Annotated in this window: 51 protein-coding genes and 1 pseudogene (1 of these 52 running past the window's edge); 12 read left to right on the top strand and 40 right to left on the bottom strand. The window is 37.9% G+C overall.

Going from position 1 to position 57,671, the window contains the following annotated elements; genetic code table 11:
* Positions 1-598, bottom strand: partial view of an AraC family transcriptional regulator gene (locus tag KKC91_00435; protein ID MBU0477025.1) — the 5' portion only. 212 nt of this gene lie to the left of the window's left edge; 598 of the gene's 810 nt are visible here — the first part of the coding sequence; its start codon is at positions 596-598; its stop codon lies beyond the left edge, outside the window.
* 188 nt (positions 599-786) lie between these two features.
* On the opposite strand from KKC91_00435, the gene dxs reads away from it, so the two are divergent.
* The 3 genes from dxs (at position 787) to KKC91_00420 (ending at position 6,058) form a co-directional block, all read left to right on the top strand.
* Complete coding sequence (gene dxs / locus KKC91_00430; protein ID MBU0477024.1) at positions 787-2,661, top strand: 1-deoxy-D-xylulose-5-phosphate synthase; 1,875 nt, start codon at positions 787-789, stop codon at positions 2,659-2,661.
* 10 nt (positions 2,662-2,671) lie between these two features.
* Positions 2,672-4,648, top strand: a complete 1,977-nt coding sequence (gene uvrB / locus KKC91_00425) for an excinuclease ABC subunit UvrB (GenBank protein ID MBU0477023.1) — start codon at positions 2,672-2,674, stop codon at positions 4,646-4,648.
* A 249-nt stretch (positions 4,649-4,897) separates the two neighbouring features.
* On the top strand, positions 4,898-6,058 hold the full coding sequence (locus KKC91_00420) for a GuaB3 family IMP dehydrogenase-related protein (GenBank protein MBU0477022.1): 1,161 nt from the start codon (positions 4,898-4,900) through the stop codon (positions 6,056-6,058).
* Between the two features lie 10 nt (positions 6,059-6,068).
* On the opposite strand, the gene miaB is transcribed toward KKC91_00420, so the two are convergent.
* The 11 genes from miaB to maf all read right to left on the bottom strand — a co-directional run bounded on the left by miaB (position 6,069) and on the right by maf (position 13,814).
* Positions 6,069-7,157: a tRNA (N6-isopentenyl adenosine(37)-C2)-methylthiotransferase MiaB gene (gene miaB, locus KKC91_00415; protein ID MBU0477021.1), complete on the bottom strand. Its 1,089-nt coding sequence runs from the start codon at positions 7,155-7,157 to the stop codon at positions 6,069-6,071.
* Positions 7,154-7,663 carry a hypothetical protein gene (locus tag KKC91_00410; protein MBU0477020.1) on the bottom strand — a complete coding sequence of 170 codons (510 nt, stop codon included), beginning with the start codon at positions 7,661-7,663 and terminating at the stop codon, positions 7,154-7,156. The genes miaB and KKC91_00410 overlap by 4 nt, the downstream gene beginning before the upstream one ends.
* The gene (locus tag KKC91_00405; protein ID MBU0477019.1) at positions 7,617-8,534 is read right to left on the bottom strand and encodes a nucleotidyl transferase AbiEii/AbiGii toxin family protein; all 918 of its coding nucleotides are present in this window, start codon (positions 8,532-8,534) and stop codon (positions 7,617-7,619) included. Before KKC91_00405 ends, KKC91_00410 begins: the two co-directional genes overlap by 47 nt.
* The gene (locus tag KKC91_00400; GenBank protein ID MBU0477018.1) at positions 8,531-9,133 is read right to left on the bottom strand and encodes a type IV toxin-antitoxin system AbiEi family antitoxin domain-containing protein; all 603 of its coding nucleotides are present in this window, start codon (positions 9,131-9,133) and stop codon (positions 8,531-8,533) included. The genes KKC91_00405 and KKC91_00400 overlap by 4 nt, the downstream gene beginning before the upstream one ends.
* A 342-nt stretch (positions 9,134-9,475) precedes the next feature.
* Positions 9,476-9,943: a peptidylprolyl isomerase gene (locus KKC91_00395; protein ID MBU0477017.1), complete on the bottom strand. Its 468-nt coding sequence runs from the start codon at positions 9,941-9,943 to the stop codon at positions 9,476-9,478.
* Positions 9,944-9,985: 42 nt separating this feature from the next.
* The gene (locus KKC91_00390) at positions 9,986-10,327 is read right to left on the bottom strand and encodes a hypothetical protein (protein ID MBU0477016.1); all 342 of its coding nucleotides are present in this window, start codon (positions 10,325-10,327) and stop codon (positions 9,986-9,988) included.
* An 18-nt stretch (positions 10,328-10,345) separates the two neighbouring features.
* Positions 10,346-10,615 (bottom strand): hypothetical protein, encoded by a 270-nt coding sequence (locus KKC91_00385; protein MBU0477015.1) that lies wholly within the window; start codon positions 10,613-10,615, stop codon positions 10,346-10,348.
* Positions 10,616-10,635: 20 nt separating this feature from the next.
* Positions 10,636-11,319: a DnaJ domain-containing protein gene (locus KKC91_00380; protein MBU0477014.1), complete on the bottom strand. Its 684-nt coding sequence runs from the start codon at positions 11,317-11,319 to the stop codon at positions 10,636-10,638.
* A 21-nt stretch (positions 11,320-11,340) separates the two neighbouring features.
* Entirely contained in the window at positions 11,341-12,405 is a 1,065-nt protein-coding gene (gene corA / locus KKC91_00375) for a magnesium/cobalt transporter CorA (GenBank protein ID MBU0477013.1), read from the bottom strand.
* A gap of 70 nt (positions 12,406-12,475) precedes the next feature.
* Positions 12,476-13,225 carry a 23S rRNA (guanosine(2251)-2'-O)-methyltransferase RlmB gene (gene rlmB, locus KKC91_00370; protein MBU0477012.1) on the bottom strand — a complete coding sequence of 250 codons (750 nt, stop codon included), beginning with the start codon at positions 13,223-13,225 and terminating at the stop codon, positions 12,476-12,478.
* Positions 13,212-13,814 (bottom strand): septum formation protein Maf, encoded by a 603-nt coding sequence (gene maf / locus KKC91_00365; GenBank protein ID MBU0477011.1) that lies wholly within the window; start codon positions 13,812-13,814, stop codon positions 13,212-13,214. Before maf ends, rlmB begins: the two co-directional genes overlap by 14 nt.
* Before the next feature lie 46 nt (positions 13,815-13,860).
* Here maf and dusB point away from each other — a divergent pair, with 46 nt between their 5' ends.
* A complete protein-coding gene (gene dusB, locus KKC91_00360; protein ID MBU0477010.1) occupies positions 13,861-14,805 on the top strand; it encodes a tRNA dihydrouridine synthase DusB in 945 nt (314 codons plus the stop codon).
* Between the two features lie 89 nt (positions 14,806-14,894).
* On the opposite strand, the gene KKC91_00355 is transcribed toward dusB, so the two are convergent.
* The 5 genes from KKC91_00355 to KKC91_00335 form a co-directional block, all read right to left on the bottom strand.
* On the bottom strand, positions 14,895-16,385 hold the full coding sequence (locus tag KKC91_00355; GenBank protein MBU0477009.1) for an MFS transporter: 1,491 nt from the start codon (positions 16,383-16,385) through the stop codon (positions 14,895-14,897).
* 66 nt (positions 16,386-16,451) lie between these two features.
* A complete protein-coding gene (locus tag KKC91_00350) occupies positions 16,452-18,419 on the bottom strand; it encodes an ABC transporter permease (GenBank protein ID MBU0477008.1) in 1,968 nt (655 codons plus the stop codon).
* A complete protein-coding gene (locus KKC91_00345; protein MBU0477007.1) occupies positions 18,416-19,378 on the bottom strand; it encodes an efflux RND transporter periplasmic adaptor subunit in 963 nt (320 codons plus the stop codon). Before KKC91_00345 ends, KKC91_00350 begins: the two co-directional genes overlap by 4 nt.
* A complete protein-coding gene (locus KKC91_00340) occupies positions 19,368-20,642 on the bottom strand; it encodes a TolC family protein (protein ID MBU0477006.1) in 1,275 nt (424 codons plus the stop codon). Before KKC91_00340 ends, KKC91_00345 begins: the two co-directional genes overlap by 11 nt.
* A gap of 126 nt (positions 20,643-20,768) precedes the next feature.
* On the bottom strand, positions 20,769-21,362 hold the full coding sequence (locus KKC91_00335) for a retroviral-like aspartic protease family protein (protein MBU0477005.1): 594 nt from the start codon (positions 21,360-21,362) through the stop codon (positions 20,769-20,771).
* Positions 21,363-21,422: 60 nt separating this feature from the next.
* Here KKC91_00335 and KKC91_00330 point away from each other — a divergent pair, with 60 nt between their 5' ends.
* Positions 21,423-21,854 (top strand): peptide chain release factor-like protein, encoded by a 432-nt coding sequence (locus tag KKC91_00330; GenBank protein MBU0477004.1) that lies wholly within the window; start codon positions 21,423-21,425, stop codon positions 21,852-21,854.
* Between the two features lies 1 nt (position 21,855).
* Here KKC91_00330 and KKC91_00325 read toward each other — a convergent pair whose 3' ends face one another.
* Together KKC91_00325 and ychF are read right to left on the bottom strand one after the other, a co-directional pair.
* Positions 21,856-22,701 (bottom strand): SDR family NAD(P)-dependent oxidoreductase, encoded by an 846-nt coding sequence (locus tag KKC91_00325; GenBank protein ID MBU0477003.1) that lies wholly within the window; start codon positions 22,699-22,701, stop codon positions 21,856-21,858.
* Positions 22,698-23,765: a redox-regulated ATPase YchF gene (gene ychF, locus KKC91_00320; GenBank protein ID MBU0477002.1), complete on the bottom strand. Its 1,068-nt coding sequence runs from the start codon at positions 23,763-23,765 to the stop codon at positions 22,698-22,700. The genes KKC91_00325 and ychF overlap by 4 nt, the downstream gene beginning before the upstream one ends.
* Positions 23,766-23,949: 184 nt before the next feature.
* On the opposite strand from ychF, the gene truA reads away from it, so the two are divergent.
* The 3 genes from truA to KKC91_00305 all read left to right on the top strand — a co-directional run bounded on the left by truA (position 23,950) and on the right by KKC91_00305 (position 30,308).
* On the top strand, positions 23,950-24,729 hold the full coding sequence (gene truA, locus KKC91_00315; protein ID MBU0477001.1) for a tRNA pseudouridine(38-40) synthase TruA: 780 nt from the start codon (positions 23,950-23,952) through the stop codon (positions 24,727-24,729).
* Between the two features lie 34 nt (positions 24,730-24,763).
* Positions 24,764-28,204 carry a DNA polymerase III subunit alpha gene (locus tag KKC91_00310; protein MBU0477000.1) on the top strand — a complete coding sequence of 1,147 codons (3,441 nt, stop codon included), beginning with the start codon at positions 24,764-24,766 and terminating at the stop codon, positions 28,202-28,204.
* 712 nt (positions 28,205-28,916) lie between these two features.
* On the top strand, positions 28,917-30,308 hold the full coding sequence (locus KKC91_00305; protein ID MBU0476999.1) for an FAD-dependent oxidoreductase: 1,392 nt from the start codon (positions 28,917-28,919) through the stop codon (positions 30,306-30,308).
* Here the strand turns inward: KKC91_00305 and lptB are convergent.
* The 13 genes from lptB to KKC91_00240 form a co-directional block, all read right to left on the bottom strand.
* The gene (lptB, locus tag KKC91_00300; GenBank protein MBU0476998.1) at positions 30,305-31,027 is read right to left on the bottom strand and encodes an LPS export ABC transporter ATP-binding protein; all 723 of its coding nucleotides are present in this window, start codon (positions 31,025-31,027) and stop codon (positions 30,305-30,307) included. The genes KKC91_00305 and lptB overlap by 4 nt on opposite strands.
* A complete protein-coding gene (locus KKC91_00295; GenBank protein ID MBU0476997.1) occupies positions 30,996-31,544 on the bottom strand; it encodes a hypothetical protein in 549 nt (182 codons plus the stop codon). The genes lptB and KKC91_00295 overlap by 32 nt, the downstream gene beginning before the upstream one ends.
* A complete protein-coding gene (gene lptC / locus KKC91_00290; protein MBU0476996.1) occupies positions 31,534-32,007 on the bottom strand; it encodes an LPS export ABC transporter periplasmic protein LptC in 474 nt (157 codons plus the stop codon). The genes KKC91_00295 and lptC overlap by 11 nt, the downstream gene beginning before the upstream one ends.
* A gap of 54 nt (positions 32,008-32,061) precedes the next feature.
* Positions 32,062-32,694: a DUF502 domain-containing protein gene (locus KKC91_00285; GenBank protein MBU0476995.1), complete on the bottom strand. Its 633-nt coding sequence runs from the start codon at positions 32,692-32,694 to the stop codon at positions 32,062-32,064.
* Positions 32,687-33,988, bottom strand: coding sequence for a hemolysin family protein (locus KKC91_00280; GenBank protein ID MBU0476994.1), 1,302 nt, complete (start codon positions 33,986-33,988; stop codon positions 32,687-32,689). The genes KKC91_00285 and KKC91_00280 overlap by 8 nt, the downstream gene beginning before the upstream one ends.
* A 17-nt stretch (positions 33,989-34,005) precedes the next feature.
* Positions 34,006-34,719, bottom strand: a complete 714-nt coding sequence (locus tag KKC91_00275) for a diacylglycerol kinase (GenBank protein ID MBU0476993.1) — start codon at positions 34,717-34,719, stop codon at positions 34,006-34,008.
* The gene (gene ybeY, locus KKC91_00270; protein ID MBU0476992.1) at positions 34,716-35,150 is read right to left on the bottom strand and encodes an rRNA maturation RNase YbeY; all 435 of its coding nucleotides are present in this window, start codon (positions 35,148-35,150) and stop codon (positions 34,716-34,718) included. Before ybeY ends, KKC91_00275 begins: the two co-directional genes overlap by 4 nt.
* Positions 35,104-37,290 carry an HDIG domain-containing protein gene (locus tag KKC91_00265; protein MBU0476991.1) on the bottom strand — a complete coding sequence of 729 codons (2,187 nt, stop codon included), beginning with the start codon at positions 37,288-37,290 and terminating at the stop codon, positions 35,104-35,106. The genes ybeY and KKC91_00265 overlap by 47 nt, the downstream gene beginning before the upstream one ends.
* Positions 37,283-39,067 (bottom strand): aspartate--tRNA ligase, encoded by a 1,785-nt coding sequence (aspS, locus tag KKC91_00260; protein MBU0476990.1) that lies wholly within the window; start codon positions 39,065-39,067, stop codon positions 37,283-37,285. The genes KKC91_00265 and aspS overlap by 8 nt, the downstream gene beginning before the upstream one ends.
* Before the next feature lie 24 nt (positions 39,068-39,091).
* The gene (locus tag KKC91_00255; GenBank protein MBU0476989.1) at positions 39,092-40,144 is read right to left on the bottom strand and encodes a hypothetical protein; all 1,053 of its coding nucleotides are present in this window, start codon (positions 40,142-40,144) and stop codon (positions 39,092-39,094) included.
* 223 nt (positions 40,145-40,367) lie between these two features.
* Complete coding sequence (hisS, locus tag KKC91_00250; GenBank protein MBU0476988.1) at positions 40,368-41,621, bottom strand: histidine--tRNA ligase; 1,254 nt, start codon at positions 41,619-41,621, stop codon at positions 40,368-40,370.
* A gap of 133 nt (positions 41,622-41,754) precedes the next feature.
* A complete protein-coding gene (locus KKC91_00245) occupies positions 41,755-43,071 on the bottom strand; it encodes an ATP-dependent 6-phosphofructokinase (protein ID MBU0476987.1) in 1,317 nt (438 codons plus the stop codon).
* A 41-nt stretch (positions 43,072-43,112) separates the two neighbouring features.
* A complete protein-coding gene (locus KKC91_00240) occupies positions 43,113-44,063 on the bottom strand; it encodes an aldo/keto reductase (protein MBU0476986.1) in 951 nt (316 codons plus the stop codon).
* Positions 44,064-44,873: 810 nt separating this feature from the next.
* Between KKC91_00240 and KKC91_00235 the strand changes: the two genes are divergently transcribed.
* The 4 genes from KKC91_00235 to KKC91_00220 all read left to right on the top strand — a co-directional run bounded on the left by KKC91_00235 (position 44,874) and on the right by KKC91_00220 (position 51,408).
* Complete coding sequence (locus KKC91_00235) at positions 44,874-46,028, top strand: glycosyltransferase (GenBank protein ID MBU0476985.1); 1,155 nt, start codon at positions 44,874-44,876, stop codon at positions 46,026-46,028.
* Between the two features lie 5 nt (positions 46,029-46,033).
* Positions 46,034-47,158 (top strand): glycosyltransferase family 4 protein, encoded by a 1,125-nt coding sequence (locus tag KKC91_00230; GenBank protein ID MBU0476984.1) that lies wholly within the window; start codon positions 46,034-46,036, stop codon positions 47,156-47,158.
* A gap of 233 nt (positions 47,159-47,391) precedes the next feature.
* The gene (locus KKC91_00225) at positions 47,392-49,302 is read left to right on the top strand and encodes an AAA family ATPase (protein ID MBU0476983.1); all 1,911 of its coding nucleotides are present in this window, start codon (positions 47,392-47,394) and stop codon (positions 49,300-49,302) included.
* Positions 49,303-51,408, top strand: a complete 2,106-nt coding sequence (locus tag KKC91_00220; protein ID MBU0476982.1) for a BatA and WFA domain-containing protein — start codon at positions 49,303-49,305, stop codon at positions 51,406-51,408.
* A gap of 7 nt (positions 51,409-51,415) precedes the next feature.
* Here KKC91_00220 and KKC91_00215 read toward each other — a convergent pair whose 3' ends face one another.
* From KKC91_00215 to KKC91_00180, 8 genes and pseudogenes are all read right to left on the bottom strand, one after another.
* Positions 51,416-51,631, bottom strand: coding sequence for a polysaccharide deacetylase family protein (locus tag KKC91_00215; protein ID MBU0476981.1), 216 nt, complete (start codon positions 51,629-51,631; stop codon positions 51,416-51,418).
* Positions 51,632-51,776: 145 nt separating this feature from the next.
* Complete coding sequence (locus tag KKC91_00210; protein ID MBU0476980.1) at positions 51,777-53,903, bottom strand: hypothetical protein; 2,127 nt, start codon at positions 53,901-53,903, stop codon at positions 51,777-51,779.
* Positions 53,904-53,925: 22 nt separating this feature from the next.
* Positions 53,926-54,753 (bottom strand): sugar phosphate isomerase/epimerase, encoded by an 828-nt coding sequence (locus KKC91_00205; GenBank protein MBU0476979.1) that lies wholly within the window; start codon positions 54,751-54,753, stop codon positions 53,926-53,928.
* Between the two features lie 33 nt (positions 54,754-54,786).
* On the bottom strand, positions 54,787-55,260 hold the full coding sequence (locus KKC91_00200; protein MBU0476978.1) for a hypothetical protein: 474 nt from the start codon (positions 55,258-55,260) through the stop codon (positions 54,787-54,789).
* A complete protein-coding gene (locus KKC91_00195) occupies positions 55,239-55,760 on the bottom strand; it encodes a hypothetical protein (protein ID MBU0476977.1) in 522 nt (173 codons plus the stop codon). The genes KKC91_00200 and KKC91_00195 overlap by 22 nt, the downstream gene beginning before the upstream one ends.
* A gap of 5 nt (positions 55,761-55,765) precedes the next feature.
* The gene (locus tag KKC91_00190; GenBank protein ID MBU0476976.1) at positions 55,766-55,909 is read right to left on the bottom strand and encodes a hypothetical protein; all 144 of its coding nucleotides are present in this window, start codon (positions 55,907-55,909) and stop codon (positions 55,766-55,768) included.
* Between the two features lie 120 nt (positions 55,910-56,029).
* Positions 56,030-57,286: a hypothetical protein gene (locus KKC91_00185; protein MBU0476975.1), complete on the bottom strand. Its 1,257-nt coding sequence runs from the start codon at positions 57,284-57,286 to the stop codon at positions 56,030-56,032.
* Positions 57,283-57,450: pseudogene (locus KKC91_00180) on the bottom strand (AAA family ATPase). The gene KKC91_00185 and the pseudogene KKC91_00180 overlap by 4 nt, the downstream one beginning before the upstream one ends.
* Positions 57,451-57,671 lie beyond the last annotated feature (221 nt).

The following is a 57,671-nucleotide window of genomic DNA, read 5'->3' as shown; positions in this document are numbered from 1 at the left end:
ATCTTCTAAATTTGCGGTTCATCTGACTTACACTTAAGCAGCATAATTCAGCAGCTTCCCCAGCGTTATATCTTATACAATCTTTGGACATAAGTTTTTTATAAGCCTTACTAATTCTGGGGTCTATCGCTGGAGTAACTCTTGGAATAAGTTCATTGGATATCATATGGTGCAGAACTAAATTATGGGCAAGAGAGGCGATTTTTAACTTATCCAGAGATGTAACCTTTGATAGAGAATCCATTTTTCTCAATATTTTTTCAATATAAATAAAATCCTTAGGACTGAAAACGTAAGGAAGCACGGTATGTTCATCTAAAGGACTATCGTCAGAGAGCCATAGTTTGTAGTGAATATTTAGCATTTCAAAATTCGGCAAAATATTTAATGTAAATTTGATAAAAGGCGAAACAGCTATTATAGAGCCTCTCTGAAAATTAAATTTTTGTTCTTTTATGGTAACAGTTCCTTTGCCTTTAGTTATATGCATTATATGTGTATCATCATTTATGTTAATCTTTCCACCAGCCTTCTCCTTATGAAACACATGGCAGAATGATATAAACTGAAACTTGTGATTTAGGAGCATATTATTCATGCAATATTTCTATCTTTTGACTTTTACAAGGTTATGCTAGCATATGCAAGATTGGATGTCTAGGTAAAATATGTGCATAAATTTGACTTATTGGCGCATCTTCAATATGGACTCATACACATGGTTGACTTGATAGTTAGTTTTGGATAAGCTATCAAGACTTTCAAGATGATGAAAAGGCTTTAAAAATGTATTTAGAAAAGATAAAAACTCCAAAAGATTTAAAAAAACTGGATATTAAAACACTTCCTCTGTTGGTCTCTGAAGTAAGAAAACTGATAATCGAAACCGTTTCGCAAACGGGCGGGCATCTCGCTTCAAATCTCGGTGTTGTTGAACTCACGATAGCTCTGCACTATGTCTTTAATTGTCCTGATGATAAGATAATCTGGGATGTTGGGCATCAGGCATATACACATAAAATTCTTACAGGAAGAAGAAACCAGTTTTATACACTTCGGCAATTTGGAGGAATGAGCGGCTTTACAAAAATAGAAGAGAGTGAGTATGACGTTTTCGGCACAGGACATGGAAGCACTTCGATCTCAGCTGCTCTTGGTATGGCGTGTGCGCAAAAATTGACAAGCAATAAAAATAAGCTCATAGCTGTAGTTGGAGACGGAGCGCTTACCGGAGGTATGGCATTTGAGGCTCTAAACCATGCAGGACATATTAAAAAAGATATAATTGTAATCTTGAATAGTAATGAGATGAGTATATCTCATAATGTTGGAGCATGGTCTCAGTATCTGAATAGAATTACGACTAATCCAATATACAATAGAGTTAGAGGTGATCTGGAACTAGTGTTAAAAAGGATTCCAAGATTTGGCAGCCTGTTAGTTGACAGCGCAAAGAAATTAGAAAAAAGTCTTAAGTTGCTTCTTGTTCCAGGAATATTATTTGATGAATTAGGTTTTCGTTATATTGGCCCAATTGATGGACACAATATCCCATTGCTTATAGAAACACTCGATAATATCAAAATCTTTAAAGGTCCTGTATTAGTGCATATATTAACAAAGAAAGGGAAAGGATATAAATTTGCGGAAGAGAATCCCACAAGATTTCATAGCGCAAAACCGTTTGATATTGAAACAGGCATATGGAAAAGTAAAGACGCAGATAAGAAACGCAAAACATATACAGAACTCTTTGGTTCTGCTCTGATCAAATTGGCACAAAAAGATAAAAAAATAGTAGCAATAACTGCGGCTATGCCAGATGGAACAGGACTTAGAGAGTTTGCTCAAAAATTTCCGGACAGATTCTTTGATGTTGGCATGGCAGAGCAGCATGCTGTTACATTTGCAGCAGGCTTAGCTTTAAAGGGGTTAAAACCTGTTTTTGCGGTCTACTCAACTTTTCTTCAGCGCGCATATGATCAGATTTTACATGATGTGTGTTTACAAAAGCTGCCTGTGATTTTCGCAATTGACAGAGCAGGTATAGTAGAAGGAGACGGGCCAACACATCAGGGAGTTTTTGATTTTTCATATCTTTCGATGATCCCAAACATGACGATTATGTCTCCGAAGGACGAGGGTGAATTAGAAAGCATGCTTTCTAAAGCAGTAGAATATAATCAGCCAATTTCTATAAGATATCCAAAGGATTATGCTGCGAAATCCAGTTCCAAGGAACTTGGTTCCAACTCAATTCAAAAGATTGAAATTGGGAAAGGAGAAATATTGAGAGACGGTGCTGATGTTGCGATATTAGCAATAGGAACAATGGTTTATCCAGCTTTAGAGGCAGCAGAAATATTAGAGAAGAAAAACATAAATGTCTCAGTAGCGAATATGAGATTTGTTAAGCCGTTGGATACGGAACTAATTGAGAAAATAGCGTCTCGGATAAAGAAGATCGTAACAGTTGAAGAAAATGTTATTGCCGGCGGATTTGGGATGAGCGTTGCAGAATATGTAGAGACGCAGGATGTTGCGTCTCTACATATTGGATTGCCGGACAAATTTATTGAACAAGGTCCGCGGCATCTCCTGTTGAAAAAGTACAAACTAGATGGTTCTGGTATTGCAGACACTATCCTGAACTGGATTTAGATGATGAAATATGGACCATTTTAAACTGGTTTCTGATTTTTCTCCAAAGGGGGACCAACCAAAGGCGATCAGACAGCTTGTAGAGGGAATTAAAACTAATAAAAAATATCAGACTCTTCTTGGCGTTACCGGGTCAGGTAAGACCTTTGTGCTGGCAAATGTTATTCGCAGTATAAATAAACCCACGCTTGTTATTTCTCATAATAAAACTCTGGCAGCACAGCTATACATAGAATTCAAAATGTTTTTTCCCAATAACGCCGTTGAGTACTTTGTCAGTTATTATGATTACTACCAACCTGAGGCATATATCCCACAAACGGATACATATATAGAAAAAGATGCTTCAATAAATGATGATCTGGACAGGCTCAGGCTTGCAGCTACAAGCTCACTGCTTTCACGCAAAGATGTGATTATAGTTGCCAGTGTATCCTGCATATATGGACTTGGTTCTCCTGATGAATGGAAAGACTTGTTGTTGATGTTTCAGAGGGATGATGAGCTTAAACAGGAACATATTCTGAGAAAACTTGTTGATATTCAGTATGAACGTAATGATATTGACTTTCATCGCGGCACATTCAGAGTAAAAGGCGATACCATAGAAATTTTCCCTTCATACGAAGAAATTCCTGTGAGAATAGAACTCTTTGGAGATAGAATAGATAAAATCTCCCAAATTGATTATATAACAGGTAAGGTGCTAACAGATCTTGACAGAATTGCAATATATCCCGCAAAGCATTTTGTTACGACATCTAACCGTATTAAAACTGCAGCAGAATTTATAAAAAAGGAATTAGAGCAAAGGTTAGTAGACTTGAAAAATCAAGGGAAACTTGTTGAAACACAGCGTTTGGAGACAAAAACAAAATATGATCTGGAGATGCTTAGTGAAATTGGATATTGCGCAGGAATTGAGAATTATTCAAGACACTTAAGCGGAAGAAAGCCGGGGGAAAAGCCTTATACTCTCATTGACTATTTTAACAAGGATTTTTTAATGATTATTGATGAGTCTCATGTTTCTATTCCACAAATACGAGGCATGTATAAGGGAGATAGATCGAGAAAGCAGACCCTTGTTGATTTTGGTTTCAGATTACCATCTGCTCTGGATAATAGACCTTTAAATTTTGTTGAATTTGAAAAAATGATAAATCAAGTAATATTTGTCTCTGCAACACCTGCTGAATATGAACTTGAATTGTCACGAAAGTCCCGAAGGTATTCGGGAGGACAGACAGTCGAGCTTATTATACGTCCTACGGGTCTGGTTGATCCAAAGGTGGAAGTTAGACCTACCGAGAATCAAATAGAAGATCTTATGAAAGAAATTCAGAAAAGAGTTGCCAAAAAAGAGAGGGTGCTTGTTACAACTTTGACTAAACGCATGGCGGAGGACCTGGCTGAATATCTGAATCAGCATGAAATACGTGTCAGATATCTGCATTCTGAGATTGATACAATAAAGAGAGTTGATATATTACGTGATCTTAGACTCGCGAAATTCGACGTTCTGGTAGGGATAAACTTACTTAGAGAGGGACTTGATCTTCCTGAAGTTTCATTGGTAGTAATATTAGACGCAGATAAGGAGGGGTTTTTGCGTTCAGAAACGGCTCTTATCCAAACAATCGGAAGAACTGCACGTAATGTGGCAGGCACAGTTATTATGTATGCAGATGAGATGACTCTATCTATGAAAAAAGCAATAGGTGAGACCGAACGCAGGAGAAGAATTCAAACAAAATTCAATAAAGAGCACGGGATTACTCCTAAGACCATCCAAAAAGAAATAAGACAGATGACAATAACTGGTAAAGATGAAAAAGTTTCTTATGCTCAAAAGAAGGGAATATTAGATATAAAAATACTGGAGAAAGAAATGGTTAGAGCAGCTGAAAACCTTGAGTTTGAAAAAGCAGCAGAAATAAGAGACGAAATCTCCAGATTAAAAGCTCAAGGAAATAGAAAAAAATAATGTGCAATTGACTTTTGAGTAATGTTAAAATAGAATAGCCAACTATGAAGAAATGTAAATTCGAAGCACGAAGCACAAAATACGAAACAATATCAAATTACCGAAATACAAATGACCAAAACAATGTTTTAAATTTTAAAAATTTGAATTTAGAATTTGTTTCGAGTTTCAGATTTAGAATTTTGGATTTTTTCAACGAGACTCACCAAATATTTAACTACGGCCTAATGTGAAAGGAGATATAAAGAAATGGGTATGTGGATTGGAAGAGGAAGAAAAGCGCGAAGATCCTATGGATTTGATGAAATAGCGCTTGTGCCGGGAAATTTAACTATTAATCCAAACGATGTGGATATTAATTGTGAGATAGGAAATATAAAACTGAGTATCCCCATCCTAGCAGCTGCAATGGATGGTGTTGTTGACCCAAAACTTGCAATCGAGATGTCAAGACTCGGCGGACTTGCTGTCATGAATCTGGAAGGCATTCAGACAAGATATGACAATCCTGAATCAATCCTAAAGGACATTGCAAAAGCAACACCTGAGGGAGCTACGAAACTCGTTCAAGGAATTTATGACAAACCTATAAAAGAAGATTTAATCGTTAAAAGGATAAAAGATATTAAAAAAGCAAAAGCATTGTGTGCAGTGTCATCTATTCCTCAGAAAGCGGAACGCTTTGGAAAGCTGGCAGAAGAAGCAGGAGCAGATATGTTTGTTGTACAATCGACAGTTACATCAATAAAGCATATATCCAGCGAATATAAAACAGCTGACTTTCCTAAACTTTGTAAGAGTATGAAAATTCCTGTGATAATAGGTAATTGCGTTACTTATTCCATGACTCTTGAGCTTATGGCTACAGGAGCGGCTGGAATACTTGTTGGGATCGGACCAGGCGCAGCATGCACTACGCGGGGAGTATTAGGAATAGGTGTTCCACAGGTTACTGCTACATGCGACTGTGCAGCAGCAAGGGATTTTTATTACAAGCAGACAGGAAAATACATTCCTATTATCACTGATGGAGGCATGTCTTTAGGGGGAGATATTGCTAAGGCGTTTGCGTGCGGCGCAGACGCAGTAATGATTGGCTCTGCTCTGGCACGTGCAAAGGAAGCTCCTGGCAGGGGCTTTCACTGGGGTATGGCAACTTCTCATGCTAATTTACCTAGAGGCACAAGAATAAAAGTAGGTACAACAGGTTCTCTGAAACAAATACTTGTTGGTCCTGCAGATTTGGATGACGGCTCACAAAATCTTGCAGGCGCTTTAAGAACTTCAATGGGTAATCTTGGAGCTAAAAATATAAAAGAAATGCAGTTAACGGATATCATTATTGCACCTGCTATAATGACAGAAGGAAAAGTCTTTCAGGTTGCTCAAAAAATAGGTATGGGAAAGTAAAGACGACAGACTACTTTTTTTTCTTCTGACTGATAGATTTCTGAAGTTCTATTATTTTATTTAGCCTTTCTTTTTTTACTTGCTGGGGAACATCATCTGCGAGCTTGAATGCGGCTGTTCTTTCGCGCGGAGAATATTTAAACATATAAGCCTGAGCAAACTCTATTTCTTTCATTGCCTGATAGGTTTTATTAAAATCTTCTTCATCTTCTCCCGGAAATCCCACAATAATATCCGTTCCAAGCCTAATGTCAGGTATCCTCTCTCTCAGTTTATTAACTATCTCCATATAATGAGACAGAGTATATCCTCTATTCATTAAACGAAGAATCTTATCCGAACCTGACTGTAGAGGAAAGTGAAGGTATCTGCTCACTTTTTCCAGATTCGCTACAGCATCAATCAGTTTAAGGGGAATGTCTTTGGGATGAGACGTTACAAAGTCTATTAATTCAATACCCTCTATTCTGTGAATTAGTTCAAGCAGGTCGGAGAAATCAACATTCTCATTCAGCCCCTTGCCGTATGAATTAACGTTTTGTCCCAATAGCGTTAATTCTTTATACCCTGCATGAGCAAGTTCTTTGACTTCCTGAAGGATATCCTCTGAAGGTCTGGAAACTTCTCTGCCTCTCACATATGGCACAATGCAATATGAACAAAAATTATCACAGCCCTTCATTATGGAAACCCATGCAGAAGTCTTGCTTTCTCTGGAAGACAGAGTAGGGGAGACGAAAACCTGTTTTCCCATCTCAGTAAGGTCTATTTTTGTTTTTTGTTCAACTACGGTTTTTATCATTTTAGGTATTCTCTGAAAATTATGCGTACCGCATACAAAGTCTACATTTGAAGAGCGTTTAAAAATCCCGTTTTTATCCTTCTGTGCCATACAGCCCATAACTCCAACAACTAAGTCAGGTCTATCTTTCTTGATTTTTGTCAGTTCTCCCAGCATGCTGTATACCTTATCTTCAGCATGTTTTCTCACAGAACAGGTGTTTACTAAGATAACATCAGCTTTTTCCCTGCTTTCTATCGCTTTATAACCCTGACTCAACAGCAGTCCCAAAACCACCTCAGAATCATGCTTATTCATCTGACATCCGAAAGTGCGTATGTAGAGACGCTTTCCGGGATTGTCATAACTTGTTCTGTCTCTTTGAGTTGGCATTTTATATTCACTCCCTCATATAAGCTTTTGAATGGATTGTAAAGTTCAAAATCCTTTATTCTGCCGTTCTTAATCCTGATGGATTTAAAGACCAGTCTCAGTATGCCTTTCTTGCCTGCAATGTCCAAATCAGCTTCTATCGTATCAAGATGATTCACAATTGACTCAAGTAATTTCTTGTATTCCTCTGAGCGTTCCTTTTCGATAAGGCTTAGCTCAAACCTTTTAACTCTGGCTTTCAAATCTCTTTCTTCATCTCTCAGAGGAATAATCTGTTTCCTGTATGCCTCAATTGCAAGTAATCCATCTGAAAAAACCCCACTTAATTTTTCCTGTTTTAGTAGATTCGCATCCAGTCTTGACTCGGTAACATTTGTTGCTGGACTACGTAAACCATTGTCCGGAAACTTTCCATTTTTTGTTAAACACAATATCTTTATTAATCGCTTCAAGTGGTTTAATAAGAAATTCTTCAATAGCTTTAGCCGTAACACTCAATTTCTCCGGTGCATGTTTGATTTGTCCTTTTATCAGAAAAGCCTTCCATAACATCTGACGGTCGGATTTTTCATCGTAAATTTCTTCGGCAAATAACGGCCTATCCACAGGAAGTGAAGTCTTACGATGTTCAAAGGTTCTTTTCAGTGCCTCGGTAAGCTTGGAACCATTAAAATCAAACTGACGCATCATAAGCCAAATATCATGGAAATCTTTCATACGGCTATTGAGAAGGCCAAGTTTTACCATAGCCTCAAATTTCTCACTGACAACACTCTCCGCAGGATATCCTTTAAGCTTAGGCTTTGGAAAATCTAAAATAGTGGGATATTCAATAACTTTGGGCTTGGGATAGATGATATCGCCGAAACCTGCATCAATCTGCATCGAGATACGTGATCGTTCTAAAAAGCCTTTAAATTTAACACGTACACCTTCATAATCCGCATCCTCTTTTATCTTCTGACCCTTAACTGTCGACACATCAAAGATAAGTCCATCTGGAGTTACTGATACCTTGCAAACGTCTTTTATGACCTTCTCAATGGCTTCTATTTGGTTGTCATAGTTTGCCGCAAAATCTATATCAAGAGTTGCCCTTCGTTCTGGCACCTGCCACACTGTAAACATAAGTGCGCCTTTCAAAATAAATTTATCCGCATATTTGGATTGGCTAAAGCGATAAAGAAATCTTTCCATTCCATAATATTGGAGAACTTCAGAAAATGGGCGATTCGTTTCTTTTGCTTTATTCTGAAGCTGGGCTTTAATTGAAGCTTCTATATTCTTAATATCTTTTTTCATATCATTGTTTCAAGTATTGGCTGAATGATTTTATGCACACGGCAGATCTTAGCATATTCCATTATATCCTGTGGAGTTATGTCCTTCTCGGTAATCGCTGTCTTAAGTGCATCCCTTGCAACATTTATACCTATTCTATTGCGAAACTTAAAACAATCAGCTATCGTTTTGGCAAGGTTATAAACTCTGATTTTATGCCCTTCAGTTTGATGTATTTCAATACCGGCATTCCAAGTTTTAATTGAAAAACGATAAAATCGTATTGGAGGATACTTGATTCTATTGGCACGAGTCCCTTCCGGGATTGCAATATCTACATACCTGGGTATCTCGTTTGTTGCTTCATGAAAAGCAAGAGCTGACACAAGACAAACGATTCCTCTTGGAGCTTGAAGAGAAGCACTAACAAGATCAGGATAAGATCCAAACGTATAATGAGCCATCCGGTAAAGTCCCCTGGCAATCTTCTCTATTTTACCTTCTTTCTCAAGTGCACTAAGCGTGTCTGGATGAAATCCTGATTTTATAATTGAAGAAAAGCGCGCAATGCCACCATGCTTTTTGAAATAGCCGAGCATTCTCTCTGTTTTTTGTTCCATAGGTTCTCCGTATAAATTGTTACTACTTGCGAATAAGTGTATGCACTTTATACGAATATGTCAACAATTTTTCCAGAATAAACATTTTTATTACACTATATGTAATATTTGTGTGTCAGTATTTATCTAATCCTTTCACTCACAAGTATTTAATTTCTTTAAAAGCTCCAGAATCATCAGTCGGTACTTGCGCATACGGGCAGCCGAATGTTTTGATATATACTTTCATAGCGGGGGTATTATAGCAGGAAATTTTCACCTAGGGAACAGGCAGGCAAAATATGGAGTGGCTAAAACTACCTGACTATGGATGTTGGGGTAGGGTAGTCGAATCGTTCTGAGTTATTTCTTTAAGTAGGCCTTGATAATCTTCTGTTCAGTAGTTGGCTTGCTGGCCTGACCTGTGGGTGTGTTTTCTAATTTCTCGACAACATCATAGCCTGATGTTACCTCACCGAAAATAGTGTGGTGCATATTCAGCCATGGTGTCTTGGCTACTGTAATAAAAAACTGACTGCCGTTTGTCCCTGGACCGGCATTAGCCATAGCCAAAAGTCCGGGCTTATCAAACCCAACTTCCTTACACACTTCATCTTTAAATGGCTTACCCCAAATGGACTCGCCACCTGTACCTGTTCCGGTAGGGTCTCCGCCCTGAATCATAAAGCCCTTGATTACACGGTGGAAAATAAGTCCATCATAATAGCCGCGTTCTATAAGCCCAAGGAAATTCTCACAAGTCTTTGGGGCTATATCCGGCATTAGCTTAATTTCGATTATTCCCTGGTTGGTTTCTAATACTACTGTCATCGCTTCTTTTACTCTTTTTAAATTATTTTTTGTTTCATCCGACTATATTATAATACTAAACTCAGTAATATTAAGTGAAAAAGACTTACCATCAGTCGCTATATGTCCTCTATTTTTATCATAGATATATATAACATTCTCCAGGTCAGCTTCTCTGGGCAGGATGTTGATTGTTAACCTATCGCCCAGACAAAAAACACGCTCTCTTTTACTTTCTCTTTTTGTAAACTGATTGATCCGAGCATCCCATGCCCAAACATTACCTGCTACCCTGAGAAGGTGTTCAGCTAAATCTATTACTTCACCGCAGAAATGTCTTCGCACATCATCAGGGAAATATCTGCGTTCAATAATATGAACTTTCTCACCTTTTTCAAGAATCATTGCTCTATCTCCTTATCCTTATTTTCCCCAAAATTTATCTGCTTCTTTTTCCATCTTTTCTAATCTCGTATAATAATCGGAAAATTCTTCCAAGTGGGCAAGGGCAATCTTCCCTGTGGTTAAGGGGTCATCATCGGTAACATTTGTTGCCGGACTAACTAAACCATGCTCTAACTCCACATCCATACCCATTCGAAACTGCTCCACGTCAAATTTATCCCACTTTATACCCAGCTGCTCTCCAATTTTCTTTGCTTCATCAAAACTAAAACTTCTTTTACTGCTCATAAGGCCCTCCTTGTTCTTGTTTATGAATAACGTATAGAAACTATTAGATCTCCCTTATGGTCACACGTAGGGCACATTGTCCCGATGCCTTTCAACCTTAACTTCTGGCCATTTTTTGTGCCGGGATTTATTTTTAGTGTAATTGTTCTTGCATCGCTTAATTTAACTTTAACCTGACCTCCGTTCACAGCAAGATTTCGGGGAATCTTTATATTTGCGTATGTATCTGTATCATGTTTTTGCTGACCCCCTCCGAATTGATAAGTTGTATAGGCGCCTCCGCCTTGATCGCCTTGCTCTGAACTCACTCCTTCAAAAATATCAGATAAATCATCAAAAGAGAAATATCTATTAAATCCTCTTTGCTGTTGGGTTCTGCGTGACCCTCCCTGCTCATGAAAATGCTTCATTAAATCTTCAAAATCAAACCCTGTTTGTGAAGCAAAGTCTCCGGAGCCATGCCCGCTTCTAAATACATAATCACCTTTTTTATAATCATCGTATTCCTTGCGTCTTTTTGCGTCGCCCAAAGCGTAATATGCGGCTGCAACCTCTTTGAATTTCTCCTCGCATTCTTTTTTCTTTTCCTCCGGACATCTGTCGGGATGATACTTAAGAGCTAGTTTGCGGTATGCTGCTTTAATCTCTGCAGGAGAGGCACTCTTATTTACGCCTAAAATATTATAATAATCCTGAGTTTCCATGCTTATTCCTAAATCTGATTATTACATCCACTTTTTTCTTCTAAAATAAAACAACATTCCAAAGCCAACAACAGCCATAAAGCCCAACAATGTAAAATATCCCCATTTCATTTTCAATTCCGGCATGAATTCAAAATTCATCCCATAAACACCGGCTATAAATGTTAAAGGAATAAATATCGCTGCAAATATCGTCAAAACTTTCATTATTTCATTCATCCGGTTGCTTACACTGGATAAATAAATATCAAATATACCTGAAACCATATCCCTGAATGTTTCAATGGTATCTATAGCCTGAATGGTATGGTCATAGACATCACGAAAAAATATATGCGTCCCCTTTTTTATAAGTTTAGATTCACTCCGTTCAAGACCACTGGTAACTTCACGTAAAGGCCATACGGATTTTCTTAAAAATATCGTATCCCGTTTTAAATTATGAATAGCCTTCAGAGTTTGAGGCGTAGGATTGGTAACTAACTCTTCTTCTATCTCTTCAATTTTTTCGCCAAGTCTTTCTAAAATAGAAAAATAATTATCAACAACAGCGTCCAAAAGACTGTAAGCGAGATAATCCGCCCCCATTTTTCTGATCCTTCCCTTATCATTACGTATACGCTGGCGAACGGGATCAAATACATCGCCTTCTTTCTCCTGAAAAGATATTACAAAATTAGAACCAAAAATTAAGCTTACCTGCTCTGAAATTATTTCTTTCTTTAAATCATCAAACATAAGCATTTTAAAAACTATAAAGATATACTTATCAAAATCTTCATATTTAGGACGTTGACTGGTATTAACAATATCCTCAAGAGTTAGGGGGTGCATTTCAAAATTATTGCCAATCTTCTCAATAATATCTAATTCATGCAATCCGTTGATATTAACCCAGGTAACTGTTGGCGTATCTTTAAATGGGAAAGTTTCCTCAATATTGGTAATTTCTTTTTCGTAAAAATTCTTATCATCATAATCCAGCGCCGATATTTCTACTTTACCTACCTTTCTTTCTCCTACATGAACAAGCTCGCCGGGTACGAGCCCCGCAGTTTTTGAAACTCTTTTAATAAACCTAAACATTTTTCCTCCTACATAAACAACAGAATATACCCGCCTCTACTTATAATTATATTATATCAAATTATAATAGTTAATACATCACTCCGCCGCTTTGCTTTGATATCTCATGGCAAAGAATAGCACAGGCTATATTGACATTGAATGAAAGTTTAGCACCGTTCATAGGAATCCGAACCCTTATATCAAGATATTTTTGCAAACCATGGCGAATACCTTTCCCTTCAGATCCTAACACAATGCCCAGAGGAAAAGGGAAGTCAACTTTATTTATATCCTTAGAATCATCAGCTATAACAGTCCCCAGTATCCAGTATCCGCGAGCCTTTGCATCAATTATGGCATCGGAAAGGTTCGTTACCATTGATATTGGCACATAATTCTCTCCTCCTGAAGCCACGTGTTGGACTGTCTCGTTTACTTCACAGGCTTCAAACTTCGGAATAATAACAGCAAGTCTGCCAAAACAGGCGGCGGTGCGAATAATGACTCCTAAGTTGTGAGGATCGTTTATCCTATCGAGAAATATAAATGTTAACTGCTTGTCTTTAGAGGAATTCATCAAATCGTCAAAAGGTACATATTTGAATTCATCTACGCTGGCAACTATGCCTTGAAGATCTTTAGTATGTTTGATCCTCTCCAGTCCCTGATGAGACAGTCGTTCAGAGGGAATAGAATTTTCTCCTATTAATTTTTCTATATGAGGCACATTGAAATTATCCTGCAGAAAGATCTTTTTTATGGTTTGTGGATTTGTCTTTAATCGCTCAAAAACTGAGTTTCTTCCGTATAACATTGTGGAATTCTTATTTTTTGCCAATTCCTTCTCCTAAAAGATCTACGTCTAATTTTTCAAAAAGTTCATCAAGCTTCATCATGGGCAGACCCAGTACATTATAAAACGAGCCTTCTATATTATCAAATATAAATGCCCCGGGCCCTTCTATTGAAAAACCGCCCGCCTTGTCGTTGTGTCCGGCCACAGTCACAAATTCATCTATTTTCTTGAGCGAGAGTCTTTTTACATGAACCTTTGATACATCAATTGCGCTTTCTGATCTGCCTCTTTTAGCGTCTATTACGCAAAGACCTGTATAGACAAAGACTGTCTTTCCTGAGAATGACTTGAGAAGAGATATTGCCTCTTTTCTTGTGTTTGGTTTTCCTATAAGGCGCTTTTTAAATAAAACAATGGTATCAGCTCCGATAACATAACCTTCCTTATATTCGACTGCTATTTTTTCTGCCTTGACCCGGGCATTATGCAAGACGTTGAACTTCGCACCCTTTTTATGGTCCATCTCCTCATGAACGTTGCTTACAACAACTTCGTGAGGTATCCCGCATTCTTTAAGTATCTTTGAGCGTCTCTTTGATTTTGACGCTAATATTATGTTGTATTTCAGCATTCGTCTATTATATCAAAGGATTGGAGCTTATGGTATAATAATCACTATGAATCCCAAAATATATCTGGCTCCTATGTCAGGAGTAACAGACCTTGCCTTTCGGCTTATAAGCCGCAGATTAGGCGCCAAACACTGCTTCTTTGAGATGCTTGATTCAAAAGCTATAGTTTATGACCGCCTGAAAAATAAGAGCTCCATAAAAACGCTTAAGAAAGATTCCCCAATTTCTGCGCAGCTGCTGGGTGTAGACCCTTCCGCAATGCTTGATGCCGCCGAAAAGCTTACAGAGCTTGTTGATCTATCTTTCTTGGATATAAACAGCGCCTGTCCCGTAAAAAAAGTAACAAAAAAGGGCGCTGGCGCAGCTCTGCTAAAAAACAGAGAGTTACTTGGCAAAATCATTAAAAAATTAGTTTCCAAACTGCGAATTCCCATCACAGTTAAGTTAAGAACCGGTTTTGATAAAAGGGATATCGTAGAATGTGTTAAAACTGCTGAAGAATGCGAGGAAAACGGCGCCTCTATAGTCTTTATACACGGCAGGACGATGCTACAGGGTTACTCAGGTGATATTGATTATGAATCAATAAAGGCTGTTAAAGAATCTTTAAAGATACCTGTATTCGGAAGCGGAAATATATTTAATCCATTCATGGCTAAGAAGATGCTTGATGAAACAGGATGCAACGGAATCCTGGTCGCGCGTGGCGCGCTCGGCAATCCATGGATATTCAAAAATATTGAAAACTATTTAAAAAACGGCGAGACTCCTGAAAATCCAAGTTTGCCTGCAAAGAAAAAGGTCATCAAAGCCCACCTTGCTTACATAGAAAAATATAAGGATATAGGCCTTGCTAACAAGATAGGCCTCATGGGCAAGGTAGCGATGAGGTATTTTAAAGGCCATTATAACAGCAAAGAAATTCGCAGCCGCATAAGCAAAGCAACATCATATCAAGAACTGATTAATCTGATAGAGAGTGTTCAGTAGATTGTAGGGGTACCCTTTAGATTAAAAAGTATGAACTTGAGAGGGATGATAAAAAATCCACAATAGAATCCTAATTCATAATTTTTTTATTATATATGCGGCTTACTTCGCCCTTTGAAGACGGTTTTAACAACTAAAAATGGAAACTGGGTCATGTAGCGTAAACCCCCAACCGTGGATAGATTCCGCATCCCTCTTTTTACCTCTGCAACAAGCTCATGGACGACAATATTCTCTTTAACCTCTCCTATCTCCTTTACCATAGCCAGCCGGTGGATGGAATATAAACCCACTAAAAATGCCAGAAAAAAGAAGAAATCCCATTGCTGTAAACTCAGTGTAGGAATGACCAGCTCTCTTCCAGTGCTTGTCCACTTTAGAGTCCATGAAAGTTCGCATCCTGCAAAAAGGTCGGCAAACTTGCCGCCAAGAATAGGAGCCGTGCCGGCTGCCAGTGAATTAACAAAACTATTGGCAGCTAAATATGCCGTCGCCTGTCCCTTGGGAGCCAGTTTAAGTCCAATGTTTCCCACAGCCAAGTTCACCCCTGCCGTGGAAATGCCCGTAAAAATGTGTATGATTACTAACAACGGTATCGTTAACACATACTTCTCGGGCAAGGTGGTAAAAGTCCAGGCAAGAATACACAACATGAACAAAGGGCCACTGACCAAAAGAACCGATTTGTTGCTGAAACGGTCGGAAAAAGTGCCCCAGATTCGTATAAATGCCAGATACATTATCTGACTCAATATAGACAGAGCGATAATAAACGACATGCCCAGTTGTAACCTTCTAAGCATATAAACGGTGAAAAAAGGAGCCGCCAGATTAACAGCAAAACTCCATGGGCCTAAAAACATAATGAGATTTTTAAAATTACCATCTTTAAACGGCCGCAAGAGTAATTTGAAAAATTTTAATTTTTTATCTGCCGGCGCCATACGCGGTTCAGGTATGGTTGATATGAAGTAAACACCAAGCATTCCTGCAAGGAATCCCAGAAAGAAAAGAATAGAATAGCCGTGCAGCTCATAACCAGGAAATAATCTTTTCCAGTAGTCAATATAGATTCCTGCAGCTAAGCTGAGGACAATACCCAACCCTGTGGCAAGACCCATTCGTTTCGAGAAAAAGGCACCCAATCGGTCCTGAGGTAAGAGGTCACGCATCCATGAATTCCAGCTGCAACCCGCTACAGAAGCAAAGGCTGTATGCAGTAATATGGCTGCAATGAGAAAGGTCAACCCTGCTTGAATTGAGAAAAGGAAAGGGATTAAAACAATTAATAACCAAAACATTCTGCTTATACCGGCGGCATAGGTAGTAATTGCCCGTCTATTACGTACCTTCTCCACCAGATAAATTGAAGGAATCTGAAGCAACTGGGTTAGAGGAGGTATAGCAGCCAGCAGTCCAATAGTCATGTTGGAAGCGCCTAGTTTCAAGGCAAAAGCGACTAAAAATATGCCGCCGGTGAGTGTGACCATAGTTTGAGAGGTCAAACCATCCTTTATAACTGTTCTAAGCCCGGACTGGATTTCCTCTTCGGTTAGGGTATCTTTGACTGCGAATCTCATTCTACAACCATACTATTTAATAATTCGATTACATCCCCCTGAATCCCCCTTCAATGGGGGACTCTTTTATTCGTATCTTAATGCTTCTATAGGATTGAGTTTTGCCGCCTGGCGGGCAGGCCAAAATCCAAATCCTATTCCAACAGCAACAGAAAACGTCGTAGCCAAAACTACCGATGATATGGAAACCTTAGTTGCCCACCCTGCAAAGAAAGACAAGAGGGAAGCTATGCCTATCCCCAATATAATACCAATGATACCACCGCTAAATGTCATAACAACGGACTCAATAAGAAACTGGGACAGTATGTCTTTTCTGCGCGCTCCTATTGCTTTACGAAGACCTATTTCTCTGGTACGTTCGGTTACTGAAACAAGCATAATGTTCATAATGCCTATGCCGCCGACTAAAAGAGCTATAGCTGCGATAGAACCCAAAAGCAAGGTCATTGTCCTTGTTGTGCTCTCTAGAACTTCCTGAATTTCAGCCATATTATGAATCTGAAAAGACCTTTCATCGTCTTTGTCAAGACGGTGAAGTTTGATAACAAGCTGGCGTATTGAAGATTGTGCTTCCTCCATCATACTAATATCTTTTACCTGCACATCAATAGAATTTACATACTCCTTTCCCAGAAGCCGGTACATAGCAGTAGTAACAGGAATTACTACCAGATCATCCTGGTCACGCCAGCCGGTTGCGCCTTTCTCCGGCAGAATACCTATTACTTTAAAATTTATGCGGTTTATTCTGACTGTTGCGCCAACCGGATTAATATTTTCAAAAACTTCTTTTACTATAGTAGTACCAAGCAAAACCACTTTCTGACGCATCCGTAACTCTTCTTCTGTAAAAAATCTGCCGACAGTGGGAATAGACGCCCGCATGGATGCGTAATCCGTTCCTGTGCCATAAACCTGTGTATTCCAGTTTTTATTGCCATAAACGAGTTGAGCACGACCACTTACCGTAGGAGAAACCTTTTCCAGCATTGGCAGCTTTGTAAGTGCCTCCGCATCTTTCAGCGTAAACCTTGTGATCTCTCCGGCTTGTAAAGCTACTCCTCCTTGTGTTCGTCGAGAGCCGGGGCTTATAACTAAGAGATTTGAACCTAAAGAAGCTAATTTTTGTGAAATAGACTCTTTTGCCCCCTGCCCTAAAGCGAGCATAGCAATTACTGCTGCAACACCGATAAGAATACCAAGAATAGAAAGGATTGAACGCATCTTATGTGAAAATATGGCCTGAACAGCCTGTCGGATATGGTCTAAGAACTCGGCCTTTCTGACAGTTGAATGTGACTCCGATAGAATGTCTTCTAATGGAATGATTACAGAGGGTGAAGAAACCTTCTCAGTCTCAGTTTTAATTTTTTCATCAGAAATAATTTTACCGTCGCGCATACAAATAATTCTTTTTGCGTACTGAGCAATCTCCTTCTCATGAGTAACCATTACAATGGTTTTACCCTGCTGATTCAATCTTTGTAAAATTGACATAATCTCTTGTCCGCTCTTTGTATCAAGATTGCCTGTTGGTTCATCGGCAAAAATAATCAATGGTTCATTCACTAAAGAACGTGCAATGGCAACTCGTTGTCGTTCTCCGCCGGAAAGTTCATTCGGGCTGTGAGATGCTCTCTGTGTGAGACCAACCGCCTCAATCTGTTGTAGAGCTTTCTCTTTTAGGTGACGTTTACCAGCATAGATTAAAGGAAGTTCTGCATTCTCCAAGGCAGTCATTCGGGGAAGTAGATGAAATTGCTGAAAGACAAAACCTGCCAGACGATTTCTTAAAATAGCTGATTCATCATCAGTGAGATTCGCTACTTCTTTTTTTCCTAAATAGTACGAGCCTGAATCAGGCTTGTCTAAAAAACCTAATAAATGAAGAAGAGTTGATTTGCCGGAACCTGAAGGACCCATAATGGCAACAAATTCCCCCGGAGTAATCTCTAGGGATACATTACGTAACGCCTGTACTCCTATTTCGCCAATTTTGTAGGTCTTGTTTATATTCTTTAATTCTATCACTTCTTTTTCTTACGAGAAGGCATAAAAGGATTACTGCCGCCATCTGTGCCTTTTGAGGGCATATACTTCTGGGTCTTAATTATTACTGTATCTTTCGCATTTAATCCGGAGATAATCTCTACGTTGTCTTCACCCAAAATCCCAAGCTCAACATGGCGCTTAATGGGTTCTTTATCTTGACTTTTCAAAAGAACAAAATTACCTTTTTCATCTAGATTGAGGGCTTCAAGAGGTATGATCAAGATATTATCTTTGTTTGTCTCTACTATGTTTACGTTTGCGCTCATACCTGAGCGAAAAACATCGGGTACTCGCTGGGGAACAATTTCAACTTCATAAATAGTGACATTATTAACAACCTTAGATTCGTAGGATATATGATCGACTTTTGCGTCTACTTTTACCTGAGGATATGCGTCTAAACTGATGATTGCTGTTTGACCAGGCTTTACCTTCCCGATATCGGTTTCATCAACCTGAGCATTAACAATTAGGCGATCAGATAGGACAATCACAGCGTCAGAAGAAGTAACAGTCTGACCCGGTTCAACTGCTCTAACAATTACCTCTCCGTCAATAGGGGCTACCAGAGGAGTAGGCTTATACGCATCCTGCCAGTATTTCATGCTTTTTTCGTCCTGCGCTCTGGCGGCATCTAAAAGAGCTGCCCTTTCCGTTGAGCTCATCCATGCAAGGGTTTGACCGATTTTTACTTTTTCCCCCTCTTTAACCAAAATACTCTCAATTCGTCCGCTGATTGTCGGCTTTAGCTCAAGGCGGTTTTGAGGCTGTACTGTGCCGGTCGTCGATATAAAATTTTGAATATTGCCATAGACTGGCGTTATTACCTTGACAATTTCTTGAGAAACCTTGCCTCTATTTGTCCTTATTGCCACTATGCCGATGATAAGTAATACGATTAATAAAATAGAATAAACTTTCCACTTCTTATTTTTCATAATCCAGAGTTCCTCCTTTTGCCTGTATCCAGTTAGCTTCATTTACCAGAACATTTGCTTGAGCATTCAAAAAAGATTTCTTTGCACTTACGATATTATCTTCAATAATTATCCAATCATTAAAAGATACAAGTCCTGTCGAATACTGAGCATTAGCTATCTGTGCCCGTTCTTTAGCGGCTTCAAGATATTTGCTTTGCACAGAGACCCTGTCCGTTGCATTCTGAAACTCTGTCCATGTTTCTTCTAATGTAAAAATAATACTATCTCGTCCGCTTCGTTCATCCGCTTGTGCCTTATTCAGTCCTGCTTTGGCTTTAGAAATTTTAGCTATTCTGCTTCCGCCTTCGAATATTGGCAAAGATACGCTTACACCAACCGACCATGCATACGTATCCTCGTCCGGCAGCCAATCCGAGTTAGTTGTTCCTGTAGTGGCACTGGCGTAAACTTTAGGGAAAAAGTCAGCCTTAGCAGATTTTAAACCAAATCTAGCCGCTTCTTTCTTAGCAATAAGTTCCTTTAAGAAAATCGTGTTATCAGCTAAATATTCAAAGTTTGGTTTTTGTCTATTGATCTCTGTAATTCCGAAATCTCCATTTGCCTCAATAGATACCAATTTTCTGCGTCCTAATTCCTTTGTTAATTGTCTTTGAGCCAGAGAAACACTCCTTTTCGCCTGAACGACTTCAAATTCAGCCTGAGCTAAATCAGCTTGAGAGGTCAACAATGAACCTCTGTGTTCTCTGCCTGCTTCGTAACGCAATTTTACAAGTTCCGAATTCTGTTTTCTGCGCAAAGCTATCTCTTCTGTCATAAGAACAAGTTTCTGGGTTCTTAGAAGTTCAGTAAAGGCAGTTCTTAATCTTAATCTTATATTGGAAGACGTTACTGCATAGTTATATTGAGAAGCCTTTATAGTTTCCGAACCAGCCTTTACATCATTAGCTATTTTAAAGCCGTCAAATAATAATTGTTTTCCTGTTATGCTGTATGAAGAAGCCTCGTATTCTTTTTTAACATCCGTTTCTAATTTTTTGTCGCTTGCATCAGCGCTTATCTGCGGCAGCATAGTACTCATGGCAATTGATTTGTCTGCTTTGGATTGTTTTAAATTTTCCTGTGCCGATAGTAAATCAGGATGATTTTGTTTTGCCTCTTTAACGCAAGCCTCCCATGTAAGCGCTTCTTCAGCTTTAGCTTCAAACAATGCAAAACTAAAAAATAACAAGAAGGTAATAACCAGCTTTATACATCTGAACATTTTATTGCTTCCCTTTCTTATAGAACTCATTGTATGCACTTTATCATGTTAGACGAGAAAAAAGAGAAAAAGTTTACACTAGAAATTTTTCTGATCTTTTCATAACTAACTCTTATAAAGAGCTTTTTATCTATTGGGCTTTTTTCTCTTTTCCAGAGTTAATTCACTTTTTTCAGTATCTATTTTAAAAATAAAATTATTCAAAAAAGACATACCTAGCAGTCCATCAGATTCACCCGATATCTCTCTGTCAAGAATAACAACTCTTACATTATAAGCTTTTACTTTTCCGAGTTTGATTTCTTTAATATTAACTGCTCTGCCTTTTACCTTCTGCCCATTTGCTAATTCACACAGAACTTTTTCGCCTTCATTCTTTTTTATCTTCAGCTTTTTGGCTATTCTTGCGGATATTTGTGTATGAGTACACCCTGTGTCAATAACCAGTTGTGTTTTTACTTTCTTGTTTAGAACAGCATCGGCAAATAGGGCATTGCCTACTTTAGTAAGTTTTATGACCTTTCTGCCACCGGGTATCTTAACCACTGTTGCAATAACCTTTCCGGTGGTTGTAATCAGTTTGCCCGTTGTTTGCAACGTTACTACAACTATTTTTCCTGCAACAACTATTATCTGTCCTGGAAGTTTCAAAATGGCGCATCCGCTTAAAAATAACGCGGCGCAAACGAAGATAGCTATAATGTTATATTTTTTATTCATTTCGCAATATGTTATCATATAAATATGATAAATGACCAATAATAAGTGAATGGATATAGTATGGCTTTATCTAAGTATGGAATAAGTCAGGTAAAAGAAAAAAGACTCCATGAAAAAATGCAACAGCTAGGTATCAATGAATCGGATATAATTGAACGCTTTGTTCGTTCCAGCGGCGCAGGCGGGCAGAAAGTAAATAAAACTTCAACGTGCGTTTATCTTAAACACATTCCATCAGGTATTGAGGTCAAGTGCCAGAAGGAACGCCTACAAGTCCTCAACAGATTCTTAGCCCGCAGAATACTCGCTGATAAAATAGAACAGGTTCAATTAGGCAAGAAAAGCGAAGAAGCAAAGCGCATTGCCAAAATAAAGCGGCAAAAACGCAAGAGATCAAAGAGAGCAAAAGAGAAAATTCTCAGAGTAAAAAAAATCCAGTCAAAAAAGAAAAAACTGCGGGCATTCAAGGCAGAAGGAGAATTAGACTTATAAATCACAACTTACCATATTTCCTGTTCAGATAAAGTTTTAATAAAATGTCCAGCAGTCTGTCAGGGAAAATACGCTTGAGATATGAAGCAAGATAAGCGGTCATAGTAACAGGATATCTTATTTTGGGTCTCTTACTTTCCAGCGCATGCTTAACTTTTTTATAAAAAACATCAGGTCCGGGAATATTCTTTTTTGTTTCTTTTGTCTGCCTGTATTTACCCATTTTTTCGTATATGTCTTTGTAATGACTGTTCTTAGGAGGATTGACCTGGTTTTGAAAGATGGCTAAGGCGTTTTTACTGAAATCGCTTTTAAGAGGGCCGGGTTCAATAATACTAATCTTTATACCCGTATTTCTAAGCTCAAGCCGTAATGCGTCAGAGAGTGCTTCAAGAGCAAACTTTGATGCTGAATAAGCTCCCATAAACGGAGTGCTGAATCTTCCTGCAGCAGAACTTATATTAATAATACGACCTCTTTTGTTTTTACGGAAGGTGGGAATTATTTGATTAGTAAGTTCATGCACTCCAAACACATTGACTTCAAACTGGTTGCGCATGGCGTCTCTTGTTATGTCCTCAAGAGCTCCTGAATATCCGCATCCTGCGTTATTGATCAGCGCATATAGCTTTCCATCCGTTTTCTCAGAAACATATTTAACAAGTTTTTCAATGGACTCTGAATTTGTTACATCAAGAAAAAAAGCATCAATCCCTTTACTTCTCAAATTCTCAATATCCTCTTCCTTTCTTGCAGTAGCAAACACCTTCCATCCATCCTGTTGCAAGGATTCAGCCATATACAACCCAAGTCCGGATGAACATCCTGTAATCAGAACTGATTTCATACATTAAACCTTATATCTATTATGTCTCCATCTTCTACAATATAATCTTTCCCTTTAACATAGCATTTTCCAGCTTCTTTTACTTTTGCCTCTGTGCCAAGGGATACTAAATCCTCGTATTTAATAACCTGCGCTCTTATAAAACCGCGCTGCAGGTCTGTGTGAATTACCCCTGCCGCTTCAGGAGCTGTTGAATTTTCCCTAACCATCCATTCCCGAACTTCATCCTTGCCTACAGTAAAGAACGATATTAATCCAAGCGTTTTATAAAATGATCTTGTTAGAGCATTGACTGCCGGTTCTTCTATCCCAAGCTCAGAAAGAAAGTCTTTTTGCTCTGCTTCTGGAAGAGAGGCTATTTCAGATTCTATCTTGGCAGAAACTTGTATTATCTCCATTTGTTGATCTTTGTATTTCCGCTTTACAGAGTCAAGAAGACTCGTATTTATTATATCTTCTTCTCCAATATTCAAAACTATTATTATAGGTTTCATAGAAATAAACTGATATGCCAATATTAGTTTAAACTCTTCTTTATTTAGAGGCATAGTTCTGAGAGGCAGCTCTTTCTCAAGATGAGCTTTTAGTTTTAAAAGTATTTCTTTATCTTTTTCTTTAGTTATATCATTCTTTCTTGAAAGCTCTTTATCTATTCTTTCAAGTCTCTTTTCTGTAAATATCATATCATTTAGAATTAGTTCGGAATTAATTGTGTCTATATCACGAATAGGATTAATTGAACCTTCAACATGATAAACTGATTCATTTTCAAATGAGCGGACTATATGGCAAAGTGCATCCACATCTGCGATCTTTGTAAATACCTCTCCTCTTGATACTGTTTCCTTTTCTATTTTAGGAAGAAGCGATATGTCTATTGCTGCAGGAACCTCGTTTTTAGGGGAATACATGGAAACAAGTTTGTCAAATCTGGGATCCTTTACTCTTACAACACCAGGGATTATGTCTCTTGAATTATCTGGTGTGTTGGATTTTTGTTGTGTCAGAACTTCAAATAGAATTTTCTTGCCAACCTGAGGAAGTCCTATGATTCCTATTTTCATGCCACTACTATAACAAAGGTCTCTTGTTTTTGTCAAAAAAATGCGCATATTCTATGTAACACCAAAATGATAATGTCCTAATCGGAAAGAAGGAGATAAGGGAATAGTTCATAAATCAAGAGGGAAGCCATCAAGGTAATGTTTTAATTGTAGAATTGTAGCTTATATTGTAAAATAGCAATTGATGGAAAACATAAGAATTACACTTGCTTATAATGGAACTAATTATCATGGTTGGCAGATTCAACCAAATGGGATTACAGTTCAATCCGTTATGGAAGAAACCCTTAGGAGGCTGTTTAAAAAGGAAATAAAGGTAATAGGGCAGGGGAGAACGGATACAGGCGTTCATGCGATTGGCCAAGTAGCAAGTTTTAAAGTGCCTGCTATCGCATTAAAAAACATGAAGATTTCACAAATCAAGGATGCTTTGAATAGTGTTCTGCCTCAAGATATCGCTGTAACAGACGTAGAATCTGTTTCTTTAGACTTTCACCCAAGGTTTGATGCTAAGCAGAGGATATACCGTTATGTTGTGTGCAATGACCATAATAAACATGTTTTTGGGCAAATGGATTTCTATAGTTACCCATATAAGTTGAATTTATCTATGATGCGTGAAGGAGCGAAGTATCTAATTGGAAGGCACGATTTTAGTTCATTTCAGTGCAAAAAAACAGATAACGAAAATCCTGTGCGCACAATAAAGAAGATTTCCATTAGCAGGACTGATTTTAATGTGTCAAATTTTCTAAAATTAAGAAGAAAAGCGGTTATTTTTGAGATTGCAGCGAATGCGTTTTTATATAACATGGTTAGAATCATTGTAGGAACGTTGCTCGATGTAGGAAGGCGTCGTATTGAACCCCAAAATATTAAGAAGGTTCTTGCAGGTAGGGATAGAAACCTTGCAGGAGAAACAGTTCCTGCCTGTGGATTGTGTCTTATCGCTGTGCATTATTAAAACAGGATTAAGAATTAAGTAGTAAGGATTAAGTATGAAACATTCAGGTTTTGTCCACCTTCATAATCATACTCAATACAGTTTGCTTGATGGAGCATGCCGTCTGGATGACATTATATCACTTGCACATGAGTTCAAAATGCCGGCTTTGGCTATTACTGACCATGGAAACATGTTTGGAGCCATAGAATTTTATGATAAGGCAATGAAACATGGGATTAAACCAATTGTTGGATATGAGGCATATGTTGCCCCTGGAAATAGGAAGGAAAGGGCATTGCATGGAATAAAAGAAGCTGCCTTCCATCTTACACTCCTTGCTGCTGATGAAGACGGATATAAGAACCTTCTGAAACTCGCAACGATTGCCTATCTTGAAGGATTTTATTATAAGCCGCGCATTGATAAACAGGTTTTATCGGAATATTCAAAAGGCATAATTGGTCTCAGTGGTTGCATGAAAGGGGAAATTCCCCATCTTATACTCAGTGACCAGTTGGATGGCGCAGAAAAACTTATTTCTGAATATCAGGATATATTTGGCAAAGGCAATTTTTATCTAGAATTGCAAAACCATGGTATTGAAGAACAAATAAAGATTAATAGAGAGCTTATATCATTCAGCAAAACATTGAATATCTCAGTAGTGGCAACGAATGATTGCCATTATATTAAGAGACACGATGGACTTTCACATGAGGCATTATTGTGCATTCAAACAGGCACAACGCTGGATAATCCTAAGCGGATGCGTTTTTCAGGCGAAGAATTTTATTTTAAATCTGCTGATGAAATGAAAAAACTCTTTAATGAGACCCCTGAGGCGATTCTTAATACAATTGAAATTGCAGAAAAATGTAATTTAGAGCTGGATTTTTCTAAGAAATATCTTCCGCATTTTAAGGTTCCAAAAGAAAGTAGTCCTCATAGTTATCTTGAGAGATTAGCCAAAGAAGGCTGTAAGAAACGATTTCAAGATGTTACTAAAGAAATAACTGACAGGCTTGAATATGAGTTAGGCGTTATAAGTAAAATGAATTATGCAAGTTATTTTCTTATTGTATGGGATTTTATACAGTATGCTAAGAGTAAAGGAATAGCAGTTGGTCCTGGCAGGGGCTCATCTGCAGGGAGTCTGGTTGCATATTGTCTGGACATTACAAATATTGATCCTCTTAAATATGGTCTAATATTTGAGCGATTTTTAAATCCAGATCGTATAAGTCTACCTGATATAGACATAGATTTTTGTTATGAAAGACGTGGGGAAGTAATAGGGTATGTTGTAGAAAAATATGGGAGAGAGAATGTAGCGCAGATTGCAACGTTTGGAACAATGGCAGCTAGAGCAGTTATCAGAGATGTTGGTAGAGTTTTGAACATGCCTTACGCAGAAGTGGATAAAATTGCAAAAATGATACCTTCCGGACCTAATATTTCTTTAAAGAGCGCTATGGATACGCAAAAAGAGATTCCAGAGCTGGTAGAAAAGAATGAACAGGTGAAGACATTAATGGATATTGCTAAGTCTCTGGAAGGGCTGGCAAGACACGTTTCAACTCACGCCGCAGGAGTTGTTATTTCAGAAGGGTCTCTTACTAATTTTACACCCTTGTTCATGAGTAATAAGACAGAGATAAGCACGCAATATGGTATGAACTCATTAGAAAAAATAGGTCTGTTAAAAATGGATTTTCTTGGACTCAAGACATTAACTGTTATTCAGAACACAATTGCTCTTATAGAACAATATTATGACAAAAAAATTGAAACCGACAAATTGCCTTTAGATGATAAGAATACTTTTTCACTGCTGATTTCTAAAGGGAAGACCATAGGTGTGTTCCAGCTGGAAAGTCCTGGAATGCGCGACCTTTCAAGAAAGCTAAAACCTGAATCTTTTGAGGATCTGATCCCTCTTGTTTCTTTGTTCAGACCTGGACCTATGCAAGGAGGAGCGTTAGACACTTTTGTGAAGGGAAGACATAGCAAGAGTCCTGTAAAATATGATCATCCTATCTTAGAATCCATATTGAAGGAGACGTATGGAGTTATCCTTTATCAGGAGCAAGTAATAAGAATAGCAAATGAGTTTGCTGGTTTTTCTATGGGTGAAGCAGACACACTGCGTAGGATTATGGGTAAAAAGGGGATAATGGATGATAAACAAAGAAATGCATTTATATCAGGTGCTATTAAAAAAGGGGTAAAAGAAGAAGTCGCATCTAAAGTTTTTGATTTAATAGCATATTTTGCAGGATATGGATTTAACAAGTCTCATAGCGCTGCATATGCAATGATTGCTTTTCAAACAGCATATTTTAAGGCAAATTATTCTGTTGCATTCATGACAGCTCTTTTGAGCAGTGAATTACAAAATACAGATAAGATTGTATTGTATATAAGTGAGTGCAACGATATGAAAATCAAAGTATTACCTCCCGATATTAATAAAAGTTATGCTAAATTCACAATAGAGGGGAAGAATATTCGTTTTGGTTTGGCAGCAATAAAAAACGTTGGTGAAGTAGCTATCGATTCTATTATTAAAGTAAGACAATTACACGGTTATTTTAAGTCTCTATATGATTTTTGTGAACGTGTTAATCTGCGCACAGCAAACAGAAGAGTAATAGAAAGTTTAATAAAGGCTGGTGCGTTCAATTTTGGCAGACCAAGAGCTCAGCTTATGCATACGTTGGACCATGCAATTGAAGTCGGTCAACAGATACAAAAAGATACCCAGAGTGGACAGACTCTATTTTTTGATGTATTTGAATCACAAAAGGAATTTCGTGAAGATGTTCATAAGTTTGCAGACGTAGAAGAATGGATGGAAAGTAAGCTCCTTGCATATGAAAAAGAAGTACTAGGCTTCTATGTTAGTGGACATCCATTAGCGAAGCATGAAGATACTCTTAAATCCTTTACAACAGCATCAAATACGCTTGTTTCTGAGCATCAGGATGGTGACGATATATATATAGGTGGCATAATAAATGCAGTGAAAGGGATCCTCACCAAAAAAGACAAAAAGCGCATGTGTGCATTTACCTTGGAAGACATGCAAGGAACAATAAGCGTTCTGGTTTATCCTGCTGTGTTTGGGAAATTTGATAATCTTATTGAAGTGGACAAATTATTACTTGTAAAGGGAAGGCTTGATCTCAGAGAGGATCAGCCAAAGGTAATTGCGTCGGATATCATCTCGCTTTTAGAAGCAGAGGAAAAACTGACAAAAGCTATACATCTCAAACTTATAAGTACAGGCCTTGATGAGCAAACACTTCAAAAATTAAAAGATTTATTAGCTCAATATCCCGGAAAGTCTATTGTTTATTTACATGTACTCATACCTCAATCTGGAGAGGTAACTATGTTGGCTGATCCAAAAATCCATATATCTCCACAAAAGGACTTGCTTATTAAATTACGGCATCTTATTGGGCAAGAGGCAGTTAGGCTAAGTTTATAACACTTTTTCTTATCATTTCCATATTGAAAAACTCTGAATTACCACGAAAATTCCATTTTTAATTAGAATTTAGACTAGAGTACGCAAACCGCGAGAAAACATCCATTATATTGATTAACTAAGAGTGCTAAATTTTTATAACTCCTTATTGTTAAGAGAGTTACGAACAAAAAAAGTTTTGCAATATTAACTTCACAAGTCTGCAAATATTAGCTAACTTCTTTGTGTGTAAAGAGTTAGAGCTTATTTTATCATTAATATTCAGTGTCGCATAAGATATCTTATGTAAACTAACAAAGAAATATTCAAAGAGAAAGCTTTTTGTTTGCATTGCAAGATAATAACATAAAGTAATATTTTAACTCAAAATACATAACATGCCTAATTTCAATATGTTAGATACTGAGAACTATCTTGTTATCCTATAATCAAAATCTCTCCCACTGTCTTTTTCTAGCAAGAATATACTAATCTGAAACGGAATTATGAATAGAACGTAAAAAATGAGAACTAATGCCTATTTGTATATTTCCCCTTCTACTACTAGACTTAATAGACTATCTTGAAGGTTCCTGAATTTTAGATAATAGAATCAGGCGTTTTTAAGCTAGATTTGTCTTGAAGAGGTGTTTTGGTATGTCTTGTTGGGTGTTTTGCCTTTAAAACAGCGATTAATGCTGGTATCAAGATAATTTAGTGATAGAATATGAATATGAAATCAAAAATAAAGAATTATGATGTCTTGGTCATAGGTGGTGGTGCTGCAGGAATAGCTGCTGCCATTGCTGCAGCTAAGAATAATGCGAGAACATTGCTTGTCGAATCCAGAGGTGCTATTGGCGGTGATACGATAAGTGGTCTGCCGATCTTAGGATGTTGCAATTCCCTGGGTGAATGGATTGTTGGTGGTGTTCTTCGTGAATTGCTAGATGCATGTAAAAGAATGAGTGGATACATAGGTTGTATTTGCGACTGGCGTACCTTATGGGGTGTCTGTGTAAATCCTGACATTTTTCGGCTTGTAATTGCTGAAACACTCGAAAAATACAGGGTTGATGTCCTGTTACATACAATTGTTGATAATATAGCGATTGACAATGGGCGGATTCAGGAATGTTTTGTTGTGGACAGAAGCGGCAAGAGAAGATGCATCAGGGCAAAAGTGATTATTGAGGCGACCGGAGATGGTAATATTGCAGCGATGGCTAATGCCAAATCTGAAGCTGGAAGCGACACTAAGAATTTTCAGCCAATAAGCTTAATTTTCCGCATGAGTAATATAAACTTCAAACCACTACTAGAGTTTGTCAGAGATAATCCTGAAGAAATATTACTGGCTGAGAATCCTGTTTTCAAAAAGACTCCTGCTGAATGCGCACAGAAAGTGTATGAATCTGGATATCCGTATCTTGCACTTTCAGCAAGAGGAACACTGCTTGGGGATGCAATCAGGAGAGGACTCATGTATCCTTGTAGTGCAATATTCATGAGTCCAACTTCCATGGGAAAAAAAGAAATAGTACTTAATACCACACGTGTTTCTGGTATTGATGCCAGAAATATTGAAACCCTGTCAAATTCTCTCTTTACACTTTCCCGTCAAATATCAACGGCTATAGAGTTTCTCAAAATTCATATTCCAGGTTTCAGGAACTCCGAACTGTCTGGAATAGCCCATAGCATCAGTATAAGAGAGACCCGTAGGATTATCGGAGAATATGTTTTAAAGACGGAAGACGTTATTTCAGGGAAGAAAGTCAAAAATGGGATAGCAAAAGGGGCTCATCATGTCGATATTCACGGAAGCGGGACAGACCAGACACGAATTCCAGTAAAAAATGGACATTCATATGATATTCCTTATAACTGTCTCATCCCCAAAAACATTGCAAATATGTTTGTTGCAGGCAGGTGTCTTTCTTCAACGCGTGAAGCCAATGGGTCTGTGAGAGTGATGGGAACATGCATGGCTACCGGCGAGGCTGCTGGCACAGCCGCTGCTTTATACTCATTTCAAAATCACACTAATGTTCGGGAATTATCAGTAGAAGCGTTAAGAAAAAAACTAACATCGCAGGGAGCAATTCTTAAAGGGACTCATTAGAGTGAAAAATCTTCCCCAAAGTATGATTTGCGGGCTCCTTTGTGTGATAATATTTTTTTAGGAGTTCCTGCGGTGAGGATTTGACCATCGTGAATGATGTAAGCATGGTCCGTAATCTCTAATGTTTCTCTGACACTATGATCTGTAATAAGCACACCATAGCCCTTTTTCTTTAGATCCTTGAGAATACCCTGTATATCAACTACAGCTATTGGATCTATTCCAGTAAAGGGTTCGTCAAGCAAGAGAATAGATGGCCGGGTTACTAAGGCTCTTGATATTTCTACTCTTCTTTTTTCTCCTCCTGAGAGTGTATAAGCCTTGCGATTTTTGAGATGAGTAATATTAAGCTCATTAAGCAGTTCAAGTAACCTTTTCTCACGTTCCTCTTTTGTTAAAGGAAGTGTTTCTAATATTGCAAAAATATTATCTCTAACAGTGAGTTTTCTGAAGATAGAAGGCTCCTGAGATAGGTATCCTAGCCCTTTTCTTGCGCGCTCTGACATAGGACAGGATGTTATGTCTTCATCATTAAGAAGAATTTTACCTCCATCTGGTTTTATAAGACCAGCAATCATGTAAAAAGTAGTTGTTTTTCCTGCACCATTTGGTCCAAGTAATCCAACAATTTCCCCACTGCAAATCTGAATACTTAGATTATTTACTACTCTCTTGTGGGAATAATCTTTAATGAGATTTTTTGTCTGTAATATCTGCATCTTCCTCCTCAGGAGATTCTGTTGTTTTTGTCTCTTTGGATTCAAGAGAGCCCTGAACGTCTTTATCTATAATCATAGTGTCTTTTTTAAGATCAAAGGTAATTCTTCCCCCTGTAAAACAGGTTCCTTTCTGCCACACTTCAGGATTATCATAGAGTATGAGAATATCTTCTTTTTTATGGAATACTGCTTTACCAGATTTTGTCCTTCTCTCAGGAGTTGTTATTTTGACATTCCCTGTAGCAATAACTTTTTCAATATCCTCTTCTTTATTCTCGTCTTCTTCTGAAGCGACTAAAAAAACCTCCATTCTATCTGCTTCTACCTTGCCATCCTCGTCAACAAGCAGTGCATTTCCTATGAAAATAGCGACATTTTTGCTCCAATTCATTTCCATTCTGTCACTGGTTATCCTCGTTATCTTCTTTTTTTCATTGTTCTCAGCAGCTTGTATAGAGAACGAAGCTCCGAATATAATGCAAATGAGAGAGATAAGGGTAAAATTTTTAATTTTCACTTGTATCTTCCCTACTTATTTCCATTACAGGAAATTTCTTAATATACATAGTTTTAAATCCTGGATCTGCTCTTAAACCATGCCCGGTAAGTCTTATGTTTTTGCGTGTTATAAAAACTTTAGCCTCTGTATTAAAAGTCTCTGTTTTTGCCATCCAGTCAATATATTCTGTTTTTATTTGCGTACCATCCACTCTTCTGCCAATAATATTTTTTTCAAGATGGATGTCTTCAGTTTTTTTATTGATATCTCCTTGTTCTCCTGTTAAGTGAATTGTTACTTTTTGTTCTTCAAAAATAGATAATTTAACATCATATAGCTTTATTATGGGATCCCCAGATAGATCAGCACTTTCTGCTTCTAAATTCCACCTTTTCTTAACTTCATCAGTTTTAGTAAGTGAGAACTCCTGTATTTTTTCTTCTGAAAGGGCAGGTTTCAAACCTGCCCCTACACTAAACATTGTCACTAATGTTAATACAACTAAAAATGTGCATAACCTTAAAGTCCGCATTTTTTATTTGTTATAATTTGGTGTAACTGCACCACCTGAAATCACTAATTTCATGGCATCTTCAACGCTCATAGAGAGTGGAATTGTATCCTTCTCAGGTACAAACAATAAATATCCTGAGGTTGGATTTGGTGTCGTAGGCAGAAATACGTTAATTGAATCCTTGGAAATTTTAGAACCTATTTCACCTTTTGTATCAGAAGTCACAAATCCCATAGAATAAATCCCTTTACGTGGGTATTGTAATAGAACAACACGAGTAAAAATTACTTTGCCTACAAAAGCATGACTAATTTGTTGAACTGCTCTGTATATCTTATTTACCATTGGAATTCTTGCTAAAACGCTCTCTCCAAAAAGGATTAAGCGTTTTCCAATAACATTCCTCGCAAGCATCCCGATAACGGTCAGTATTATGAAGATTGCTGCCAGTATTACCAGCACTGCTATCCCTATTGTGATATATCTGAAATATATAGGATGCTCTATCCATTCAGGCGTAACAACATTTGCAAAATGCAGCACTTTTACTTTTACAATTATGAATTTGACAATTTCATAGGTTACAAGAATGGGCAGTATAACTAAAATACCTGCCATAAAATTCGCTCTTAGTTTAGCAAGCAATTTATTCATTTTTATTATCTTCCTTTTGTTCTAATCTGGCGATCTTTATTTTGCTTACATGTCTTGGCCCTGCCTCAGCAACTACTATCTTGAGATTTTTGTAGTTTACTATTTCACCCGTTTTGGGAACTCTGCCTAATCTATTTACAATAAATCCAGCTATAGAATCATAGTCGTCCCCTTGAGGAATCTGTATATCAAGCTCTTCATTAACTGTGTCTATATTTGTTCTACCGTCTATTAGAGTCACGCCATTGCCAAGAGCTTGAAATTGGTCATCTTCGCGATCGTGTTCATCCTCTATTTCTCCGAGAATTTCCTCTATTACGTCCTCAATAGTAACAAGTCCTGCCGTACCACCGTATTCATCTACAACGATTGCCATATGATTTCTTTTCTTCTTAAATAGCGCAAATAAGGCTTTTACCTTCTTAGTTTCAGGGACAAAATATGGAGTGCGAATTAAATCTTTTAATGCAATATTTTCTCCTTGTTTGTAACTTTCCCAGCGAGTAATTAAGTCCTTAACATATAAAATTCCTATTATGTTATCAATGTTTTCCTCATAGATTGGTATTCTGGAATGACGTGTTTCTACGATCGTCTTTATTACTTCAGAAATACTCTCGTTTTGGTCTATGGATTGGATATCAGTCCTTGGGACCATTACTTCTCTTACTATTGTGTCACCGAATTCAAATATGCTGTTGATCATTTCTTTCTCTTCTTCTTCAATTGCGCCCTCTTCCTTCCCAATACTTATAAGGCTTTTAAGCTCTTCTCCTGTTAAAATACTAGGTTCTTTCTCAATCCGTCCTCCAAACATTCTTATAATAATTTTTGTTATAAACAGTAACGCTCTTACAACTGGCATGAGGAGATTTGTGAGAATTCTAACAGGTGTTATAGCAAATAACGCAAGGGCTTCATAATTGATTTTGGCAAAATTTTTTGGTGTAATTTCTCCAAAAACCAGTATCAGAAACGTCATTACACCGACTGATATACCGACACCTGCACTATTAGTCATACCATGTTTTGCTGCAATAGTAATTGCTATAGAAGTTGCTATTGCAGAGGCAGCTATATTGACGAAATTGTTGCAAATAGCAATAACAGTTAAAACTTTGTGAGGATTTTTCAGCCAGAATAACAGCTTCTTTGTTTTTGGATTTTTATCTACAAGATTCTTTATGCGAAACTTGTTTAACTCCATAAATGCTATTTCTATGCCGGAAAAAAATGCCGACAGAAAAAGCAGAATGATAAGGCATATACCCTGAAATATAGATTGTATGTCCAATTAGTATTGTCTCCTTTTTATATTTTAGCTGATAATATTTGAAATATCAATAAAGTTACTGTTGTGCCAAATATAGCTCCCATAATTACCTCCCACCATGTATGAATATGTCTTTTTACTCTACTGCGTGCTATCATAGAAGCCAGTAGAAAGACAAGTGCAGCAATAATTAGTTTATTTGGTAACGTTAGAAGAGTTATGATTGTAGCTATTGCAAATGCTAAGGCACTATGTCCGCTTGGCATTCCTCCATGCAGAACAGTCCCTCTCTTAAAAAATATTTTTGTAATGAGAGTAGTCATCAGAACTCCAATTAAAACAATAAACGTGATGTGATACGTTGAGCCTTTTGCCTTGTCTATGACTGATTCTGCAGGCGATTGCAGAGAATAAACAAGAAGAAGATAGCCTACGAGAACAGCATTCACAGAACATATAAAAACCACTCCAGCAACAATATTTTTAACAACACGCGCTACAGGATGATACGCTTTTGTAAACATGTCTATAAGTAATTCAATAGCAGTATTAAGCATCTCTGCAACTAAAACCAATGTTACTGTACAGCACAGAATAATAAATTCAACTCTTGTTAGTTTTAGAAACAGGCTAATTATAAACACAGCAGCAGCTATAAGAAAATGAATTCTCATATTCTTTTGTGTTTTTAAAGTATATATAAATCCGTCAATAGCATTGTTAAAGCTTTCTAACAAGCTTCTCTGTTTCATATTAATTCCCTTACTAGCTGTTCCTGGCGAGTTATCATCTTTTTTGCATAATGTGTAGAAGTATCTGTATAGGAAAGCAAGTGTAATGTTCCATGAACTGATAGACGTATCATTTCCTCATCAAAAGGAATATTCATGTTTTTTGCCTGTATTTCAGCTGATTCTGCAGATATTACAATCTCTCCAAGTATACTCCTACATATTTGTGGAAATTCTTTCTCATGCATTGGAAACGCTAGAATATCAGTAACAGAGCATTTTTTTCTGTATGTTGTATTCAGCTTTTTTATCTTAGAATCCGTTACAATGGCAACACTGACATGAGTGTCTTGAGGACATCTTTCACTTTTTAAAGTGTGTAAAATGGCTTTCCTAAGCAAACTGTTATTTATTTTTGTCTTTTTTTGAAGGTTGTTTATCTCTACTTCCATTACTTCCAGTTGTGTCCGGGTATTCAATTCTTGAATGAAACATGCTTATCAAGATATGTGTAAAGCTTTCAGCAATCTTGCTCAGATCTTTCAGGGTCAGAGTGCTCTCATCAAGTTGATTATCACTAAATTTATTGTTTATGATTTTTTCAACCATAGTCTTAATTCTGGTTGAAGTAGGATCCTTTAATGTTCTGGAAGCAGCCTCTACAGAATCTGCGAGCATTACAATTGCCGCTTCCTTTGTCTGCGGTTTTGGTCCTGGATAGCGGAAATCTTCTTCTTTTACAGAGTTATTATTGTCGTTTTCCAATGCACGCTGAAAGAAAAAAGAGGTCAGAGTTGTACCATGATGCTGTTCAATAATATCAGTTATAAGTTTAGGCAAATTTGCCTCTTTTGCAGCTTTGGCACCGTCTTTTACATGAGAGATTAGTACAAGATTGCTCATAATCGGAGTTATTTTATTATGTACATTTTTGTTCTGAATTTGGTTTTCAATAAAGTATGAAGCCTTCTTAATTTTTCCTATGTCGTGGTAATAAGATGCGACTTTACTAAGTAAAGAGTTTGCCTTTATGCTGTCACTGGCAGCTTCTGCAAGAGTTCCAACAGCAAGACAGCTTTGATATGTGCCGGGCGCTTCTTTGGAAAGCTGTTTAAGTACAGGCTGATTAAGGTCGAGTAATTCAAGAAGTTTTGCGTCAGTTGGGATATTAAATGAGTGCTCCAGTATCGGCAGAAGCCCCGCAGCAATGAATGACGAGACAATGCCATTAGCAAAGCCCCATTTAATATGATCAAACATTATGCCTAAAATTATTCCCTTATGTAGATCTATGCTTATTATTGTTGCTACATTTACTAAGCCAACTATAAAACCCATTTTTATTATATCAATTCGGCGCTTGGTCTGAGTGCTGTAAAGTATGGCAGTTATCCCACCAACCGTTGCAACAAAGAAATAATCGAACTTATAATCCGTAGCTATGCCAATAAAAATACAGAGTGCTAGATTTATTATAAAAGCTATCTCAACATTAAGTAATGTAGCCAGCATAATTGCCACTGCAGCTGTTGGGATTAAATATGGAGATAGAGAAAAAGCAAGAATGATTTTGTTAACAGCTACAAAGCCTATAATAACTAAGCTGACAATAGCCAGTGCGGTAATATTCGAAAATATATGCTGTAAGAACTTATTAATGTATATATCCAGGATGAAGATGATTATAAGAAAGGAAAGACATACGCCTGCAATCTGTTTAAGCCAGTTAAGACGGGATTTCCCCGAAAACTGGTTTAGGGCATTTATATATTCTAATTGTTCCTTTGTAACTTTTTCTCCTTTTCTTATTATGCTTTCTCCTTTAGATATCGTTTTATATTGCAGAGGAGCATTCTTAATAGCTCGTTCTTTTTCCTTTTCTGTTTCTATGCGATCATAAGATATGTTTGGAACAATAAGGGCTTTAATGAGTAAGCTTGTCGGTTTTACTAACTTTTTATTTTCAATCTTTTCTTCAACACGGGATTGGATAATAATATCTATATTTTCAACAGATATTATCTTATTTATGCTCACTCCCCAACCAGCCTCAGAATGTTTATCTTTTATGTAAACTTCTTTATGCTCTCCAGTAAGTTCCTTCTGGTTTTTAATAACACCTGTTGAAAGGAAGTTATCAAGAATGTCTGTTGCTTTTTTCTGGAGTGTTTTGTCATAACATTCAACAAATAAATTTGTTAGTTTAGAAGATAGTGTAATTCCTGCAATTTCTTCAGGTATTTCTATATCATGTTCTGGTGTTTTAATCTTTGACTGATATAACTTTTCTATTTCATCAAAAATTTGGTATAATTTTTTTCTACTGACCTGTAGTATTTTAGTGTCTATCTCATAAACAGGTTTTGTCTTGCGCACAGCTTCCTGTTGAGCAATGGCCGTTTTTTCTTTATCTACAACAGGGAAGTTACACGGAGAAAAAATGTCGACTTTGGCAATATCTGATTCTTTAATGTTTATTCTATGTACTTTAATAGTGGGAATTAATGAGCCTACAAGCGCAAAATACACCACTATTCCAAGCAGCCAGCGGTACAGGATCTTTTTTCTCTTAGTAATATTGGATTTATTCATTGCCTTTTAATAGTCTAATGTGTAATTCCTTCAGTTGGTTTTCAGTCACCTCTGACGGAGAGCCGTCCATGAGAGAAATAGCCTTTTGGGTTTTAGGAAATGCAATCACATCTCTAATTGATTTACTTCCAGTCATAAGCATTATAAGCCTATCCAATCCAGGAGCAATACCTCCGTGTGGAGGAACTCCATAATCGAACGCCTCAAGCAAATGACCAAATCTTTTTTTTGCCTCTCCCCTATCAATTTTCAAAAGCTTAAAAACTTTCTCCTGTATTTCTCTGGAGTGAATTCTTATGCTGCCGCTACATACTTCAATTCCGTTTAATACTAAATCATAAGATCTGGACATTATTTTCCCAGGAGCAGTGTCAAGTAACGGAACATCTTCTTCCTTTGGCGCTGTAAAGGGATGATGCTCTGCCTGAAACCTTTCCTCTTCTTCATTCCATTTTAGTAAGGGATAATCTGTGACCCAGACAAATTCAAATTTATTTTCATCTATAAGACCCATTTTTCCCCCAAGGTAGTTCCTCACATCTTTTAATGAATTAGCAACAATATCAGGAGTATCGCCAACAAAAACAAGTAGATCACCAACTTCTGTATGCATTTTCTTCGAAAGCAGATCAATTTCATCTTCTTTAAAAAACTTAATTATAGGAGATTTCATTCCGTCCTCTGCAACTCTTATCCATGCCATTCCTTTTGCGCCGCCTGCGCATGCAATTGAAGTAAGGTTTTCTATTTCCTTCAATGAAATCTGCGCCCCATCTTTAATGTTTATTGCTTTTATTTGTCCCCCATTTTCAATAACCTTTTTAAACACGTTAAATGAGGTGTTTTCAAAAACGTCTCCAATGTCTACAAACTCAAGCCCGAACCGGATGTCGGGCTTGTCAGTTCCGTATATGTTCATTGACTCTTTGTATGTAAACCGTTTAAAAGGAGTTTTTATTTTTATATCCAAAACTTCGCTAAAAATACGAGACACTAGACCTTCTGTTAGTTTATAGATATCCTCTTCGTCTACAAATGACATCTCTATGTCTATTTGAGTGAATTCAGGCTGTCTGTCAGCCCGAAGATCTTCATCTCTAAAGCATTTAGCGATTTGGAAATATTTATCTATGCCTGCAACCATCAGGATCTGTTTAAATACCTGCGGAGATTGAGGTAAAGCGAAAAATTTACCAGGATTAATGCGGCTTGGAACAAGATAATCCCTTGCACCTTCAGGAGTGCTTTTTGTAAGTACAGGAGTCTCTATTTCTATAAAGCCCTGGTTAGATAAATAGCTTCTTGTAGCCTGACACACTTTATGTCTTATGATTATATTTTTCAACATATCCGGTCGACGCAAGTCAAGATATCTGTATTTTAATCTTATCTCTTCTGATGTGTCTATATCGTTATTGATTTCAAACGGCAATGCCTTAGATTTGGAGAATATCTTTATCTCTTCTGCGAATATCTCTATTTCTCCGGTTGGAATACCAAGATTGATTGTGTCAGAAGTTCTGTTTTTTACTTCTCCACTTACTGCAATGACCCATTCGTTTCTTATACTACCTGCTATCTTATGTGTCTCTGTGCTAACCTCAGTGTTGCATACGATTTGTACAATCCCCTCTCTGTCAGCAAGATCAATAAATATCACCCCTCCATGGTCACGTAATGTCCTTGCCCATCCCATTACAACAACCCGCTGCCCAACATCTCTTTTGCTCACATGCCCGCAGAGGTAAGTCCTTTTCCATAGATTAGTTTGTGTCATTGTTTTTATTTCCAACGATCTGCACTACTTTTCATTTTCACGAATTGCTTGTGCAGCTCGGATCATGGTCAGATAATTCTCTACGGGAACATAGTCGGGGATCGAATTGCCGGAACCGAGTGCATAGCCACGAACAGTTGAGCGATAGCGTTGCCCTGAATCAAAGACAACGTCGTAGATTTCATTAGGGCTCTTCGTGCAGAGGAAGTTCATATCAAAGCCGCCAAGCAATCCAATTCTACTTCCGTACTCCTGTATCCATCGGTCAAACGGAGCGATCGCATCTTCGTTTGAATGCTTCGCATCAATCCCCAGTGCGATAAAAGCTTCCATGACCTCAAAAATGCAGCCACATGAGTGCCAAAGAAATGACTTACCGGCGGTATGAACGATATTAATAACTCGCCTGTATTGCGGAATAATGTGTTCACTTACCGTTGTGGGGTTAGTCAGGAGAGAGGATTTAAACCCAAGATCGTCACCGACACGACACGCGATGAAAGTGCTCTCATATCGATTCACGAATTCTGTCCAGATAGCGCACATCGTGTCACCGATCTTCTTAAATAGATCCGAGTATAGATCAGGATCGTCGACTTGCATAAACGGAAGGTATTCGAGACCCACAAGGTCCTCGCTTATCTCGAAAACGCCGTTACCAACTCCGCCGACTGCCTTCATCCCATTCGGCATTGATGCAATAAGTGAATCAAACTTCGGGATGGCATATTGCGCAAATTTCTGTGGTAATTCATCCCAAGGGTATAACTCAAAATCGGAACGGCTCTGAATTGGACCAGGCTTGCCTCCCATGATCGCACCGTGCTCTGGGAGAATCTCTGTTATGCCCACCTCAAAGGAGACAACGTCGTAAGTCATCTCCCGAAAGAAACGACAGTAGTAACGAAAGAACTCGTCGAGATCCGCCTGATCTCCCTGCGCCAGATTTGAGAATTTCGTGTCTAGCACGATCTCCATCACGTTGGGGCTGATACTGTGTTCATAGACCGGCAATCTTGACGGATGCACGTTCCTCATTACATCAGTAAAATGCCTATAGTCTGGCTGGTATTCCATCTCTCTCCTTATCACTAGACGTTTATTACTACTTTACTGCCACTATACCTAAAATTGCTTAAAACCTCAATGAAAATACACAAGAACAAAAAGGCAAACACAAGATTCACCTCTACAATTGATCCAAATAATTCTATAAATAGCATCCCAAAAATCAGGTCTCAATCCAACCTATTTGCATAATTCGTTTTGAGAATTTCTTTATTTTGCTGATGATATGTGGCTACCATTTCAATTCCACCTTTATGATTGATACTGCATTATCTAGCCTAATCTCTTCCTGTGTGCTTGTTTTCATATTGCGAAGAATAACCGTTCCTTTTGATAGCTCATCTGTGCCTAAAATCAGACTAAATTTGCAGTTTGATTTTGCGGCTGTCTTCAACTGGTTCTTAAGAGTTTTTTCCTGATAAGTTGTTTTGGTATGTATTCCATTTTGTCTTAATGCAGCAAGTAATGCAAACACTCTTTCATTCATGGGGAAATCGAGATACACTAGGTATACTGAGTTGCTGCTTTGGAAGTTTCTATGTGCTAATAGCATTATCATTCTCTCAATTCCTGCTGCAAATCCAACAGCAGGAGTTGATTTTCCACCCATCTGTTCAACCAAATTATCATATCTTCCTCCGGCAGCAACTACATTCTGCGCGCCTAGCTGAGAATGAATAATCTCAAAGATCACACCTGTATAATAATCAAGGCCGCGAACAAGATAAGGCTGTATTTGATAATCAATGCCTAAACAGTTTATGTGTTTCTCAACTGTCTCAAGTTTATTCCTGCATTTGGCGCATAAATTCTCTGTGATAGTAGGTCCATCTTTTACATTTTGAATACATTCTGGTTTTTTACAGTCCAGAATTCTTAAAGGATTGGTAGAGTATCTGCGTTTACAGTCCACACAAAGGTTTTTGATTCGGTCTTTAAGATGCCTCAGAAGACGTTTTATGTACTTCAACCTACATTCCTTACAACCAATGCTGTTTAGCATTACTTTTAGGTTTTTAATGCCCATTTTGGATGGAATTTGGATTGCAATATCAATTATCTCTGCATCCAGTCTCACATCTTCAATCCCAATTGCCTCTGCTCCGATTTGATGAAATTGCCTTGCTCTTCCTGACTGCGGCCTTTCATATCTAAAAAACGGGCCTATGTAGTATAGTTTTACAGGAAAAGGCTGTGTATACATATTGTGCTCAACAAATGAGCGTACGATCGAGGCAGTTCCTTCAGGTCTAAGAGCGAGTTCCCTACCCTTTTTATCAGAGAACACATACATTTCTTTACTTACAATGTCTGTAGATTCCCCAACACTTTTTTGAAAGAGTCCGGCTTGTTCAAATATAGGCGTGCGAATCTCCCTATAATCATAAGCTTCCAGCAGATTTCTGGAAACAAGCTCTAACGCCTGCCAGGTACCTACATCACTTGGTAATATATCACTTGTCCCGCGAACTGTTTTTACTACCATCTTCCTCTTTCCTGATAGGTTTCCATAAATTTTTCAATGCTTCTATCATACGTTTTTTCAATATCATTACACTCTTTCACAAGTTTTCCCAAAGTTTTTGTTTACAAGCGGAGGTAAGCATATAACGCTTGAATCATACCTGACCGGTCGTTTCCAAAACAGTCTGCCATAAATGGCCGTTTGGGTCAACTTTTTTCTTCCTTAGAACAGCCAGTGATATGGGGATATGCACAAAGTACTGGTTCCAGTAGCTTATTACCATATTTGTTCTGCCTGACATCCCGGCATGCACAGCATTTTGTCCAAGCATCAGGCAGAATGCTGAATCTTGAGAATTGGCAGGTATGCTTCGTATCATATAGCTCGGATCTATATATTTCAAAACCAATGGTTTTTTCTTCTTTTTAAAATATTTTATAATTTCTTTCTTTAAGAACCCGCCGATATCCTTATGTACAATATTGCCTGAAGCATCTCTTTCTTGATAACCAGCTTCTCGTATCAAGTCCTGTCCTGCTCCTTCGGCTACTACAATTAGCGCATGATGCTTCCTGTCCAACCGTTTCTCAAGCAGACGCAAAAATCCGTTTTCTCCTTTTAAAACAAGAGGTACTTCCGGGATAAAACAGAAGTTTGCATCACTGTTTGCCAGAGTAGCATAAGCAGCAATAAAGCCAGAATCCCTGCCCATTAGTTTAACTAACCCAACACCATTCCATGCTCCTTTGGCTTCTTCGTGTGCTCCACAAATGGCTGAACGCGACGCTTCAACAGCTGTTGAAAAACCAAAAGACTGCTCTACTGCGCAGATATCGTTATCAATTGTCTTTGGAACTCCAATTACCCCAATTTTTAAATCTCTTTTCTTTATCGCCTTGACTATATCTGAAGCTCCTCTTAGTGTGCCATCGCCTCCAATAACAAATAATAAACTAATTTCTCTTTTTTCCAGATTGCTAACTATATCATCCGAGTCTTGCTGACCGCGGGACAATGACAGGATGTCTCCTCCTTTATGTTGAATTTCGTCAACAGATTCCGGGGTTAATATTAATGGTTCTTTAGGGGCGCTTGATGACAGGCCTGCATATCCATAGCGAAAGCCGAAAACTTTCCTGACACCATATTGCCATACAAGGCTAAGAACAATTGTCCGTATTACATCGTTGAGCCCAGGACATAATCCTCCACAAGTAACTATTCCACAGTTTATTTTTTCCCCGTCAAAGAAGATTCTTTGCCTTGGACCAGCTCTTTCAAACATTGGAGGTTCTTTATCAGGGCTTTGGCATGTTTTTAAATCTTTAGAATGTGAATATATTAGAATTTTTTCATGGTCATTAGTGAAGTAATCTCTGCTTCTTACGATGGGAGAAATTACACCTGAAGATCCAATCTTTTCAATTGTTAAATCTGGCAATTCATCCGTAGTCAAGCAATGAGTATCCATAGAGTCAGTATACTATAAAATAAAGAAAATGTGTAAAATATTCAGATATTTAATAATTCTTCAATTATTTCGATATCGGTTTCAGTAAGTTTAACATCACCCGCAGCTGCAGTTTCCTTAATCTGCAATTTGTTTCTTGCTCCCACAATTGCTGCAGTTACTTCTTTTCTGCGCAGAACCCATGCCAGGGCAAGCTGCGCAAGAGTTATATTGTTCTTCTCAGCTACAGGTCTGAGAGATTCTACGAGTTCAAGATTTGCACTTAACTTGGGCTCTTGAAATTGCATATTCTTGCGCCGATGGTCATCCTTTGGAAGATTTTTAACTCGTTCTTTAGAGAACTTTCCTGCAAGAAGCCCTCTTTGCATTGGGCTGTAAACTATAACTCCAATATTGTTTTTTTTGCAATAATCCAGCAGCTCATCTTCAATACCTCTTTCCAACATGCTGTAAGGCGGCTGGAGTGATACTACTGGATGAATAGGTTGAATGCGTTTGAGCTGTTCCACACTAAAGTTTGAAACACCGCCGTAGCGAATTTTCCCTTCTTTTATGAGATTTGCTATTGTTTCCCATCCTTCTTCGATCTCTTCATCAGGACTAGGATGGTGAATCTGATACAGGTCAATAACATCTACTCTAAGTCTCTTTAAACTTGCTTCAACCTCTGAACGAATACTATCCTTTTTTAAACTGTTGAATATATTTCGCTTTTTATCCCAGCATCTGCAACATTTTGTTGCAATAATAGGTTTTTCTCTCATTTCTTTTATAGCTTTACCCACAACGATTTCAGAATGTCCAAGGCCATAAAGAGCAGCCGTGTCTATCCAGTTTATGCCAATATCAACTGCTTCACGTATAGCAGCAATTGATTCTTTGTCATCCTGCGGCCCCCATGCGAATTTCCACCCGCCTCCGCCAATTGCCCATGTGCCGAGACCGATAACTGTTATATTTAAATCACTATATCCTAATTTTCTTGTCTGCATAATCCTATATTCCGCATTTCTCCGCACCAGTTAAAATAAGTTTTACCCGTTTTATCTAACATCCTAGCAATCACTTGCGTTGTGTTATTAGTTTAATTATGTTTTTTATCATAAAGAATGTCGAATGGCAAATTTATTGCAAAGTTCTGCCATTATGCTAACATACGGATTATAGTCATGGATCCGGGAGTATAATTAATGACACATAATAAGAAAGTTCTTTTTGCCCAGATGAAACAGATGCTTTCAGAAAAAAAGGTTAAAAGATGGAAGGATATCTCAGCCGTCCTTGAATCTGTAAAGAGAGCTTCTCCTGAGATTGAGGCATTCACTGACAAGGAATTCCTGAGCGCACTTCATAATGGTATTGCGTTTATTACATACGATTTTGGAATTGATGGAGTTTCAATAGAGATAAGTAAATATGCCCATTGCATGGAAAGAATTTTTGCAGACACTCATACCACTCTCCCTGTTCTTCATTTTATCAGCGGCGATTTTCACGATAAAGCAGATGCGGTTCTTAAACCGTCGTGGAATCGTTTTCATATCCGTGAAATGAACGGATGGTCTAAATGGCACAAAGGGAAGTGTTTCTCAAAGCTTTTTTATGAGGATATGCCCGAGGGCAGCAAAGTTTCCAGTGATCTTGCGATGGAGATGTGGGATCAGGCAGTTTCTTTTGCAGAAGAACTTGGCTCCTATGTAGTGGATAAGAAAATTGCATTGCTTTTCCCTGTTAATATTTTTTCAAATCCCGGAAACTTTGCGATTGCGCTTGCTACTATTTTAGTTTCTGAAGCTCTTGGTATGTATGTATTGAATTCAAATCATGATTTCTATTGGGAAGGAGGAAAACCTGCTTCAGAACGCAAACTCGGAGAAAAAGCAGGGATAAGGGATCACTTTTTTAAAAACATTAAGAATCTGGCGTTCTTTTCGCTGTTTAAAAAGCTTTATCCATGGAATGGAAAGCGTTGGATTCAGGTAAATATAAATCATAAGCAATCGCGTTACCTTACTACACATTATGGGTTTCCTGAAAATAGAGTGTTTGAAATATCTACTTTCATAAGCGATGAATTTTTAAGAGAATATACAAAGCAAGATGTTATGTCGTCCCGTTTGCGAATGGCATATATCCTTTCAGACGGCAAACCAAAAATCAAACCTGTTCCGGTTTCCTCTCATATTGGGAATCTCACAAACTGGATGAAGGGACAAAAGCCCATAGTTTGTGGATTTAGAGATGGGCTTGAGCTTGATTTAACAAATGAAAAGATTATTTACTGCTTGCAGCCCACGCGCGTAGTTGCCAGAAAACGTATTGAAAAGAATTTGCATCTTTTTTCTGCGCTTATGAATTATCCCTTTTTTCGCAAGGAATTTGAAAGCAATAAAGACATTCAACTTATTCTCCATATAACAGGGCCTGTTCCCATAGAGCATCAGGCAGATCTTGAAACTGTTTTGAACGCTTATGTTGATTTATGTTCAGTATTGCCAGAGGATATTTCTGACCGTATCTTTATCGCGTTTTCAGTAGGAACAGAAGAACACCCAAGCTTTAAGGCAAATGGACTGGAACGTATGCATATTGAGGACATTTACAGACTTGCTACAGTAGTTTTGTTCCCCAGTGAAACTGAAGGCAGAGGATTGCCTATTATTGAGGCTAGTGCGTGTGGAATTCCTATTATATGCAGCCACTATTATCCTGAGGAGGTTTTTGCCAATGTTGTAGGGAAATATCTTCCTGAAGAGAAGCAGATAAAGTGCGTGCTTTTTCCCGAGAATGACTTTTCTCAGGATTTTCTTAGTAAAGCTACAAAGCTAATGTTCGGGGAAAATGAAGAAGAACTCAAAAAGCATAACGTCAATGCTGTAAGAATGCGTTATGGAACTAAAGTTCTTGCAGAGACATTTTATAAACTGCTCAGAACTTTGAAAAGATCTAAGGACTGAAGTATATGCATATCGGATTTATCGAAGATACACATCTTCATGGCGGAACTCAGATCTGGGTTTCTGAAGCGGCCAAAGCTTTCATTAATAAAGGAGAGGCTGTTACTGTTATTGCGCCTCTGGGTAGCTGGGTAGCTAATGAATGTTCTAAAGCAGGAGCACATATTATTGCATATGACTGGGACAGGGTTGTAGCCAAAGGCAATGAATTTAAAAGGATATGGATTGAAGGTCTGAATAACTGTGATGTTGCTGTTTGTACCGTGCATCCGCCGAGGCATGGATTCCACTGCGCTGTTTTTGGCGCTGAATGCATAAAACAAGCTGGTCTTGACACAATTCTTATACCAAAAACAGGGACTATTGTACCTGAATATCTGAGGGAATTTTATCTTCCTGATGACTCCATTAATGTAAGAATCATCAGTATCACAGACTTTACACGCAAGTATCTTATTGATAATTATAAAATCCCTTCTGAGAAGGTTGAGCTAATCTATCAGGGAACAGAAATTGACCGTTTTACTTCTTCAGATGAAAACAAAGCTGAATCCTTGAGGCGTTATCCTCTTTGTGGTACTGCCGCTCCGGTTCTGGGCTCAGTTGGCTCTTTTGAAGAAAGAAAAGGACAGGTCATTCTTCTCGAGGCGGTTGCAAAGCTCGCAGCTGGTTCTATTCCTGACATTCATTTGATGCTTGTTGGAGACGGGCCAGATGAAGAAATGTTGAAAGCAAAAGTTAAAACAATGAATCTTGAAAAAAACGTGGCATTCTTCCCTTTTACTAATGAACCAAATTATGTTTTTGAAAGAATTGATATACTAGTTCTTCCCAGCCTCTATAAGGAGGGTTTGCCAAATGTCCTGCTTGAAGCAATGTCTATGGGACTGCCCGTTATAGCGTCGGAATTAGCAGGAGTACCTGAAGTTGTCTTTAATGGGAAAACAGGATACATGGTAGAACCCGGTAACCAGAAAGAACTTATAGATGCGATTGTCAAACTCTCCTCAGATAAAAACAATTACCTGCAGATGGGTAAAAACGCTCGTAAGCTTATGGAAGAAAAGTTTGATAAAAGAGTGCAGTTTAATGAATTCCTAAAGTTCTTTCACAAGATTACAGGTAAATAAATCCCACGATATTGGTTGCGCCTATCCCTTTGCTTTAGGTTGTCCCCTCCCCCTCAACCGCCTGCTTTAGCTGGCGGTTATTGTAGAAGCATTTGCGATTTTTATGTAGGGGACAGGCATGCCTATCCCCTACACAGGATTTCATCAAAAAAACGAATGGATTGTTTTGTTGTTGTGATTTATAATAGATTTCTAACAAAGGTTATGCGAAGTAATTTAAGGAGGATACTGAAATGGATGACAGTAAGATTGTTGAAGCGGATTTAGGGGCAATTGAAGAATTTAAGAATGCCAGAGAGAAAATCTTAAAAGAAATTCGCAAGGTAATTATTGGTCAGCAGCAGATAGTAGATGAAATTTTGATTGCCATGTTTTCCAGAGGTCATTGCCTTGTTGTCGGCGTGCCCGGACTGGCAAAAACATTAATGGTAAATACAATTGCGCAGGTCATGGATTTAAAGTTTAAAAGAATTCAGTTTACTCCTGACCTTATGCCCTCAGATATTACAGGGACGGATATCATGGAGGAGGATTCTCAAACGCACAAGAGGAGTTTTAAATTTATAGAAGGTCCGATCTTTGCAAATATAGTGCTGGCTGATGAGATAAACAGGACACCACCAAAAACACAGGCTGCCTTGCTTGAAGCAATGCAGGAATACAAAGTAACTGCAGGAGGGGTAACCTATCCTCTGGAGCTTCCGTTTTTTATTTTAGCGACACAGAATCCTATAGAGCAGGAGGGCACGTATCCTTTGCCTGAGGCGCAGCTGGATAGATTTATGTTTAATATCAATATAGACTATCCTTCCAAAACTGAAGAGCAGGAAATAGTCAAATCTACTACATACGAAACCAATACTGAACTCACTCCTGTATTGGATGGGGAAAAGATACTTGAGCTTCAGAGAATCACAAGGCGCATTCCTGTTTCTGACCATGTAGTCATATATGCGACAAACATTGTAAGAGCATCCAGGCCAAAGGATGCTTCTGCTCCGGAATTCATAAAAGACTGGGTCAGCTGGGGGGCAGGGCCAAGAGCCGCTCAGTATCTAATACTCGGCGCAAAAGCGAGAGCAATAACACGGGGTGACTATAACGTATCTTGTGAAGATGTAAGAAGTGTTGCTGCTCCTGTACTCAGACATAGAATTATTATCAATTTTAATGCAGAAGCTGAAGGAATAGACTCAGAGAAGATTATAGAGAAGCTGCTCAATACAATTACAGAACCAACAGAAAGGATTATGCAAAGCTATCGTAGGTTTCTCGATCCAAAGGTAATTGCAAAGATATCCAACCTGAACCTTGTTGCAAAATTAGTTGTTGAAGGATTTATATCCGGCCTGCATAAAAGTCCATATCAGGGATTCAGCGTAGAATTCTCTGAACATAAGGAATATTCCCTGGGAGATGACCTAAAACATGTAGACTGGAAAGTATATGGAAAAACAGATAAATTATATATAAAGAGATATGAGGAGGAAACAAATCTTAAAGCTTATATTCTTCTGGATGCAAGTAATTCCATGTTCTTCAAGTCAGGACATGTTTCAAAGTATGAATATGGCTGTTTTCTTGCTGCATCCCTTGCTTATCTGATGATTAAGCAAAGAGATTCCGTAGGTCTTGTGGTGTTTGATGAAAAAATAAAAGATTATATACCACCTAAATGCAGTAGAGGTCACTTAAAAAATATCCTGCAAACACTTGATAGAACCTCATCAGGACAAAAAACTAATATTAGCAAAACCTGCCATGATCTGGCTGAAACAATAAAGAGAAGAGGGTTAATAATTTTGATATCAGATCTGCTTGATGATGCAGAATCAGTAATAAAAGGGCTAAAGCATTTCAGGCATAAAAAACAAGAGGTCATTGTCTTTCATGTTCTTGATAAATATGAGACAACATTCCCTTATGAGAAGCCTGCTGTTTTTCAAGATATAGAAACAAAAAAAACTCTTTCCGTGAATCCTAAACTTATCCGCGAGCAATATTGGGCAGAGATTGACAGCTTTACACATAAGTATAAGCGCGATTGTTCTGAAGGGATGATAGACTATGTAAGGGCGGATACATCTGTGCCTCTGGACGCAGCGCTGTGTTCATATCTTTCTAAAAGAGCAAGACTGGGATAAATGTCAATATTCTTTCTTAATCCGATTTTCCTCTTTGGTATGTTGTCAGGGATTATTCCTATCGTAATACACCTGGTATCAAATCGCAAAACTGAAACCATTCAATTTAGCACTTTAAGATTCTTAAAGCTCTCGCATCTTAGAACAATGACAAGATTAAAGCTCAGACAAATCATATTATTATTGCTCAGAATCCTTATTCTTATACTCATATCGCTTGCAATATCAGGACCTGTTGTAAAATTCTCTGGATTTTCATTTTTCGGGAAAGGGAAAGCAGTAAGCGCTGTTATTATCCTTGATAATTCATACAGCATGGCTTATAGAGGAACGGATACGCCTTTTGATAAGGCAAAGGATGCTGCTATACAAATATCGAAATCTATTAAAAGAGCAGATGAAGTTGCACTTATTCTAACGAACGGCAGAGGATATCAAGGTGGTCTGGAGGATATTATGCCAGATATTTCATTATCAAATGATTATGCTGACATTGGGACGGCTTTAACTGAAGCAATAAAAATTCTTGCTAAGTCTGCAGGGCCTAATAAGGAGATATACTTGATTACAGATTTGCAAAAGGTTTCCTGGGATAATATAAAATCTCCAATTAATCTTAGCTCCGATGTGCATCTATATCTTGTAAATACAGGCAAGGAAGATTTTTCTAATACTGCAATAACAGATGTAAAACTTAAGGTAGAGAGAATGTCTCTACAGGCGCATGCTGAGATAAACAATTTCTCAAACTATGCAACAAAAACAAACACTTATATCTATATTGACAATGTGAAAAAACAGGAACAGACAGCATATATAGATGCCAACTCAAAGATTATCCTGAATTTCTCAGTGGACATGGATAAGCCGGGATTGCACCACGGCTATATTAGTATTGACCATGACAAGCTGAACATAGATAACAAATATTTTTTTACTGTTAAAGCAGCTCCCGTATTTCCATTACTTCTTGTTAATGGGCATAAATCTATTTTTCCATATTTAGATGAGTGTTTTTATTTAAGATCTGCTTTGAGCCCATCCCAAGGGGCATTATCAAGCATAAAGATAGATGAAATAACCAGAGAGGGCTTCTTATCTGAAAAGTTGGACAAATATTCTCTTGTTATACTTGCCAACGTAAAGGTCAACGATCAGGGTATTGCAGACATACTAAAACCATACGTACATAAAGGAGGAAACCTGCTGATATTCCTGGGAAATAATACTAATGTTCCGGATTATAACCGTATCTTTTATGAGAGTGAATTACTGCCTTCAAAACTTCTTATGTCTATGGGGGATGAAGATGACCATTCTAATTTTTTTACGTTTGCAAAAGTACATTATAAAAACAAGATATTCGATATATTTGAAGGGACAAATGTCAATTTAAGCCATATCCATTTTTATAAGATTTATGCTGTACAATATGATCCTGCCCTGGAACAATCGACAAAGGTGCTATCCTGGTACACAAATGGTTATCCTATGTTTTTAGAAAAACAGTTGAGTAAAGGAAGAATCTTCTTGTTTACAAGTTCTCCTAATATTTCGTGGAATGACTTCCCTATTCATCCTGCATACCTGCCGTTTCTGCATCAGATTATATATTCACTGGAACGAGAGACGAATCAGCCGCAAAGTTATTTAGTTAATTCAGCACTCAGGCTTAAGATTCCTCCTGATACGGAAAAAGTTTCAGTAATAAGTCCGGATGGTACTCTCTGGCAGACTACATCCATTGAGAATGATACATTCAGTTATACCGACACAAAAACGTCAGGTATTTATCAGGTTAATAAAGGCAAGACTCTATTTGCTGTTAACCTTGATACCAAGGAGTCAGATCTATCAAAAATAGCCAGAGATGAGATTAATAGGTATATAAAAGGGAATTTAAGCTTTATATCTACATTCGATGAGATTATTCCAAGCATGAGAAGAACAAGAGAAGGGGTAAGACTCTCAAATCCTTTACTCTTTTTATTAATATTGCTGCTGCTTATTGAGGGAATTATAGCTAATAGATTTATTCCATCCTATGCTGAACGCAAAAAAATATTTATAAGCGCAAGAAGTAAAGGGTCAAATGTCAAGATTTGACCCCCTTTTAACAATCATGGTAGCCTCTTCGTTCTTCAACCTCAAAAGGAAATACAGGCCAATTATTGGGAATTGGAAAAATTTCATTGCCCATGGTCTCATGTACAAGGCCATGGCATCCAATCTCATGCCCAGCATCACGAACCTTTTTTAACATTCTGGGATTATTCTCAGCGGCATGAGCGGTCCAGAAAAAGGTGGCTTTAATGTCGTGCTTTTTCATTATTGACAACAAAGCCGGCCATACTTAACTCCTTCATAATTAGTGGTAAAAGAGCCAATATCAGTCTCTATATCAATGCCGAAAACTACATCGCACTGTCTGGTCTTATCTTTCTTCATAAGTTATATTACTCCTTCCTATTTTTTTACCAGAGTAATTTACGATATTGGGGAATTCCATTTTCTATGACATTTCGCACTTGTCTTACTTTCCATTCCAGATGTGCCTTATCAGTCATATATTCCATGCTTGGTTCCCATCCAAGACGGGAATCCATTTCTACAAGAGGGATAGTAGCTTCTGCATTATCGATTTCTTTCTTAGCAATCTTTGTCATCTTATCCAAAATAGCATGCGCCTTCTTAGAGCTTGCTTCGGTTGCCAGGAGATTATTCAGCTTCCACCAACTCTTTACATGTATAGCTGTGATTGTAGAATTAAGTATAAAAGTACCCAGGTTTAGAAGCCTTATAGTGTTAGAACGTTTTTTCTCTGGAACTATATCTACAGCTTTTTGCATACATTCAACGCCTTTTTGCCAACAGGCTACCATCTTCTGCAAAGTTCTAATTTCTACATCAACACGGCTTGGACGATAGGATTGGATACATTCTCTGTACGGTCGATAAGAAGATTTATAATTGGTACGAATAATACTTCCACCAAAGTGCGCATGCCAACTACTGGGAATTTTTACGTCTTGTTGAAAAACCAGAGGGAAAGATGGACCGATACGGAATGGCCCATATTGATCCTCATTAGTAACAACATAGTATTGGATTGCTTCACTCCAATACTTCCATGCCTTCAACACCTGTGGAACTGCTTTTATACCAAAATCCCGTTGAGCTATTGCCTCTGAAATATGCTTAATATCCGAACCCGGACTCCAGAACGCCCATTTTGCCAATTCACTGACAAAAGAGGGATACCAGCCGTAATGATGCGACTCCATCAATCCTAATAATCCCCATTCTTTATTAGCGCTAAGCAATCCATTATATCGGCGTGCCCACTGATAAGGCACTGGTTCATAAGGAATCACGCCGTAATCCCAGGTAAGACCGCCGGTATTGCTCATTGCATAAAGCTGAATACCACGTTCGCGCGCAGCTTTAGCTTCACTCGTAAAATATTTGCCGGGACCCTCAAATGAAATTGTATAATCCATGCAGGCATTTGTTATTCCCTCTCTCTTGATTTGCTCAAACATTTCAAAAGTAACAAGCAGGGTAATATCTTTTGGAAGAGAACGTATCAGCTTTAGCCTCTCTTTTTCAGGCGCCCAGCCCCAGTTATATGTCCAGAAAACAATTTCAGCATCAGGACTATGTTTGCGTACTACCTTCTTTATCATGTTGAGCCATTCAGCATAATCGCAGCAGGGCCAAATCCATGGGTCTGGTTTTGCTGAGGGGATACCATCAGTGGAAGGCAGGAGACTTTGTGTGGTATTCGGATCCTTGCTTGGAAATGCACATGATTCTCCTACGAGAATTACACCTTTGGCTCGTGGACAAGCCTTGAAAATCGCGCCGTATGTACTCTCATAGTAAGATTCTGCATCAGCTTCATCCGGATGTTTCAAACTCTTTAAGTAACTATAAAAATACACATCCAGTCCAAAACGAGCTGCGCGGTCGACAAGATTATTGAAGTCCTGATATCCTAAAGGCGTTTGATCAACACCTTTTACAAAAAGAAGAATTGAATCCATACCAGAATGTGCAACCAGATTTAGATAATTATCAGGAAAATTATCAAGACCCCAGCCAGAATGAGTCATTCGTGGTGAAAAAACTGGTTTTCGGATTACATCCATGTGCTGCAAAATCGGTGCTTCTCGGAGATTCATTAAGTCTTCAATATAATAACTGCCTTGACCTACACCGCGCTCATCGTTCCCACATACTATCACCCGCTCCTGAGAGTAAATGATACGGTAGCTGCGCGGAACAGACAGTTTGTCTCCAAGTTTGGGTAATTCTTCTTTAGCAGCGAGAACAATAATCTTCTTACCTGTATCTGCTGCGGATGCTACATCGCTAACTCTCCTCAGCAATACAGATACATTCATACTAACCAACAGATAATCCTGTAAGTCCTTGGCCACATTTAAAACAAGTTGTGATGCCCTCCTGCTGACGACGATACTCCAGCCTTCTTCAATAATTAGTTCATCTTTTTCAGGCTTTAAATCAAAATTAGCTCTGTCAGGCAAATGAACAACATCCAAATATCTGCGAAATTCATAGCTTTTTTCAGTCATCATTTTGTTAGTCATATCCTTTTTATTAATAATTTTTCATAACAGATTTCATAAATTCTATACTTGATGGAACACCTGTTGTCCCATCTTCCTCTCCTTCATATTCAAGAGCAACAAATCCATCAAATCCTGCATTCTTGAGATGCTGAAGACATTTAGCATGATCTACGTCCCCCTCTCCGACAACAGTTGGGCGGAGTCCTCTTTTGTGAGTTGGGTCCTTTTTGAAATCTTTAAAGTGCACATACCTGCAATATGGGGCAGCAATCCTTGTTCCTTCATCTCCAGACTGACCGCACTGCATATAATTACCAACGTCAATCGTAGCTTTCAAAAAAGGCGAATTTATTTTTTCTATAATTTCTACCTGCTCTTCTCCTGTACCTGGCAGTCTGCCATGATTTTCCAGAGCCAATACGACATTATTTTTCTCGGCAGATGGAAGAACCAGTTCAATTCCCTTTATAACCTTATCAAATTCTTTTTTCAATTCTTCTGTATTAATTTTAATATATTTATCATATTGTATCCCTCCCCCAAAAATTCTCGAGACAGGAGCGCCTACATCTCCTGCGACATCAAGCCATCTCTTGACCTTTTCTACCTGTTCCACGAATTCTTCTTCATCCTTATTAAAACTGTTGGACATGGAAAGTCCTGACAGTTCAAGTGTTGTCCTGGACATGAGGGCGTTTATCTGTTTTACAGCTTCTTTATATTCAGGCAAGTATGCTACATGGAAATCGATACCTTCAATACCTAGTTTTTCAGTTTCCAAAACAAATTTCTCAAGAGACCATGCTTCTTCTTTAATATTTCTATGATAACTGTAGTGACAAAGCGACTTTTTCATTTTTTCCTCCAATATTTTTTATAATTATACTGATTACACTAAATTATAGGAAGAATAATTCCCTTCCTTACGCCAGACATCCAGCATTAACTCATATCTTTTTAACTTCATCCCAGTATATATACAATTGCTGGTAGAGAATATATATCCTCCGCCAGGCATTCCATTCTTAAGAGTATATTGAACTGATTCTACACATTCCTGGTCTGTACCACTATCCAGAAGTCCGCAATTAACATTCCCAATAAGACAAACCTTATCTCCAACTTTATGCTTTATTTCCGCAATATCTACACCAGCCTGTGGGTCTAAAGAATGAAGAGCATGTGGATTAGCCTCAATGAGCTGATCTAAAATAGGCATAATGTTTCCATCTGTATGCTTAATTGTGTAGAAACCCAGATCACGATAACCTTGTATTAATTTACAGAGGTAAGGTGTAACAAACTCAGAAAATAGCGATGGACTGAGAAAAGGGCCTGTGTTCAGGCAAAATAGTCCGAACAAAGTGCAAACCCATCAAGCCCTCCATGTTTCTGAATACGTTCTGCTTTTTCCAGTGCGTCTATAACCTTTCTCTCTGCTTCGGCTTTTAATTTCTCAGATTCATCATTCAATCTATAACTAAACTCAACCATTTTGTCTCCAGAAGGAATTGCAAAGGTTGCATCACCATGTATCATTAAAAAATATTTGTTACCTGTTTTCTCTCTTACCAAATCAATTAATATGAGTGTTTCTTCTTCAGTTCTCGGGTTAGGATGAAGTAAAATTGCGCTGTGCTGGAATCTTTTAGCTGTTTTAATATAAATATCCGCTATATCTCTACGATGAAACCCACGTTCTTCCTCAGACATCTGGTCCCATTGATTATATTTTCTGTGTTCCGGATGAACCTTTCCAAATGCCTCCATTGTCAGATAGAAAACAAGTTCAAAATGAGGAACCTGCCCAGTAATTGGCTCTCTATTTAATGCTTTAATGAATTTTTCTTTTGGTGTCATCATAGAATTTAATCTGGTAAACCACAAATCTCATCAACAAGTTCAGAAATGGCTTCTACTTTTTCAATCTGACCAATCTGGGAAATTTCATCAGAAATTCCAAGAATTAATTTCGGAGCAAACATATCAATCACCTTGCGTGTGAATTCCAACAACTCCTTGAGCGAATGAGGTTGTGCCTAATCCATGTCTCAAGACGAGGCTGCCAATACACCCTCTGCAGTTCCTTCAAAGATAGCCACTAGGTTAAGTTCTCTTCTAGTCATCAATAGCTAAACTGTCTTTAAAAAAACAGGATTCATTATCCACTTATTTTCATCCATCTCTTTATTCATTATATCTGCTAGGATATCCCATGATGCCATTCCTGACGCATACAGCGGGACACCTGTTTCTGCATGATAATTTTCTGTGAATGAACCAATTTTCTTAATAGATGAAGCCAGCAGATATAGTGTCCGGTCAGCAAGATTTTTTGCCTCTTTCTTAAATCCATAATGTAGAAGTGCATGAAACATAAAATATGAAAGAGGTATCCAGACAGGTCCCTGCCAGTTTGAGTTTGTGAGTCTTTGATGTGCACCGAATCTTGGTGGATTACCCCAAATAGCGTTATTATAATATTCACTTGATTTTGACAAACTGCGTATTCCGTATGCACTTAAGAAATGATCTTCATTTATGACATACTGTTGAATCATCAATCTTGCTTTCTTTTCATCAGGTATTCTGGCATATAATGGGATTAAATTTGAACATGACTGAAATGCATAATAGCCCCTTGATTCAGAAATATCCTTATAATGGAATTGGTGTTTACCAGTACACAGATTGTAGGCTGAATAGGATTTAACCTCGTCATACCACAGAACGTTATTAATATTTGTGCGTAATTCTTTTGCTTTCTTACGAAAAATATTATAACTCTCCTTTTTATTTAGTTTACCTGCTAGAATAGCCGCAGCACGATATTCCAGATATATCCATGCATTTATATCTACCGGGATAATTGTGTCTGGCTGGAAGAACGTCGTTACCACGTCATTATCAATACCGCCCATCCAGGAAACAGGCCATCGGAAAAGATTATATGGAGCGCTGTAATGAGTTTCGTAATATTTTAGGTATTTTTTTAGTTTGATAAACTGCGCTTTTATCCATTGTAAATCATTGGTTTGAGACAAATACATTAGTGCTCCTTGCATTAAGAATGGCTGAGCATGAAATCTTGGACTAAAACAAGAAGGCCCATCATTTTTATGAATACAATTAGGTACGTAACCGTCACTGCTTTGATAATGTAATACATTGTCTATTAAATACTTAAAATATTCCGGTTTTCCTGAGCAGGCAAACCGCATTGCCATATGATGGTTGTCCCAGAGAAAAATTATATCTTTATAATATTGACTATGAGAGATAGATAGATATGGATAGAGTAATACCTTTGTCGCCGGCTTTTCAAGAAGAGGCATTATTTTTTCAATATGTTTACGAACAATTTTATAGTCATTAGAGATAGATTTCATATTTCACCTTCCTTACATGTGTGTGGCGGATATTTTACCCCTCTTTTTGAGGGATAAAAGATATTATCTTTTGACACCTTAAGTTCCAAATATTTCTCAATGAGCCAATTTAATAAAGTGGTTTTTCCACTTTGTCGAGGACCTAATACCATGACAATTTCCTCTCTGGGTTATATGGTGGGCTGTACCTGGCATTACTATACGTGATTGTCTAGGCATGAATATATTCTAATTATCTTAATGTTTATTGTCAAGAAAAATCCTTCGCTTTGCTCAGGAAGCTTTCACAAGCGGGGAACCGTTACGGTTTTCCACAAGAATAATCACTTTATCTCTATCATCTCGCCGCAATTGGGACAATGCAAATAGCTTTGACCATCATCAT

This window comes from bacterium, assembly GCA_018812485.1.
Classification (GTDB): Bacteria; JAHJDO01; JAHJDO01; order JAHJDO01; family JAHJDO01; genus JAHJDO01.
Note: the sequence above shows the minus strand (reverse complement) of the source record. Positions and strands in the feature narration are given on the sequence as shown.

Coding starts and splice junctions, on each gene's coding strand:
- KKC91_00310 (MBU0477000.1), top strand. CDS start 24,764: ATGAAACATTCAGGTTTTGTCCACCTTCATAATCATACTCAATACAGT.
- KKC91_00195 (MBU0476977.1), bottom strand. CDS start 55,760: ATGATGACACCAAAAGAAAAATTCATTAAAGCATTAAATAGAGAGCCA.
- KKC91_00230 (MBU0476984.1), top strand. CDS start 46,034: ATGCATATCGGATTTATCGAAGATACACATCTTCATGGCGGAACTCAG.
- KKC91_00340 (MBU0477006.1), bottom strand. CDS start 20,642: ATGTTCAGATGTATAAAGCTGGTTATTACCTTCTTGTTATTTTTTAGT.
- maf (MBU0477011.1), bottom strand. CDS start 13,814: ATGCTGAAATACAACATAATATTAGCGTCAAAATCAAAGAGACGCTCA.
- KKC91_00185 (MBU0476975.1), bottom strand. CDS start 57,286: ATGAAATCTATCTCTAATGACTATAAAATTGTTCGTAAACATATTGAA.
- KKC91_00225 (MBU0476983.1), top strand. CDS start 47,392: ATGGATGACAGTAAGATTGTTGAAGCGGATTTAGGGGCAATTGAAGAA.
- lptB (MBU0476998.1), bottom strand. CDS start 31,027: ATGCAGATATTACAGACAAAAAATCTCATTAAAGATTATTCCCACAAG.
- KKC91_00215 (MBU0476981.1), bottom strand. CDS start 51,631: ATGAAAAAGCACGACATTAAAGCCACCTTTTTCTGGACCGCTCATGCC.
- hisS (MBU0476988.1), bottom strand. CDS start 41,621: ATGGTAGTAAAAACAGTTCGCGGGACAAGTGATATATTACCAAGTGAT.
- KKC91_00255 (MBU0476989.1), bottom strand. CDS start 40,144: ATGGAATACCAGCCAGACTATAGGCATTTTACTGATGTAATGAGGAAC.
- dxs (MBU0477024.1), top strand. CDS start 787: ATGTATTTAGAAAAGATAAAAACTCCAAAAGATTTAAAAAAACTGGAT.
- KKC91_00265 (MBU0476991.1), bottom strand. CDS start 37,290: ATGAATAAATCCAATATTACTAAGAGAAAAAAGATCCTGTACCGCTGG.
- KKC91_00210 (MBU0476980.1), bottom strand. CDS start 53,903: ATGATGACTGAAAAAAGCTATGAATTTCGCAGATATTTGGATGTTGTT.
- KKC91_00240 (MBU0476986.1), bottom strand. CDS start 44,063: ATGCAGACAAGAAAATTAGGATATAGTGATTTAAATATAACAGTTATC.
- KKC91_00390 (MBU0477016.1), bottom strand. CDS start 10,327: ATGATTCTTGAAAAAGGTGAGAAAGTTCATATTATTGAACGCAGATAT.
- KKC91_00405 (MBU0477019.1), bottom strand. CDS start 8,534: ATGAAAAAAGATATTAAGAATATAGAAGCTTCAATTAAAGCCCAGCTT.
- uvrB (MBU0477023.1), top strand. CDS start 2,672: ATGGACCATTTTAAACTGGTTTCTGATTTTTCTCCAAAGGGGGACCAA.
- KKC91_00235 (MBU0476985.1), top strand. CDS start 44,874: ATGTATGTATTGAATTCAAATCATGATTTCTATTGGGAAGGAGGAAAA.
- KKC91_00420 (MBU0477022.1), top strand. CDS start 4,898: ATGGGTATGTGGATTGGAAGAGGAAGAAAAGCGCGAAGATCCTATGGA.
- KKC91_00385 (MBU0477015.1), bottom strand. CDS start 10,615: ATGAGCAGTAAAAGAAGTTTTAGTTTTGATGAAGCAAAGAAAATTGGA.
- miaB (MBU0477021.1), bottom strand. CDS start 7,157: ATGAATAAGCATGATTCTGAGGTGGTTTTGGGACTGCTGTTGAGTCAG.
- KKC91_00245 (MBU0476987.1), bottom strand. CDS start 43,071: ATGGATACTCATTGCTTGACTACGGATGAATTGCCAGATTTAACAATT.
- KKC91_00285 (MBU0476995.1), bottom strand. CDS start 32,694: ATGAATAAATTGCTTGCTAAACTAAGAGCGAATTTTATGGCAGGTATT.
- KKC91_00335 (MBU0477005.1), bottom strand. CDS start 21,362: ATGAATAAAAAATATAACATTATAGCTATCTTCGTTTGCGCCGCGTTA.
- KKC91_00400 (MBU0477018.1), bottom strand. CDS start 9,133: ATGGAACAAAAAACAGAGAGAATGCTCGGCTATTTCAAAAAGCATGGT.
- KKC91_00275 (MBU0476993.1), bottom strand. CDS start 34,719: ATGAAACAGAGAAGCTTGTTAGAAAGCTTTAACAATGCTATTGACGGA.
- ychF (MBU0477002.1), bottom strand. CDS start 23,765: ATGAAAATAGGAATCATAGGACTTCCTCAGGTTGGCAAGAAAATTCTA.
- KKC91_00380 (MBU0477014.1), bottom strand. CDS start 11,319: ATGGAAACTCAGGATTATTATAATATTTTAGGCGTAAATAAGAGTGCC.
- KKC91_00220 (MBU0476982.1), top strand. CDS start 49,303: ATGTCAATATTCTTTCTTAATCCGATTTTCCTCTTTGGTATGTTGTCA.
- KKC91_00395 (MBU0477017.1), bottom strand. CDS start 9,943: ATGACAGTAGTATTAGAAACCAACCAGGGAATAATCGAAATTAAGCTA.
- lptC (MBU0476996.1), bottom strand. CDS start 32,007: ATGTTTAGTGTAGGGGCAGGTTTGAAACCTGCCCTTTCAGAAGAAAAA.
- KKC91_00345 (MBU0477007.1), bottom strand. CDS start 19,378: ATGAAAAATAAGAAGTGGAAAGTTTATTCTATTTTATTAATCGTATTA.
- KKC91_00305 (MBU0476999.1), top strand. CDS start 28,917: ATGAAATCAAAAATAAAGAATTATGATGTCTTGGTCATAGGTGGTGGT.
- dusB (MBU0477010.1), top strand. CDS start 13,861: ATGAATCCCAAAATATATCTGGCTCCTATGTCAGGAGTAACAGACCTT.
- aspS (MBU0476990.1), bottom strand. CDS start 39,067: ATGACACAAACTAATCTATGGAAAAGGACTTACCTCTGCGGGCATGTG.
- corA (MBU0477013.1), bottom strand. CDS start 12,405: ATGTTTAGGTTTATTAAAAGAGTTTCAAAAACTGCGGGGCTCGTACCC.
- KKC91_00325 (MBU0477003.1), bottom strand. CDS start 22,701: ATGAAATCAGTTCTGATTACAGGATGTTCATCCGGACTTGGGTTGTAT.
- KKC91_00330 (MBU0477004.1), top strand. CDS start 21,423: ATGGCTTTATCTAAGTATGGAATAAGTCAGGTAAAAGAAAAAAGACTC.
- truA (MBU0477001.1), top strand. CDS start 23,950: ATGGAAAACATAAGAATTACACTTGCTTATAATGGAACTAATTATCAT.
- ybeY (MBU0476992.1), bottom strand. CDS start 35,150: ATGGAAGTAGAGATAAACAACCTTCAAAAAAAGACAAAAATAAATAAC.
- KKC91_00205 (MBU0476979.1), bottom strand. CDS start 54,753: ATGAAAAAGTCGCTTTGTCACTACAGTTATCATAGAAATATTAAAGAA.
- KKC91_00355 (MBU0477009.1), bottom strand. CDS start 16,385: ATGAGATTCGCAGTCAAAGATACCCTAACCGAAGAGGAAATCCAGTCC.